Here is a 57,671-nt window from a genome sequence, read left to right on the forward strand (position 1 = left end):
TGGCCATGTTGGTGTGCGGGTGCCCCGCGCCCTTGTAGCCGCGGCCGAAGACACCCTCCATCGCGGAGACGTTCACGACGTAGGCGCGGTTCGCGGCGGCGGCCATCGCCGGGCGGAGCCGGCTGATGAGGATGAACGGCGCCGTGGAGTTGCAGAGCTGGACCTCGAGGAGCTCGATCGGCTCGACCTCGTCGACGGTCTGGATCCAGCTGTTGGTGTCGTGCAGGTCGGGGACGAGGCCGCCGGCGTCGATGGCCGTGCCCGCGGCGATACGGGCCGGCGAGGCGGACCCGGTCACCAGGGCGAGATCCGTGACGTCCTGGGCGCTCAGCCCCTCGCCCTCCCGGCGGGCGGCGGGCAGCGCCGCGACACGGTCGACGGTGCCACTGCCGAACGTGCCGATCACCTCGGCCGCGGGCAGTTCGCCCGAGGGCAGCGGGGCGGACTCGGCGGAGACCAGCTCGCTGTAGGCCTGCGGCGAGCGGCGGACGGTCTGCGCGGCGTTGTTGATCAGGATGTCCAGCGGGCCCTCGGCGGCGACCGAGTCGGCCAGGGCGACGACCTGGGCGGGGTCCCGCAGGTCGATGCCGACGATCTTCAGACGGTGGATCCACTCGTCGCTGTCCGGCATCGCCTTGAAGCGGCGGATCGCGTCGTTCGGGAACCGGGTGGTGATGGTGGTGTGGGCACCGTCGCGCAGCAGACGCAGCGCGATGTACATGCCGATCTTGGCGCGGCCCCCGGTGAGCAGGGCACGGCGTCCGGTGAGATCGGTGCGCGCGTCACGGCGGTCGCGGTTCTCCTTGGCGCACTGCTGGCAGAGCTGGTGGTAGAAGGCGTCCACCTCGACGTACCGGGTCTTGCAGATGTAGCAGGACCTGGGCCGCTGGAGTATGCCCGCGATCTCGGCGGTGGCCGACGAGGACGGCAGGACGCCCTGCGTCTCGTCGTCGATGCGCTCGGCGGAGCCTGTCGCGGTGGCTTCCGTGACGGCCTTGTCGTGCGCGGTCTTGGCGGCGCGGCGCTCCTGACGGCGGCGCTGCTTCACGGTGCGGTAGATCCCGGCGGTCGCCCGTCGCACGGCGACGGCGTCAGGGTGGTCGACCTCGATGGCGTTCAGCTCGTCGAGCACGCTCAGGCAGACGGCCAGCCGCTCCGGGTCGATCCCGGGACCGAACTCGTCGATACCGGGAGCGAACTCCGGGCTGTCCTCTGTCACCGTCATGGCCGTTCCTCTGTCACTCGTCACTCATGCCGTCAGCGGGCTTCGGTGGGGAGTGGTCCGGCCGGGGCCGGCGAGGGCAGGCGCGCACGGGCCGAATGCCCCGGTCAAGTCTGCCACGAGTCCGGCATTGCTCAGTTCGGCCCTGCGTTCTCCTTCTCCTGGGCGGAGAGCGGGGTCGCGATGTCCTCGAGGGACTGTCCCTCGGCCGCGACCGCGAAGAAGAAGGCGACCAGCCCGGCCGCCACCATCAGCGCGGCGCCGATGCAGAACGCCAGGGCGGTGTCCCCCGGGACACCGCTGGCGGTGAGGTCCGCGAAGACCAGCGGTCCCGTGATGCCGCCGGCCGCCGTGCCCACCGCGTAGAAGAAGGCGATGGCCATGGCCCGCGTCTCCATGGGGAAGATCTCGCTGACGGTCAGGTACGCGGAGCTCGCGCCCGCGGAGGCGAAGAAGAGGACGAGGCACCAGCACCCGGTCATGGTGGCGGCGGTCAGGGACCCGCTCTGGAAGAGCCACGCGGTCACGAAGAGCAGCACCCCGGAGGTGAGATAGGTGCCGGCGATCATCGGCCTGCGGCCGACGGTGTCGAAGAGCCTGCCGAGGAAGAGCGGGCCCAGGAAGTTGCAGAAGGCGATGACGGCGAAGTAGTAGCCGGTGGCGCCGCTGGAGACGTCGAAGAACTTCACCAGGATCGACCCGAACCCGAAGGTGACCGCGTTGTAGAGGAAGGCCTGCCCGATGAAGAGCGCCAGCCCGAGCACGGCCCGCTTGGGGTAGGAGCGGAAGACGGTGCGGGCGATCAGGCCGAAGCCGATGCTCTTCCGCTGCCGCACGGTGATCTCCTGCTCGGCGGGCGGGAGCGGGCGGCCGGTCTCCGCCTCCACCTCCTCCTCCACCCCGTCGACGAGTTTCTCCGCGGCGGCGTCCTGTCCGTGGATGAACATCCAGCGAGGGCTCTCCGGGACGTGGCGGCGCACCAGCAGGATGACGAACCCGAGGACGACGCCCAGCGCGAAGGTGAGTCGCCAGCCGATGTCCTTGGGGAAGATGTCGGTGTTCAGAGCGATGACGGAGAGCAGGGAGCCGGCCACGGCCCCCAGCCAGAAGCTGCCGTTGATGATGAGGTCGACGCGCCCCCGGTACTTGCTGGGGATCAGCTCGTCGATGGCCGAGTTGATCGCCGCGTACTCCCCGCCGATCCCGAAGCCGGTCAGGAAGCGGAAGAGGAAGAACCACCACGCCGAGAACGAGACCGCGGTGAGCGCCGTGGCCGCCAGATAGACGGCGAGAGTGATCATGAACAGCTTCTTGCGCCCGAAACGGTCGGTGAGCCACCCGAAGACCAGCGCACCGGAGCAGGCACCCGCCACGTACAGCGCCGCGGCGATACCGGTGACCTGGGCATCGGTGATGGCCAGCCCGCTGCCGTCCTCCGACAGCCTGCTGGCGATGTTGCCGACGACCGTGACCTCGAGCCCGTCGAGGATCCAGACGGTGCCGAGGCCGATCACGATCATCCAGTGCCACCGTGACCAGGGCAGCCGGTCCAGCCGTGCCGGGATCCTGGTCGTGACGGTCGGTCCGCCTGGTGCGCCGGCGTCGCTCATGGGCCGCTCCTCTGCTTCCGGAACACCACAGGTGCCCGGAACGAGGCGTGGTTCACACCTCAGCGGTGAAGAGTGACGGAAACCGCCCGAGCGACCACGGATCGTTACGCCGAACGGTGGCATTCGCCCCTGTCACGCCTCCGCTGAAAAAATTTCGGTTTCCGGTGGCATTACTTCCGGATACTGGGGCATGCGCCCGTCACTACAGCGGAGTGCCAGGGAGGGCGGAACCATGACGGCCATGTCAGTGCGAACCACCGAAGCGATCAGCGCGGCGGCGACGCGGTGCGGCGAGGCGGGCGCGGTTTCCGACGTGGCTCCCCTCCCGTGGATCGAGGACGCGGGCAAGGTCGCCCCGCAGGACGCCCGCGCCATGTCGAAGATCTTCTTCGACCGCCTGCAGGTCCTCGAGGAGGGCACGCACGACCACCAGTACGCCCGCAACACCCTGATCGAGATGAATCTCTCCCTGGTGCGCTTCGCGGCCTCGCGGTTCCGCAACCGGGGCGGTGACGACACCGAGGACATCATCCAGGTGGGCACGATCGGCCTGATCAAGGCGATCGACCGCTTCGACCTCTCGCGCGAGGTCGAGTTCGCGACGTTCGCAGTGCCGTACATCGTGGGTGAGATCAAGCGGTTCTTCCGTGACACGACCTGGTCCGTGCACGTGCCGCGACGGCTCCAGGAGCTGCGGGTCGAGCTGGCCAAGGCCAAGGAGACGCTCTCGGCGAAGCTCGACCGCGACCCGACGGTCGCGGAACTGGCCGCGCACCTCGACCTCCCTGAGGAGGAGATCATCGAGGGTCTCGTCGCCGCCAACGGCTACTCCGCCGGCTCGCTGGACACCCCCAACGCGGACAGCGAGTCGGGCAGCGACCAGCGCGCCTACGCCGACCTCCTCGGCGAGGACGACCCGGGCATGGAAAGCGTCGAGAACCTGCACACCCTGGCCCCGCTGCTGCGGCAGCTGGACGACCGGGAGCGGAAGATCGTCCGCATGCGGTTCGGTCAGGAGATGACGCAGGCGCAGATCGGCGCCGAGCTGGGCGTCTCCCAGATGCACGTGTCGCGTCTGCTGGCCAGGATCGTCCAGCGGCTGCGCGCGGGCATGAGCGTCGAGGCCTGACGTCCGCGTCCCGCACACTTGACCGAGGCCCGGCCTGACGCCGGGCCTCGGTCGCATATGCTTCCTGCCGAAACGGCCGTGAGTGTCCGTGCCGTCCGTAGGAAGGGGTGGAGTGTGGCCGAGTCGCTTTCGGGCACCTCTGTGCGCGTGCAGCATCCCGGTGGTATCCCGGAACAGCAGACCGCTCCGGCCGAGGCGGACCTCTCCGTCTGGGACGTCGACGCGGTCCTGCTCCTGGTGGAGGACGACGCCGGCGACGCGCTGCTGGTCGAGGAGATGCTGGCCGACAGCGAGCTGGACGCCCCGCTCACCTGGTGCAAGACGCTGGCCGAGGCGCAGCGGTTCCTCAAGGACTGCCGTTCCTCCGTCTGCGTCCTGCTCGACCTGCACCTACCCGACGTGAGCGGACTCGACTCCGTACGCCGTCTCGTCGCGTCCTCCTCCGATGCCGCCGTCATCGTGCTCACAGGACTGGCCGAGTCGCAGACCGGGCTGTCCGCGATGGCACACGGTGCGCAGGACTACCTCGTCAAGGGCCGGATCGACCCCGAGGTACTGGGCCGCGCGGTCCGCTACGCCCTCCAGCGCAAGCACGCCGAACGCGCGGCGGTGGCGATCCGCACCAGTCGGCTGATCGCCCAGGAGAACGCCCGCCTGGAGCGCGCGCTGCTGCCGATCCCCCTCATGCGCGGCGACAGTTTCCAGGTGGCCGCACGGTACGAGGCCGGTCGCGCCCACGGGCTGCTGAGCGGTGACTTCTACGACGTCGTGCAGACCCCCGACGGCGCGGTGCACGCGGTGATCGGCGATGTGTCCGGGCACGGCGCCGCGGAGGCCGCCCTGGGGGTCTGTCTGCGCGTCGCCTGGCGCACGGCCGTGCTGACCGGTGTCAGCCAGCTGGAGAAGATCGGTCTGCTGGAGGAGATACTCGTCGCCGAGCGCTCCGACCCGCACGTGTTCGCCACCGTGACCACGCTGGTCTTCCCCGCCAGCAGGGACAGGGTGCTCATCGCACGTGCCGGGCATCCCGGGCTGCTGTTGCGGCGCGGCTCGGACGTCGACTGGGTGGAGCCCGACGCGGGCATGGCCCTCGGGCTGCTTCCCGGCGCAGGCCGCTGGACGCTCACGGAGCTGGAGCTCCTGCCCGGCAGTGAGCTCGTCCTGTTCACCGACGGCCTCTTCGAGGGGCGTACGGGTCCCAGTTCCCGGCTGGGCGAGGAGGGCCTGCTCGCCATGGCCGGCAGGTACGGCACTCTCGAACCGCGCGCGTTCGTCGACGCGCTGGTCGCCGAGGCCACCGCGAGCGCCGCGCCCTACGGCGGGCTGGCCGACGACGTAGCCGTCCTGCATGTCGGCTGGAAGGCGCATTCATGAGCACGGAGAAGCCCGGGGCCGTCCTGCCCGGCCCCCTCTCCCGTCTGTCGGTGCAGAACTGGGTCCATCTGATCCTGGCCGGCTTCGTGCTGGTGGTCTGCGGGTGCCTCGTCGTGGGCGGGCTCGTCCTCTCCCGCATATCCGACCGCACCACGGACCTGGTGGACCGCATCCAGCCCGCCCGTTCCGCGTCGTTCCAGTTGCAGAACTCGCTCCTGGACCAGGAGACGGGCGTACGCGGTTACGCGCTCACCGGTGACACCTCGTTCCTCGAGCCGTACGAGGAGGGCACGCGGGCCGAGCGCGAGCGGCTGGCCAGGTTGCGCGCGCTGACCGGGGACGAGCAGCCGTACGCCAGGGACGTCGACCGGATCGAGCGGGCTGCCCAGCGGTGGCGGACCCAGCGGGCCGAGCCGTTGATCGCCGCCGTGCGGGCGAGCGGGCCCACCGGCGCCTCCTCCGCCCCGATCCTGCGGAGCAAGGGGGATTTCGACGCCCTGCGCACGCTGTACAGCGCCCAGCAGAGCCATCTGGACGACGCGCGCGACTCGGCGCGCGCCGAGCTGAACGACGCGCGTACCACCCGCGACTGGGTGCTCACCGCCTTGGTCGCGGGGTTCGTGCTGGCCGTTTTGTCGCTGAGCCTGTTGCTGCACCGCGTGGTGGGCCGGCCTCTCAACGCCCTGACCGCCGCCTCGGACCGGGTGAGGTCGGGCTCCTTCTCCGAGAAGATCGACGTCCCCGGTCCGTCGGACGTCAGGGCGGTGTCCGAGGCGGCCGAGGCGATGCGTCAACGCCTGGTCGCGGAGCTGGGTGAGTCCCAGGACCGGGAGAAGCTGCTGGCCGAGCAGACCTCGGAGCTGCGCCGCTCCAACTCCGAGCTGGAGCAGTTCGCCTACGTGGCCTCGCACGACCTCCAGGAGCCGTTGCGGAAGGTGGCCTCCTTCTGCCAGCTGCTGGAGAAGCGGTACGGCAAGGAGCTGGACGACCGCGGCCGGCAGTACATCGACTTCGCGGTCGACGGCGCCAAGCGGATGCAGGTCCTCATCAACGACCTGCTGACCTTCTCCCGGGTGGGCCGGGTGCAGCAGAGCTGGAAGCCGGTCGACCTGGGCAGCTCGCTGGACCGGGCCCTGTCCAACCTCACCCTGGCCGTCGACGAGTCGGGGGCCACCGTCGTCCGCGAGGACACGCTGCCCGAGCTCCTCGGCGACGGGACGTCACTGACCATGGTCTGGCAGAATCTCGTCGGCAACGCGATCAAGTTCCGCCGCACCGATGTGCCGTGCCGGATCACCGTGGGGTGTGTCCGGGAGGGTGAGGACTGGCACATCACGGTCGCCGACAACGGCATCGGGATCGCGCCGGAGTTCGCCGACAAGGTGTTCATCATCTTCCAGCGCCTGCACGCCCGCGACGAGTACGAGGGAACGGGGATCGGCCTCTCCCTCTGCCGCAAGATCATCGAGTTCCACGGTGGCCGGATCTGGCTGGACCCGGAGCCGGCCGAGGGCACACTGTTCCACTTCACCCTGCCCGTCCTGCCCGAGGCACCCATCCACACCACGGCGGAGCTGCTCGCCCCCGCCCCGCTGACCCCCCGGTCGGGAGACACCCCGTGAACGACGCCGTGAAGCCCATCGAGGTCCTGCTCGTCGAGGACGACCCCGGTGACGAACTGATGACCCGTGAGGCGTTCGAGGACAACAAGATCCGCAACACGCTCCACGTGGTGCGGGACGGTCAGGAGGCGCTCGACTTCCTCTACCGCCAGGGCGAGTACGCCGACGCTCCCCGCCCGGACCTGGTGCTCCTCGACCTGAACCTGCCGCGGTACGACGGCAGGCAGGTGCTCGAGCGGATCAAGACCGACCCGGAGCTGGCGCTGATCCCGGTGGTGGTCCTCACCACGTCCTCGGCCGAGGAGGACATCCTGCGCAGCTACAAACTCCACGCCAACGCCTATGTCACCAAGCCGGTCGACCTGGAGCAGTTCATCGGAGCGGTGCGCCAGATCGACGACTTCTTCGTGAGCGTGGTCCGGCTGCCCCCGCGTGCGTAAGATCTGGAGGGATCCCCCGGAGTGGGATCTCTCGACGCGGGTAGACGAACGGCGAGAAGAGATCCATGACCTCCCCTGCGGCGCCTTGGCTGGAGCACATGAACGAACAGGCCACCTCACGGCCGGACGACCCGTTCCAGGGGTCTCCGTCCACCGAGGTTCTGCTGGTCGCGGAGGTGTTCGACGGGGAGCCGGGATGCATCGCGCAGGCACGCGCGCTGGCCGACCGCTTCCTGGCCCGGCTCGTGGCGGAGTGGCTCGCGGTCCTCGGCGAGCACACCCGCAGTGACCTGATGCTGGCGGTCAGCGAGCTCGTCACCAACGCGGACCGCTACAGCCACGGCCCGTATCTGCTGGAGCTCGAGGGCGATGCCCGGCGCATCAGCGTGACGGTGTACGACAGCAGCACCGCCCTTCCGGTGCTCTACTCCCCCGACCCGGCCCGCCTCGGCGGTCACGGGATGGAGATCGTGGTCGCGCTCTGCGACCGCGTGACGGCCGAGCGGGTTCCCGTCGGCAAGCGCATCCGCGCCGAGTTCATGCTCAGCACCTGAGCCACCGCGCGGGACCTGCACTCGAACCCGGAGACCGCTCCGGTCCATTTTCGGGCACTTTGCGCATCCCCTCCGCGACGTGGCGTGACCTTCCCGGCGAACTTCTGAGCCCTCGGGCGCGGAGGACTACCGTCGAGAGGAGGACCCGACATTGATGGACGTACTACCGGAGCAGTACGCCGAATCGCCGCCTCAAGGACGACGACGTGGCGGCTCCGACGGGACATCGTGGTGTACATGAGCTCCCTCGCGCTTTCCGTGCTGCTGTCACTGGTCTCCGCCGTCGCCTACGCGGCCGGCGCGATCGTCCAGGAGCGCGTGGCCGCGACCGGCGACAGCCGCCCGTACGCACCGCTGCGCAACGGCGTCTGGTGGGTCGCCGTTGCGCTCAACGGCGTGGGAGCGGTGCTGCACGTGGTGGCCCTCGCGTACGGCCCTCTCAGCCTCGTCCAGCCGCTCGGAGCCCTGACGATCGTCTTCGCGCTGCCCATGGCGGCGCTCTTCGTCCACCGCAGGGCGGGACGGACGGCATGGCGAGGCGCCCTGATGGCCACGGTCGGCCTGGCGGGACTGCTCGCACTCACGGGGAGGGCGGGGTCCCACTCCCTCGCCGGGCCGGAGCAGTTGATGCTCGGCGTCGGGACGGCAGGCGTGGTGGTGGCGCTGCTGCTCCTCGCCAAGGGGCTGCACCGGCCGATGCTGCGCAGCGTGGTGCTCGCCACGGGGGCGGGGATCGCCTTCGGGATGGCGTCGGTGTTCACGAAGACCGTGGCGGTCGAATGGACCTCCGGGTCGGTGACGTCCGGGCTGCCGACCCTCCTGGTGATCGCCGCTCTCGCCGCCGCGGGTCTGCTGCTGTCCCAGGCCGCGTACCGGGGGGCCGGCCTGACCGCGCCGCTGGCGACGGTCACGGTGGTCAATCCGGTCGTCGCCGCGGCCGTGGGCATCACCATGTTCGGGGAGCAGTTCCGCTACGGGGTGACGGGCACCCTGCTCGCGGTCGGCTGCGGCGCACTGGCCGCGGCCGGGCTGGTGCTGCTGACCACCGAGCGGGTGGAGGCGGAGCGGCGTACCCGGGAGCGGGCGGAGACCGGGGAGCGGGAGGAGACCGGGGAGCGGGAGGAGACCGGGGAGCCGGCGCCTGCGGCGCGGGCGAAGGACTCCGGGCACCACGTGGCGCTGCCCGCGCCGGCGAAGCCCTCGCTTCCCCAGGGGGCGGCGGTGCTGCCCGACCCTTTTCCGGGGCCGACGGCGCTCTCGCTGCCGCTGACCCTGCCGCTGGACCACGGCGGCGGACGCGTGGAGTTCGACGGCGGCCGGGCCTCTGCGGGCCCGGCTCGCCGCGGTGACTTACAGCCCCTGGCGGGGCCGCCCGTTCAGATGCTGACGCCGCCGGCCCTGAGGTAGGCGAGCGGGTCGACGTCCGATCCGTAGCCGGGGCCGGTGCGGATCTCGAAGTGCAGGTGCGGGCCGGTGCTGTTGCCGGTCGATCCCGAGCGCGCGATCCGCTGGCCGCTGCCGACCTGCTGGCCCTCGCGCACGTGGAGCGACGAGAGGTGCGCGTACTGGCTGTACCTGCCGTCGGCGTGCCGGATGACGACCTCGTAGCCGTACGCTCCGGCCCACCCGGCCGACACGACCTTCCCGGAGGCCACGGCCTTCACCGAGGTTCCGGTGGGCACCGGGAAGTCCACGCCCGTGTGGTAGCCGCTGGACCAGGAACCCGCCTGGTGGTAGGGCGTCCCGGTGCGGGCCGACACCGGGGCGGTGAGGCCGGTACGGGGCTTGGCCGCCTTCTTCTCGGTCGGCTTCGACGCCCGCTCGGGCGCGGCTCTCTCCGTCGCCTTCGGGGTGGCGGCGGCCCTCGGCGCCGGCTTCTGCGTCGCCTTCGGGGCCGCCGCCTTCCGCTTCGGGGCCGCCGCCGGCTTCGGGTCCGCGAGGGGCGTCCCGGCCACGTCGAGGGTCAGCCGCTGCCCCGGGATGATGAGGTCGGGGTCGGATCCCACCACGACGCGGTTGGCCGCGTACAACTGCTGCCACCCGCCCCGGACCCGCTCGGCGGACGCGATGCCGGAGAGGGAGTCCCCGCGCGCGACGGTGTACGCCTCGCGCTTGCCGGGCACGGCGGTCGGCGACGCCTTCGCCGGTGCGGCCGTCGCCCTCGCCGGGCGGGACTCCGCCGTACCGGGCGCGGCCTTGGTGGCGGTCGCCGGACGCTTCGTCTGCGGGGCGGTGTCCGGCGCGTCACCCCCCTGCTTCAGGCCGGCCCGTACGGAACACGTCGGCCAGGCCCCCGGGCCCTGACCGTCGAGCACCTTCTCGGCGACGGCTATCTGCTGGTCCCTGGTCGCCAGGTCGGCCCGTGCCGCATAGGCCGTGCCGCCGTAGGCGGCCCAGGTCGACCGGGTGAACTGCAGGCCGCCGTAGTAGCCGTTACCCGTGTTGATGTGCCAGTTGCCGGTCGACTCGCACGCGGCGACCTTCTCCCACACATCGGTCGTGGCGGCCCCCGCCGAGGCAGCCGTGAGAAGCGGGAGCGCGATGCCCGCGCCGCCCGCCGTCACCGTGAGCGAGGCACGGTTGATCCGGCTGGGCTGATATCTGCGGTGCCGTCCGTTCGCGGCCATGATCAGGCTCCCCCACTGGCTGTAGGACACGTCGCAAGCGGCCAACGTATGGGCAGACAGCGGGTGATGACAAGTGAACAGTCGGCGACCACCGCGCCTGCGCACCGGCGCACCACCCCCGCCACCTGAGCTCGCACCGGCCGTCGGACCAGTCGCGTCGGCTCGGGAGAGCGCTCTATCCGAGTCCGTCGCTGATGCTATAAATGCCCTCATGACGGATGCTCTGCGGCCGACCGGTGCGACGCCCACCCTGGAGGACGTGGCGCGGGCGGCCGGTGTCTCACGTGCCACGGTCTCGCGGGTCGTCAACGGGGTGCGCAACGTGGACCCGTCGATCCAGGAGGCCGTGCGTCAGGCGATCTCGGTCACGGGCTACACGCCCAACCGGGCGGCCCGCTCCCTCGTCACGCGGCGCACGGACGCCATCGCCCTGGTGGTGTCGGGGGCCGGGGTCGAGCCCGACGGGGAGGGGCCCGCCGGGGAGGGGTCCTTCACCGCCCAGGTGTTCGCCGATCCGTTCTTCGGCCGGGTGGTGACCGGAGTCGTCAACTACCTGCGGCCGCGCGGCATGCACCCGGTGTTGATGTTCGCCGAGACCTCGAAGGCGCGGGACGAGGTCGTGGCCTATCTGCGCCAGGGCAGCGCGGACGGCGCGCTGATCGTGTCGACCCACGCCGAGGACCCGCTGCCGGGCATGGTCGTGGACGCCGGGCTGCCGGCCGTGCTCTACGCGCGCCCCGCCCGGCCCGTCCGGATCAGCTACGTCGATCTGGCCCATCGCGACGGCGCCCGGCTGGCCGCCGAGCATCTGCTGGCGCGGGGCTGTCGCCGGATCGTCAGCATCAGCGGGCCCCTGGACATACCGGCGGGGCGGGAGCGGCTCGCGGGCTTCCGGGACGTCATGGCGCGGGGCGGTCACAGCGATGTGCCGGTCGCCGAGGGGCAGTTCACCCAGGAGAGCGGCGAAGCGGCCATGGAGCGGCTGCTGGCCGAACACCCGGATCTGGACGGGGTGTTCGCCGGGAACGACCTGATGGCGACGGGCGCCTGCCATGTGCTGCGGGACCACGGGAGGCGGGTACCCGAGGACGTGGCCGTGATCGGCTTCGACGACAGCAGCGCCGCCTCCGCCTGCCGGCCGCCGCTGACGACGGTGCGGCAACCGGTGGAGGACATGGCCGCGGAGATGACGGGGCTGCTGCTGGACCGGCTGACCGCACCAGACCGGCCGGCGACATCCGTGATCTTCGAACCGGTGCTGGTCGTCAGGGACTCGGCCTAGTACGGCGACGGACCGTGCCTGGCAGGCGGGCGGTCGGGGATGGCCGGTGTTGTCCGTGACGTCCACCGGCTGCCGGGGCGGGCTCACATCAGGATGCGCTGCGCCCTGGCGTACTGGTGGATCAGTTCGCCACCGATCTCCGAGGCCAGCGCGGCGGTGATCCCTGACCGGTCCTGCGGCGGCGACACCCCCGTCACCTCGAAGCCGACCGGGCAGAGGTCCCCGACGCAACGGAGCAGCCCGAGCACCTCCCGCGAGGTGAGCCCGCCCGGCACGCGGATGCCCGTACCGGGAGCGAAGGCCGGGTCGGCGACGTCGACCGCCACCGAGACGTACACGGGACGGCGGCCGATCCGGTGGCGGACGAATCCGGCGGCACCCCGGACGCCCAGCCGGCCGAACCGGCCGACGTCGAGCATGACCCCGCCCGGGGCACGGCCTGATCCGCCGGCGCCGCGCAGGCCGATCCGGACCACCGCCGTCGGGTCGACGAGGTGTTCGTCGACCGCCTGGTGCAAGCAGTCGCCCTCGGAGGCCGGGCCCGCGGGATCCGCGGCCAGGCGGAGAAGGGCGACAGGACCGTGCACCTCGGCCACCGCGCGCAGCGCCGCCAGGGTCAGCTTCCGGCTGCCGCCGAGCAGCAGCACGGCGGCGTTTCCCGCGAGGAGGTGGGAGAGACGCTTGTACAGGACCTCGGGGACGGCACCGGAGATCCACGGTGTCAGATCGAAGTCCCCTCCGTCGACGCAGTCGACGAGGTCGAAGGTGCCCGGGCCGCGGTCCGCACCGGGAGCGGGCGCGAGGGCGGACGCGTCGCGGACGGCGCCCGGTCCCAGGCGGGTCCCGGGGCACCGGCCCGACTCGTCGTAGGGCACCCCGAGGACCACGAGGTCGCGGGCCGTCGGGTCGCGGTCGAGCGGCAGCCGCATGAAGGTGGGGGGCCGCACGCGCGAGCGCGCCGGCGGGTCGTTGCGGTCCACGGTCGGACGTTCCCTCCAGGCTCGGCGAGCTGTCGGCAGCGGGCGGACCGGCCGCCCGGGGACGGCCGGGCGGCCTCCGGCCACTGTGCCCTGGACGCCTCTCCCCGCTCTCCCCGCGTACCCGCATCGGGGCGGACGGCTGCACGCGGACCCGGAAGCCCCGTCCTTTCCGTACCCGTTCGTCGTGCGACACCGCCGGGCCCCCTCGCCGGCCGGGCGTCCGTCGAGGGCGGGCCGGCGAGCCCGCCCGGGGGTCGAGCGACGTCGCCGAGCAGGAGACCGCCGGGGCCGCTCGCCGCGTACGGAGGCCGCGGCTGCCGTTCCGCCCTGCGGGTGCGGACCGCGGTGGCACCGCCCGGCCGGCACACGGTCAGCCGGCCGCGCTCCCGGCCGTCCCCGCCGCCGTCCCCGGTGCGCGCGGCGTCCCCGGACCCGACCGCGGCCCGGTCACGGCCCGTCCGCCGACGCGTTGCCCGGTCGGGTACGCGGTACCGGTCCGGGCGTGCGCATCCCGCTCGTCCGCTGTCCTCGGCTCTCCAGGCCGCCTCGACGGCACCGGTGCGCACCGCCTGCCGTCCTCACCGCCTCCCGCACGCATGGCCTTTCGTGCGCACGGCCGTCCCTGCGGCCCGGACGGGACCACCGGTTCCCGCAGAACCTCCCCGGCCGGGCCCGGAGTTCCCTACGCTTGTCGTCCGTGGCTGACGACCGGAAGGACGCACCCGGCGACGACGTGCCGTACTGGCTGACCGACGTGGTCCGCAGGACGTACGGCGACCCTCCGCCGGAACTGGCGCGGTACGCGGGCCCGGTGCCCGCGGATGCGCGGGGCTCCGCCGTCCTGGTGCTCCTCGGCACCGGTCGCCGGGGCCCGGACGTGCTCTTCCTGCGGCGTTCCGGCGCCCTGCGGAACTACCCGGGCCAGGTCTGCTTCCCCGGTGGCTCCTCCGCTCCCGGTGACGGCGGTCCCGTGCGCACCGCGCTGCGCGAGACGTGCGAGGAGACGGGGCTGAACCCTTCGGAGGTCCGGATCGCGGGCGCGCTCGCCCCGCTGAACCTCGCCCACAGCGGCTTCTCGGTCGTTCCCGTGCTCGGCTGGTGGGGGGCGGGCGGCCGGATCGCCGGGGACGGCGAGGAGATCGTGTCCGTCCACCGGGTGCCCCTCACGGACCTCGCCGACCCGGCGGCGCGGCTGCTGGTCCGGCTCCCCGACGGCTTTCTCAGCCCAGGATTCCTGGCCCGGAACGTGTTCGTGTGGGGTTTCACCGCCGCCCTCACCGCCTGCCTGCTGCGGCTCGGCGGCTGGGAACTCCCCTGGGACACCGACCGGATCGAGGACCTGTCCGACGCCCGGCGCCGCTACGGAGACGGTTCGCCGCCCTGATCCGGACCCGCGGCGGCGACCGCCTCGACGGAGGCGGGGCCGGCCCGGCGGACTGCCCGGTCCCGCTGCCCCGCGCGGAAACCGTCGACCGGCCCCGAGGACGAGCGCAGCAGCGCCAGGTACGCGGACGTCTCCACCGCCACGGCCTCCTCGACGGTCCGGCCGAGGCCGCCCATCACGGCCGACTTCAGATGCCGGAGGCAGTCGCCCGGGACGTCGGCGAGCGTGCGGGCGAAGGACGCGGTCTCCTCGCGGAGCCGGTCCCCCGGGACCGCGCGCAGCGCGAGACCCTTGTCCACGGCCTCGGCTGCCGACAGCCAGCGGCCGGTCATCAGCAGCTCCATCGCGGGCTGCAGGCCCATCTTCCGGACGGTGCGGTGGGTGGCGCCGGCTCCCGGCATGTGACCGTACGGTGTATGCACGTCGCCGATCCGGGCCTCCTCGGCGATCAGTACGAAGTCGCAGGCCACCACCATCTCGAAGCCGCTGGCGCGGGCCTTGGCCTGCACCATGGCGATCGTCGGGACCGGCATGCGCTCCAGGGCGAAGACGACCTGGTTCAGCCGTTCCAGGTAGGCGGCGAACAGGTCGGCATCGGCCTCCTCGCCGTCCAGGACCTCGGTGAGGAAGCCGAGGTCGCTGCCGATGCAGAAGGCCCGGTCGCCGGCACCGGTGAGGACGAGCACCCGGGTGGAACCGTCCTCGGCGACGCGGGCGAAGGCGTCCAGCAGTTCGTGGTGCATCTGCTCGGTGGTGGCGTTGAGCCGGTCGGGGCGGTTGAGCGTGACCCAGGCGATCCCGTCGGCACGGTCCAGGAGAATCGTCCCGTACGCAGGGTCCTTCCCCTCCTCCGTCACCGGACGAGGTCAGCGGCGAGCGGGAACCCGGTCATCGCCTCACCGCGCGCCGAGACGTCCGCCCGGACGAAGACGAGGGCGTAGGCGCGGCGGGGGCCGTCGGTGAGGTTCGGCCCGGAGCCGTGCAGGGTGTTGGCGTGGTGGACCAGGGCGCTGCCCGCGGGTACCGGGTACGCCACGGGTTCCTGCTCGCTGCGTGCCTCGACCAGGACGGCTCCCTCCTCCGGCCGGGTGTGTTCCACCCTGCCCAACCGGTGGCTGCCGAGGACGTACTGGACGCAGCCGTTCTCCGGAGTGGCGTCGTCCAGCGCCATCCACACCGTGACCGCCTCGGGCGGGGTGAGGTGCCAGTAGCGGTTGTCCTGGTGCAGGACGAGACGGCTGCGTTCGCCCTTGCCGGCCGGCTTGTAGAAGGAGTGGTCGCGGAACAGGCGCACGGGGCCGCCGAGCAGTTCCTCCACCCGCCGGTACAGGTCGGGGCGGCGGACCTGGGCCTCGCAGGCCGGGTCGGTCTGCCACAGGTTCACCTTCTGCAGCAGCGCCAGCTCCAGCGGTCTGCCCCTGCGCTCCGAGAGGTCGCGTACCCCTTCGGCCGGGCGGCCGTCGTCGAAGAAGGCCCGCTCCACGCTCCCCCGGAGAGCGACGACCTGCTCGGGCGTCAGCACGTGGTCCCAGCGGACCACCCCGTCGCGCCGGAAGGTCTCGCGCTCGCCGGCTGCCGGATCCGTCGTGGTCGTCGGCTCCACCGCGCCGGAGGGCAAGTGGGAAGCAGTCATGACACTCCTCGGGCAGGGAGGGGCCGGACCGTCGCGGTGCGGCGGGTGGACCGGCCTGACCGGCCCGGGCCCTTCCGTCGGACACCGCACGATGCTGCCACAGGGCGGCGCCCCGTCCCATAGGCCGAGGCGCCATCGCGGTGATGCGCCCACGGCATGACTCCCGCGGGCCGGACCGACTCATGCCCCCGGCGGGTTCCGGTGACCCGCGATTGGCATTGGACGCCGCTCCGACGTGCGGTGTCCCCTGTACTGCGGCTTGCAGATCCCCAAGTGACCCCGTCCGTGCGAGCCGTACCGGAACCGCTCCCGCCTCCTCACAGGCGGCAGGCACGGCATCACCAGTTCGCCACCCACGGAGCCGGGTGCACAGGCTGTGCGGGCAGTCGGTCGGTGCCCCGGGACTGTCCACGCGCAGGAGGCCAGACACGCATGCAGGTTCTACTCGTGAACGCTCGCCGGTCGTCGTACTCCGGGGAGTCGATCTCCGCACCGCAACTGGGGCTGCTCTCCCTGGCCGCGACCCTCCGGGAGGGCACCTTCCACGACACCAAGGGCACCGACGTCCGGTTCATCGACGACCAGTTGTTCGTCCTGCAGAGGCCGTTGGCCACGCCCAACGAGTTCCTCCGCGGCCATCACCCGGACATCGTCGGCATCCAGGTCCTCACCTCCAGCCTGAAGAACGGCATCAAGCTCGGTGCCGAGACCCGTCGCCACCATCCGAACGCGCTCGTCGTCTACGGCGGTGTCGGCGCCACCCCGCTGGCCCGCAAGCTCGTCGAGGACGGCTCCGCGGACGTGGTGGTCAAGGGCGAGGGCGAGGTCACCTTCTCCCACCTGGTCCACGAGTACGGCAACAACGGCCGCAAGAACCTGCGCAAGGTCCGCGGCATCGTCTTCCGCGACGACGACGGCACCGTGGTCGAGACGCCGGCCGCGCCGCAGGTGATGCGTCTCGACAAGCTGCCCAAGCCCGCCCGGGACCTGGCGGACATGCAGCTGTACAACCAGATCTCCCGGGGCCGGTCCGGCAACCTCGTCACCAGCCGCGGCTGTTCGTACGCCTGCGCCTACTGCTACTCCAAGCACCAGTGGGGGGTCGGCCAGCGCCGGCACAGCGCGGAGCGGGTGATCGAGGAGATCCGCGACCTGGTCGAGGTCCACGGCTTCGACCGGATCCGCATCGAGGACGACGACTTCGTCGAGGACGTCCCGCGCATGCAGGAGCTGTGCCGGAGCATCGAGAAGTCGGGTCTGCAGGGCAAGTTCGAGTGGGAGGCCAAGGCCCGTCCGGACCTCATCGACGACGACATGGCGCGCATGCTGCGCGACTCGGGCTGCTTCCGGCTCCTGGTCGGTGTCGAGACCCTCGACTGGTCGCTGCTCAAGCGGCTCGGCCGTCCGGTCAAGGTCGACGTGACCGAGCGGGCGCTGAGCTCGCTGAGCAAGGCGGGGATCGGCGTGCAGGCCACCCTGATCCTCGGAATCCCGGGCGAGACGGACGAGGCGATGCGCTCGACCATCACCTGGCTGCAGGCGCGGCTCGGTGACAACCGGCACGACATCGTCTCGCCCTGCTTCTTCGTGCCCTTCCACCACGAGGTGGAGAAGGACATGGCCAAGCGGGTCGACTTCACCCTGGAGACCGACGACAGCGACTGCTTCACCGGCCACATCCCCGTGACCTCCAGCGAGGCCGCCTCCATCGACGAGCTGTGGAAGCTGTACGACGACATGACGCCGACGCGCCGCGACGGCAAGTACAAGCGCATCGCGTACCTGGCCGACCTGAGCACCGTCCAGACCCGCCTCGGTCTGCTCGACGGTGGCGCAGAGCCGACGAAGGAGCCGGCGGCGCTGGTGCCGGAGGTCCAGTGAGTGCGCCGACGGCCGCTCCGGGCACGGAGGTCCTGGACGTCCCGGCCTACGACGGCGCGCGGGCGGTCATGTCGCACCGCCCGGACGTCGTCCACGACGGTGAGGGCAGGCCGCTGGCCCGGGTCGGCTCCGCCGGACGTCTCACGCAGTTCCGGATGGCCGAGGAGGCGGGCCGCGCGGCCCGCCGTATGCGGTCCATCGACGACGCGGACTGGTTCGGGCTGCTGCGCCGCGCCGCCGGCCGTGTCACCGCCCGGCTGGACTCCGGGGAGCTCGACGTGTGGCTGCGCGCCCTGTCGGCGGTGAGCGGCCTCCCCCGCCGGCGTGCCGCCCGCGGGTTGCGCACGGCCGCCCAGGACCTCGCCCGTATGGAGGAGATCCTGGCGGCGCAGTCCCCCGACGGCACGGTGGCGGCCTACCGGACCGGCGGCAGCGGCCTGGGGTGGAGCTGGCGTCCTGCGGGCCGGTCGGTGCTGGTGCGTCAGCCGGGCAACTTCCCGACCATCAACATCGAGTGGCTCCAGGCCCTGGCCACGCGCCGTCCGGTGCTGCTGAGCACCGCGGCCGCCGACCCCTTCACACCGGTCCTGCTCACCGAGGAGCTGTACGCGGCCGGGCTGCCCGAGCACGGTGTGTCCGTGGTGCACGGGGACGCGCCCGCGCTGCGCCGGCTGGCCGACCAGGTGCTGTGGCCGGGCGAGGAGGTCCCTGCCGACCTGCCTCCCGGGAAGGTGAAGACGTACCACTTCGGCCGCAGTCGGGCGGTGATCGGTGACCGGCTGCCGGACGACGCCTGGCAGCGGCTGGCCCGGGAGGCGTTCGCGGGCTGCGGCAGGCTCTGCGTCAACATGAGCTCCCTCGTCGTGCTGGGCGATCCGAAGGCGGCGGCCGAGGCTTTGGCCCACGAGTTCGCGGCGCGCCCTGTGCTGCCGCTGGACGACCCGAGGGCGGCGGTGCCCGCGTTCCCGGACCGGGCGGCGCGGGACTCCCTCGCGCTGCGGATCGAGAGGGAGATCGCCGCCGGCGCGGTGGACGTGACCGCGTCCGCGACCGGTGTGCCGCTGCGGGTGGAGCTCGACGGTCAGGCGTTCCTGAGGCCCACGGTGCTGCTGGTGGATCCCGGGTCGCCGCTGTTCGGCACGGAACTTCCCTTTCCCTTCACGGCGGTGGCGCACGTGCCCCGGTCGAAGGCGGTGGCCGCGTGCGCAGGGTCCTTGATCGTGTCCGTGGTCGGCGAGGCCGACGGGCTGGTGCGGGCACTCGCCGAGGAACCGCATGTCGACAAGGTCTTCGCCGGCGACCTGTTCGACCGCGGCTACCACCCGTGCGACCCGCACGAAGGCCATCTCGCCGACTTCCTGTTCAAGAAGAAGGCCGTACTCCCGGGCGCCCTGGCGTGACCGGCCCGGACGGCAACGAAGGAGAGGGACCCGTCATGCGATGTCCGAGCGAGTCGAGGCTCCGTCCGATCACCGACGAGGACGTACGCCGCCTCGTCCGCCTGCACTTCGATCCGCAGCACGGCACGCCGTACTGGCTGGAGCGGGACAGGCGGCAGGGCACCGACGCGCTCGGGAAGGTGCAGGGACTCTCGGACGCCGTCGCCCTGATCGGACTGCGTGACGGGTCGGACCAGATGCACTTCGAGGAGGCCGCCCGCCGGACCCCGCTGGAGAACTTCGTGCCGCGCTCGGTGCTCGCCGAGGGCGGCCCGCTGTGGGCGGCGCAGACCGGCGGCACCACGGGACCGGCCAAGCACGGCACCTGGGGCAGCCGCTACTGGGACGACATCCTCGCCTTCTCGGACGAGTTCCTGGACCTGCACGGCGTCCCGCGCGGGAAGAACTGGCTGTTCGTCGGGCCGATGGGCCCGCACACGACCGGCCGGCTGGTGGTCGCCTTCGCGGAGCGCCGCGGCGGGATGTGCTTCTCCATCGACCTCGACCCGCGGATCGTGAAGATCTTCGGCGAGGAAGGCATGACCGCCGCCTACGACCGCTACGTCGACCACATCTGGGCCCAGATCGCGGAAGTCGCCCGGTCCCAGGACATCGGCGTCCTGTTCTGCACCTCCCGGCTGCTGGAGATGCTGCCGGAACGGCTCGGCACAGAGGCGCTGGCCGGGGTGGAGGCCATCGTGCACGCCGGGACCACCCTGGAGCCCGAGACGCACCGGCAGCTGCGGGATGACTTCTTCCCCGGCGTCCCGGTGGTCGGCATGTACGGCACGTCGACCACCGGCATCAGCTGGCAGAAGCCCTTCGAGGCGGAGGACGAGCACCGTGTGGTGTACGTGCCGTGCCAGCCGCACGTCGCCCTGGACGTCGTCGACGAGCAGGGGGACGACGTGCCCTTCGGGGAGGAGGGCCGGGTACGGGTCTGGCGGCTGACGGACGACGCCCTGCTCCCCGGCTTCTGGGAGCGGGACCGGGCCCGGAGGGTCCGCCCCTACGGAGTCGCGGCCGAGCGCTATCCGTGGCCGTGGGTGGGAGATCCGTACAGCCCCGAGTTCACCGAGGGACGCCGCGTCGAGGGGGTCTACTGACATGGCCGGATTCATACTGTCCAGCGGTCCGGACGGCGCCACCGAGGTCGCGCTCCTCGGCGAGGGCCGGGCCATGGACGTCCTGGTGCGGCGCGACGGCACGGACGTCCTCGTGGTGCAGGGCGACCGGCTGACCGGGGAGGACCCGCCTCAGCACGCGTCGCTCGCCGACCTGGCCGCCTGGACCGAGCGTGCGCACAGCCGCTACTGCGCCGTGCTGGTCCGCGAGGGCCGGGCGACCCTGTGGAGCGACGTCGGCGCGACCTGCCCGCTGCACTGGGCGCGGGACGGCAGGGCGCTCCTCGTCGGTACGTCGGCCGGTGCCCTGCTCCCGCGTCTGGGCCGCTCCGCGGTGCTGGGCGATGCCGGGAAGTCGCTGCTGCCCGGTGGCCGGTTCGCCGGGGTCACGCCGGTTCCCGCCAACAGCGCGGTGACCCTGGTGGTGGACGCGTACGGCGAGGACCCCGTGTCGGTGCACCGGCTCGCCCCTCTCCCGGACCGGCCCTCGGTGACGGACGCGGACCAGGCGGTGCGCACCGTACGGACGGTGCTCGGCGCGTCCGTCGCGCGGCTGGCCGCGGGCGCGGACGAGATCGCCGTCTCGCTCAGCGGTGGTGTGGACTCCTCCACGGTCGCGGCGCTTGCGGTGCTGGAGGCCGGCTCGTCGGGGGTGCGCACGTACACCGTGGGCACGCCGTTCGGCGACGAGTTCGCCCAGGCCGCCTGGCTGGCGGACCGGCTGGGCACCAAGCACGAGGAGGTGAACTTCGGTCCGGACCAGCTCGCCGGGATGCTGCCCGGCATGATCCGCGCGCTGGAGACCTGGGACCTGCTCACCCTGCAGATCGCCGCGCCCGCCTGCTTCCTCCAGGGCCACATCGCCACCGACCGCCGCCAGGTACTGCTGTCGGGATACGGCGCGGACCTGCTCTTCGCGGGGCTCGGCGGCACCGGAGGCGAGGACGCCGTCGAGGGCGCCGTCGTCGCACAGACCCGGGCGACCGGGCGGAGCAACGAGTTCCACCCCGCGTTCGCGGACGCACGCCACACCGCCGTGCGCCACCCGTACTGGTCGCGCGAGGTGATGGCTGCCGCCCTGGACATCCGCGGACGGCTCAAGGTCCGGGAAGGGGAGGCGAAGTGGGTGCTGCGCAGCGCCGCCGCCGACGTCCTGCCAGCCGAGGTGGCGTGGCGCCCCAAGCGCGGCATCCACGAGGGCACCGCGATGAGCCACATGTTCGCCGCCGCGCTGGGAACCGACGACCCCGCCGTCCAGACCGGGCGGCTGTACGAGATCGCCACCGAGGTCTTCGGGAGCGGCGGGCCCGGGACCGGGCCCGCCGTGGCGGACCAGGACCGACGTCTGGGAGGCATGACATGAGGGTTCTGCTGGTGTGGCCCCGCAACGAACGGGCCCTGCTCAGCGACCGGCTGAGCTGTTGTGAACCGCTGCCGCTCGAATACCTCGGCGGTGCGCTGCGCGGCCATCACGACGTGACGATCCACGACCTGCGGCTGGACGGGCCGCTGGCGGACTACGCGGCGGTGCACGAACCTCCGGACCTGGTGGGCGTGGCCATCCCCTACACCACCAGCGTCCGGGTGTCCCGCGAGGTCAGCCATGAGGTCCGCCGCCTGTGGCCCGACGTGCCGATCGTGCTCGGCGGACACCACCCGACGGTCTCGGCCGAGTGGCTCGACGGTTTCGCCGCCGACTGGGTGATCGCGGGCGAGGGCGGCGCGCCGCTGAACCGGCTGGCCGCCGACCTGGAGGCGGGGCGCACCCCGCAGACGGGGGTGGGACTCGCGCCGTACGACTCCCGCACGGGGCTGGAGCGGGACCGGCGGCCGCGTCCCGCGGCGCTCAACGACCTGCCGATGCCCGACCGTTCGCTGCTCTCGCACCACCGGCAGGACTACTTCCACTCGATCTACCGGCCGGTGTCCCTGATCCGGTTCACCGCGGGCTGTCCGTACACCTGCAAGTTCTGTTCGCTGTGGCGGATGACGGACCGGCGCTACCTGGTCAAGGACATCGACCGGGTCCTGGCCGAGATCGCCGACATCGAGGGCGACAACCTCTACGTCGTGGACGACGAGGCGTTCATCCAGCCCGCGCGCATGCTCGAGCTCGCCGACGCCATCGACAAGGCGGGCTTCCGCAAGCGGCTCCACATGTACGTCCGCACCGACACCGCGTTGCGCCGGCCCGACGTCATCGCCCGCTGGGCGGAGATCGGCCTGGACTCGGTGCTGGTCGGGGCCGAGTCGATGACCGACGACGAACTGTCCGGCTACCGCAAGGGCACCGACGCCGACCAGACCCGGCGGGCCCTCGACCTGTTCCACACCAACCAGGTGAAGGTACGGGCCAATTTCATCGTCCAGCCCAACTGGGTCGGCGAGGACTTCGCACGGCTGGGCAGGACCATCGAGGAGCTACAGGTGGACATGCCGAGCTTCTCCGTGCTGACGCCCCTGCCCGGGACGGACCTGTACGACGAGACCCGGGACCAGCACATCAGCGACGATCCCGAACTCTTCGACTGCTACCACTCGCTCTTCCCGACGAAGCTGCCGCTGGAGGACTTCTACCACCGGCTGGCCGACCTGCTGGCGGGAGCGAGCGCCCGCCCCGCCCCGGGCGTCGCCGCGGGACAGGACCCGTCCGTCTTCTACTACTCCGACGACAGCGCCTTCGACGAGATGCTCAACGGCATCCGCCTGGCCGCCGGACAGGGCCGGGCCCTGGAGCCGGAGCGTGTTCCCAGCACCGGATGACACCGCCCTCATCCCCCGCCCGACCCCCCGCACGCCGGTGCCGTACCGCAGCAGAGCAGACCCGACCACGAGGAGCCGTGACCCGAGCATGTCCGCCGAATCCTCCCGCCGCCGCAAGGTGTACTTCATCGGCCTCAACGCGGTGCCCTTCCTCCCTCTGGTCGCCGGCCTGCTGCGCACGTACGCGGAACAGGACGAACGCATCGCCGCGTCCTACGACTTCCAGGAGCCGCTGTTCCTCGTCGCCCCCGTCCAGGAGATGGCGGACGGCATCACCGAACCGGACGTCCTCGCCCTGTCCTGCTACGTGTGGAACTTCCGCCGGCAGATGAAGGTGGCGAAGATCCTCAAGGAGCGCTACCCGGACATGCTCGTCGTGGCCGGCGGGCCGCACGTCCCCGACCGGGTGGGCGACTTCTTCACCCGGCACCCCTACGTCGACGTCCTGGCCCACGGTGAAGGGGAGGTGGCCTTCCGGGAGCTGCTGTCCGCACGGCTCCGGGACCGCCCCGACTACACCGGCGTGCCCGGCGTGACGGTGAACCGGACCGGCACCCCGGTCGCGGGCCCGACCGCCAAGCGGCTCCCCCGGCGGATCGAGACCCCGAGTCCCTACCTGAACGGGGTGATGGACGGGGCCGTGCAGACCTGCCGGGAACGCGGGCTGCGCTTCTACGCGTTGTGGGAGACCAACCGCGGCTGCCCGTACTCCTGCGCCTTCTGCGACTGGGGATCGGCGACGATGAGCGCCCTGCGCATGTTCGAGGAGGACCGCCTCCAGCACGAGATCGAGTGGTTCGCGCGCAACGACGTGGAGGACCTGTTCATCTGCGACGCCAACTTCGGCATCATGCCGCGCGACCTGGAGATCGCGCACGCGCTGGCGGAGGCCCGTACGGAGGCCGGGTCGCCGAAGCAGATCCGGGTCAACTTCGCCAAGAACTCCAACGACCGGGTCTTCGACATCAGCAAGGCCTGGCACGACGCGGACCTGCTGATGGGCACCACCCTGTCCATGCAGAGCACCGACATGGACGTCCTGGAGGCGATCGACCGCAAGAACATCGGCCTCGACAACTACCGCAAGCTGCAGCAGCGGTACGCCGTCGAGAACATCCACACCTACACCGAGCTGATCCTGGGACTGCCGCTGGAGACCGCGCGCACCTTCCGCGAGGGAATCGGCTCGCTGCTGGAGGCCGGCAACCACGAGGACCTCCGGGTCTACGAATTCGGCATCCTGCCCAATGCGCCGATCAACACCCCGGAGAAGATCTCCGGTTACGGTCTGCGCACGGTCCCCAAACGCCTCTACGTCGAGAAGCCGGGCACACCCGACGACGAGGCCGAGACCATGGACATGGTCATGGAGACCAGCGCCATGCCCCGCGACGAATGGGTCGAGTCCTTCGCCTTCGTGCAGGCGGTGCAGTTCCTGCACAACGGCTGCTACACCCGCTACCTGTCGGTCTACCTCCGCCAGGAGCACGGGATCGGCTACACCGCCTTCTACGAAGGGCTGCAGAACCACTTCACCGGGGAGCCCGACAGCTTCATCGGCTCCCTCTACCTGCGGATGCGCAGCCTGTACCAGGACTACATCGACATCCCGACGCTGCCGTTGGCCAACCTGGTCGCCAGCCAGCCCGACCTGGCCACCCATCTCGCCCCGTACGGCAGGCGGCGGGGCTGGACGATCGACAACTGGGGCTGGCTGCGGGTGGCCACGGAGTTCGAGCGTTTCCACGCCGAACTCGGTGACTACCTCCGCACCCTGGGGCTCGACCCCGACCAGGACGCCCGGCTGCGCGACGTACTGCGCTTCCAGCGTGACGTCATGCTGCGCCCGGACTACGACCCGCAGCACGGCAAGACCGCCGAGTACGAGCACGACTGGCCCGGCTACTTCGGCGGGGACCCGCTGCGCCCGCAGCGGGTGCGGGTGGACTACACCGATCAGCGGTTCGGCGCGAACGGCCGCTTCAGCCCGGCACCGGGCGACCTGAAGGCGTTCGCCCTCGCGGCGATCGGCCCGAGTTACCCGGTCTCCCGGATCGGCCACTACCGGCACCGTGTCGAGTCCGCCGAGGTGACGCCCCTGGCGGAACCCGCGTTCAGCGAGCAGCTGTGACCGTGCGCCCCGAGGCTCCGGCAGCACCGCCCCACCGTGCGGCGCTGGCCGTGCTCGCGGGGGCCTGCGGCCTGTTCGCCCTGCTCCAGCTGGGTGTGGCGACCTTGCTGCCGCAGATCCAGGAAGGGTTCGCTGTGTCGGGCTCGCAGGCCGCGTGGGTGGTCTCCGGGCACCTGCTCGTCGGCTGTGTCGCCACCCCGGTCGTGAGTCGTCTGGGCGACCTGTACGGCAGGCGCGCGGTGATGCTCTGCGTCCTGGCCGTGGTCGCGGTGGCATCCGTGGCGTCCGCGCTCACCGGCTCGTTCACGGTGCTGCTCGTCGCGCGCCTGGTGCAGGGGGTGGCCGGCGGCCTCTTCCCGCTGTGCGTGGGCCTGCTGCGGGAAGGGTTCCCCCAGAGGTCTCTGTCCGGCCCTTCCGGACTGCTCTCCGCCTCGTTCGGAACCGGCGGCGGGGTCGGCATCGTGCTGGCGGGCCTGTTCGGCGGCGGCCTGCCGGCGGTGCGCTGGCTGTTCGCGGCGGCCGCGCTGCTCGCCGTGGTGCTGCTGGTGGCGGGCGCCTCGGTGCTGCCCGAGACGCCGCGCCGGCCCGCCACCCGCATCGACGTCCCCGGGCTGCTGCTCCTCGGTGCCGTCAGCACCTGCCTGTTGCTGGCACTGACGCGGTACGGCCAGGAGGGCCTCGGCTCGGTCGCCGGCGCGGTGCTGCTGGTGGCCGCGGGGGCGGGCTGCGCCCTCCTCCTCCGGGTGGAGCGCAGGTCTCCGGCGCCGGTGCTGGACATGCGCCTCATGTCCCGCCGGCCTCTTGTCTGCCTGAACCTGGTCAGTCTGCTGACCGGACTGGTGATGTTCCAGATCGGCGTGCTCGCCCCCGCCCTGGTGGCCGCTCCCCGCGACACGGGGTACGGCCTGGGCGCAGGCGGTGCCGTCCTGACCCTGGTCATGCTGCCCATGCAGGTGGGGGCCCTGTCCGGTGGGCTGCTGTCCGGCTGGCTGCGGGAGTCGGGGAGGCTGACCGCTCGCGCGGTGATGGGTGCGAGCACGGCCCTCTTCGCCGCCGGTGCCGTGGTGTTCGCCGTACTGCCCTCCGGTGCCGGGGGCCTGGCTCTCGGCACGGCCCTCAACGGCCTGGCGACCGGCCTGCTGGGCGGGGCCATGGCGGAACTGCTGGTACAGGCGTCTCCGAGCGGCGCGACGGCGGTGACCGTCGGCGTGAACGGCGTGCTGCGCAACCTCGGTGGAGCGTTCGGGGTGCAGGTCAGCTCGATGGTGCTGGCGGTCGCGGGCGGTGCCTCCTCCCGCCCTCCGGCCGCCGCGTACCACGCGCTGTTCGCCGGTTCGGCGGTCCTGGCCCTCGTCGCGGTGGGTGCGGCCGTTCTCTTCCCCCGTGGGCCGGCGCCCCGGCAGGATGTTCAGGTGCTGCCGGGCCACACCGCAGGCACGATTCGGCCAACCACCTGAAGGCCGGGTTCCGCGGGGTGCCGGCGATCTACCGTGGGCAGGTTCCCCGTGGAATCGATGGGCATGCCCCCGTCACGGCGCGCGGGCCCCGGCGGTGGCAGTGAGGAGAGCCGGATGTTCGACCTTCGCCGTTCGGACGTGGTGCTGCTGCAGGCAGTGGCGGACCACGGCAGCCTGCACGCGGTCGAGCGGGACGGCTGGATGACCCAGTCCTCCGCCAGCCGCCGCCTCGTCAAACTCGAACGCCGGCTGCGCACCCCGCTGGTGAGCCGGGGTGCCACCGGTACCGAGCCCACCGAGGCCGGGCACGCCCTCCTGCACGTCGGCCGGCGGCTGCTGGCCTCGATCGACTTCGCGATAGCCACCACCCACCACGGTGCCGACGCGGCGAGCCGGCTGCCCGTGGTGGAGTTCGCCGTGGGGACGGAGTGGGCGTACGGCCTGGACGAACATCTGGCAGGGCGGTTCCCCGACGTGGTGTTCGACATCGTGCCGGACGACAGTCACCGGATCTGGCAGCGATTCGAACGGTATGCCGCCGACGCGGCGCTCGGCTGGGAGACGGCGCGCAGGCCGATGGCGCGGCGGGGCGGCGTCCTGATCCGGACCGTCGTGGAGGAGCCCCAGCAGATCGCCCTGCCGTCCGGGCATCCCCTCGCCGAACGGGGGATCCTTGACCTGCGCGACCTCACCCGTACGGACTGGGTGGCCGTGGTCGGCGGTGACTCCGGTGACGACCAGGGGTGGGCCCTCTCCCGGCTCACGCCTGTCCCGTCGGTCAGCTTCACCGTGCGCTCCCAAGGAGCGGCCCTCGACCTGGTGCGCCGGGGGTACGGCATCGCGCTGGTGTCCCCCTCCTCGCTCGGCGGGAGCACCGGGCCGGGCGTGGTGCTGCGCCCGCTGCGGCAGAAGCTCGTCAGAAGGCTGCGGCTCGCCGTCGATCCGCTGGCGATCCCGGAACCGCTCGCCGGGGACCTGTGCGCCTCGCTGCGCCGGCGGTACATGCTGCGGACCACGCCGCCGGACGCCGTCCCGGCGGGCATCCCCCGGGACCGGGATCAGGACCCTGGGAACCGTGCCGCTCCGGCCACCGGCGGATGCGTGGTACCCCCTCCGGTCCTGCTGTCCGAGTTGCACTGGTCCGCGCAGGACCGCTGCGGCGGCTTCGAGCCCGAGCACCTGCACCTGCTCCGGGTGATAGGCCGGACGGGCAGTCTCAACCGGGCGGCCTCGGCCCTGCTGGTCACCCAGCCCGCGCTGACCCGGCGTATCCACCGGCTCGAAGCGAGCTGCGGCCTGCCGCTGGTGCACAGCACGGCCCGCGGCACCTCGCTGTCGGCCACCGCGCACCGGCTGCTGGCGTGCACGGGCCCGGCCGAGCACCGGCTCGACACCCTGGTGAACCACCTGCGCGAAAGCGGTCCCGCCGCCGGCCGGCGCGCCGCGGAGGCCGGCACAGGAGCGGCTCCTGCTCCGGTCAGTGCCCGGACGTCGCCGCGCTGAGATGCTCCAGGACGGCACGGCGGCCGGCCGGGGGCAGCAGGGGCGTCAGGGCGAGGGCCGTCTCCCGTGCCGTGCGGTGGTGCACACCGGCCAATCCGCATGCCCGGGCGGCACGGACGTTGCTTCCGAGGTCGTCCACCAAGACGCACTCCTCGGGCCGGAGGTCCAGCAGCCGGGCGGTGTGCCGGAAGATCTCCGGTTCCGGCTTGCGCAGACCCACCTCGCACGAGATCACCACGGTGTCGAAGAGGCCGTCCCAGCCCCGCCGGTCGTAGGTGTGTCCCCAGGAGTTGGACAGCAGGGCGGTCTTCAGGCCGGCGTCGCGCAGGACGCGCAGCAGCCCGACCATGGCCGGATCGTCGGCGAACGGTGCGAACATCCGTTCCACCAGGCCCTCCGTGACGGGGTGCGAGCCATCGGACCGGCGGACCAGCGCGGCGAGCGTCTTCTCGAACTCGGCCACCGGCAGCTCGCCCCGCTCCACCAGGTGGAACTGCCGCGCCGCGGGGCCGGGTTCCGCCGACGGCCCGAGCAGCCGGCCCAGGGCGGCGCGGAACTCCCCGGCGTCCACCCCTTCCTGGGCCGCCCACAGGGCGATGCCCTCCGCGAAGGGCCGGGTGATGACACCGCCCCAGTCGACGACGATGCCCGACACCTGCGACACGGTCTCCCCCTCGCCTGCGAACGACGGGCCGGCGGCCCCCTGCTGGTACCGCAACAAGGGTGCCCGCCCCGCCCGGCGGACGCAGCCCGCTCGGCACCATCCGTCCTATGCCTTTTGAGGCGTGCGTCGATCCGTCTCCACGGATGCGTTGCCGCCGTCCTGGTGAGCGGCACATAGTCGGGGCAGCAGGCTTACGCGTACCGGAGGGTGACACGGATGCAGCTCGGTCGGCCGGTGGAGGAAATCGTCCGCGAACTCGACGAGCGTGGGTTCGCCCCACTCGACGATCTCGTCCCTGAAGCGGTGCTGGAGGTCATGCGCCGCGGCTGTGACGACCTGATCGGGCGGACCCGTCAGATGCGTCACAGCAGTCACGGATGGCAGTTGGAGGCCGAGGGCGAGGGCGGCGGCTGGGCGGCCCGCGCCACGGGCCGGGAAGGGATCCCCGGGAAGGTGCGCGTGGTGGGTTACGCCCACGAGCACTCCCCCGAGCTCGCCAAGGTCCCCGAGCTGCTCGGTCTCAACGAGAACCTGGTGGAGCCGCTGCACGGTCTGCCAGGCGACTTCTACAACACCTATCTGTGGGCCAAGCCCTCGGAGGTCGGTTCGGAGAAGCCCTGGCACCAGGACGCCCTCTTCCTCAAGGAGGAGTTCTACGAGAGCTACGAGGACGTCTTCACCATCTGGATCGCCGTGGACGACGCGCGCGAGGACAACGGGTGTCTCCGCTTCCTGCCGGGCTCGCACCGGGGCAACATCCTCCAGGAGCCGAGCGGCATCGACCGCGAGGACCTGTTCGCCTCACCACGCGAACCCTCGCTGGACATCGAACGGCTGTGGCCTGACCTGACGCCGGTCACTCTTCCCAGGCGCCCCGGTTCGGCTGTCATCTTCAGGGCTTTCACCGCGCACACCTCCTCCGCCAACACCTCCGACGACGAGCGCCGCGCCGTCAGCTTCGTCTACTCGCTGCCGCGCCGCCCCGGCCCCGCGGGAGGACGGCGGTGACGGCTGCGGCCCCGGGGGAGTCCCTCGGTACGGCCCCCGGGGACGGCCGGACGCCCGGTCTGCGTCTGCTCGACCCCGCGGTCCACACGGACACCGTCTGGGAACTCGCCCGCGCCCGGGACCTGGCGGCCCTGGGGCGGGAGGAGACCACCCGCGGGTGGATCGCGGGACGGCTCACGGCCCCCGGTGCGGACCCCGCGCGTGACGCCCGGCTGTGCCTGGGGCACGGCGGTGGCGTGGTAGGTGCCGCGTGGGTGAGCCGCACCTCGGGTGTGGCCGGCTGGGTCGTCGAACTGGTGCTGGGACCGCGGGCCACCGGGGCGGACGGGAGAGAGCTGCTCGACTTCGCCGTCACCCGCTGCCTCGAAGGGCTCGGCGGGCCGGACGGTGCGGAGCCGGCGACGCTGTCCTGTTTCACCTCGGAGGGCGAACACTCCACCCGTGCGGCGCTGCGGGACCACGGCTTCGGTTCGCCCCGGGGCTACGACCGGATGTCGGTCGCACTGGACGGCATCCTCACGCCCGTGCCGGCCGTTCCCGGTGCGGTGGTGCGCCCGCTGCGCGAGGAGGCGGACCTGCGTGACTTCCACCGTGCGAAGAACCAGGCGTACGCAGCCGAGGAGGCCGGCAAGGAGGAGGACTCGTACGAGGCGTGGTCCCAGTGGTACAGGTCCGACCCGGGAGTCGACCCCGAACAGTGCGCACTGCTCGAACTCGACGGCCGTGTCGTGGGGTTCGTGAACATCACCGACCGGATGCTGGACAGCCGCGGCGTGGCCTACGTGCGGCAGCTCGGCATCGACCCGTCGGTGCGCGGCAGAGGGCTGGGCGCGGTGCTGCTGGGATGGGCGCTGGGCGAGGCGCGGCGCCGGGGCAGGACCGGCATGGTCCTCACCGTGGACCAGGAGAACACCCGGGCACGTGCCCTGTACCGGCGGCTCGGCTGGCGGGTGGAGTCCCGCTGGGACGACGTCCGGCGCACCGTCGCCCCGCCACGCGGCGGCCATGGCTGAGGAGGCCGCCCGCCGGGTCCCGCCCCGTTCACTCCTTCCCGATGATGCGCCGCATACGTGCCTGGGCCTCGCCCGCGCCGAACGCCCGGCGGTGGGACTCCTTGGCCTCGGTCCGTACGCGTTCCAGTCCCTCCACGAAGGGCGCGTTCACCCGCGGCCTCGTCCCCTGCACGGCGGCCGGGGTGTAGCCGGCGATGGTGCGGGCCAGTTCCACGGCACGGTCAAGGACGTCCTCGGAGGGGCGCACCTCGTGGAGCAGGCCGTCCTGGAGCGCCCGGTCGGCCGGCCACTCCTCGCAGGTGAAGAGCATCCGCTGCATGACAGCGGTGCCGACGGTGTACCGCAGCATGAATCCGCCGAAGTTGCAGGCGATGCCGACCCTGAGCTCCGGCATCACCAGACGGGCGGTGTCCGTGGCCACGCGGTAGTCGCAGCAGAGGGCGATCTGCAGACCGATTCCGATGGCGTAGCCGTCGATGGCGGCCACCACCGGCTTGGAGATGCCCGCGATCGCCGTGTAGAGGTCGGTGATGTCGTCGATCCAGTGGTTCACCTCGTCCCCGCCGGTGAACGCGGAGACCTCGTTGAAGTCGCCGCCCACGCCGAAGGAACGGCCGGGACCGCCGTACAGCACGACGGAGCGGACGGATGCGTCCTCGTCGAGGTCGTGCATCAGCGCGGTCAGTTCCTGCATCCGGGCACGGCTGAACGGATTCTGCTCGTGCGCCCCGGAAAACTCCACGAGAACGACACCGTCTCCGACGTGCGAGCATCCGACGGATTTGTGATTCTTTTGAGTGGGCTGGAGCGGAACCGACATCGGCGACCTCTTTCTCGCTCTTTCGGATTATCTTAGGAACCCGATCGCCGATGCACACTAGGCGCGTCGCGCGGGCCGGGTCAATGGCTGTTCCAACCAACGGTCACAGCACTCGGACATTCCCGACGGAAACGCCTTGCGGGCCCCTCGCCAGGGAATCGCGAGAGCCGGTGGAGAGAAACGGGAGAGGATTCTGAGGAATGGTCGAAAACGATCGACAGGTGCCGCTGACCATGGTGCTGGGAACGGGACGCTGCGGGTCGACCATGCTGTCCGACCTGGTCAACGAGCACCCCGGAGTGCTCAGCCTCAGCGAGTTCTTCGCCTGCCTCGACCCGGGCGCATTCCCCGACGGCGCACTGGACGGGCCCGCCTTCTGGAAACTCCTCGGCACTCCGCGCCTCAAGCCCAATGTACTCATGACGCGTGGGGTCACGGTGCCGGAATACCGATATCCGATCGGCTCGGGCCGTTATGCGGCCGGAGAGGTTCCCGCGATCAGCCTGATGACCCTTCCGCCACTCACGGTGGACCCTGACGGACTGTACGACCGCATACGGGCCGAAGTGGTCGGCTGGCCCCCGGCTCCCGTCTCCCGTCACTATGCGCGACTCTTCTCCTGGTGGGCGGAGACGTCCGGCCGGAATGTCGTCGTCGAGCGTTCCGGGGCGTCACTGCGATTCCTTCCGGAGTTGCTCACGCATTTCCCGGAGGCACGGTTCGTCCACATGTACAGGGACGGTCCGGACGCGGCGTTGTCGATGAGCCGCCATCCGTTGTTCCGTCTGGGGGTGCTGATCGGGGACATGCGCGCGGAACTGGGGGTGGACCCGTACAGGAGCCCGGACCCCCGGCACACGGAACTGCTCCCGGAGCGGCTGCGCCCGTTCGCCCCCGGCAGCCTGGACGCCGCGGCGCTCGCCGGCACCGACATCCCGCTCGTCCGGTTCGGTGACATGTGGTCGCGGGCCACGGGAGCGCTCCGTCATCTCGCCGGGCTGCCGGCGGAGCGGTTGCTGCATCTCTCCTACGACGACGTGATGAACGATCCGGAGCCTCAACTGGCCGCGTTCGGGCGCTTCGCAGGACTCGCGGAGCCGGAGGAGTGGGCGGCGCGGGTCGCGGGGAAGGTCGACGGCAAGCGGGCGGGAGCCGCGGCCCGGCTCTCCGCCCGGCAGGCGGAGGAACTCCGTCTGGCCTGCGCCCCCGGCACCCGTCGTCTCACCGAACTCGTCGGCGGGACGACGGGATCCGCTCCCTGACGGCCTCCCTCACCCCCGCGACCGGCGTGGGGCGCTCGCTCCGGCGGACCGCCGCGGTCAGCCGGAGCTGAGGCGCTCGTCGTCGCCCAGCTGCCCGAGGGCCAGCACGGCGGCGTACTGATCCGGGTCGAGCCCCTGGCAGTGGCCCAGCGCGTGCTCGATGTCCCGTCGGCTGAGCCGGCGCTGCGCGTCCGCCCACGTGTGCAACGCGCTCCGGGCGGCACCGGAGGTGACGCCGAGCGCGGTGGCCACCTCGTTCCAGGTGGCGCCCAGTTCGATCGCCTCGCGTATCCGGCCGCCACGCTCCCTCTCGACGTGCCGGCGGACGGACTCCCGGAGCGCGATGGCCGCGAGGGCGTCGCCGCGGCCTGCTTCGTACGGTGAGCCGACGGGCTGCTCGGCGTACGTCAGACGGTGGTCGTGTTCGTCGAGCTTCTCGATGTGCCAGGCGAGCGGAGTGGTCACGGGGACATCGTCGGGGCGTCGGACCGCCAGGGACTTCCACCGCTCGTACAAGGATGTGCTCATGGTTCCCCTCGTATCGGCCGGGCCTGTCAGGGCGCCGGCGGTCACGTAGTGGAGCAGGGCGGGTCGGACCACGGCCCGGACATGCGCGGCCGTCCTGCCGGGCTTCGTTCCGGGCGCGCGACACGGATAGTCCCCCACCCGCATTATCTTCGGATCACCGTGGCCGGACAATGCCACTCGGGCCGACGGGCACGCCCTTGCCCGGGCTGTACGGACCCGCCCGGCCTGGGGGCGCGTCGCGCGTCCGCCCGGCCGGCGCCGGCGGCCGGGCACGGGCGCGTCCGTACAGCCCGGGCACGGCCCGACCCCGGCCAGCCGCACGGCCGCCGGGGCCAGGCGACCGCCCCGGGGCACGGCACCGCTCTCAGCCCGCCAGGGTGCGGCCCCGGCCCCCCGCTGTGCGGTCCGGGGCCGGGACGCTGCCGACGTGCGGGCCGGGAGCGGGCCGGGTGCCTCCGCGTGCCAGGAAGTCGGACAGCGGCAGGGTGGCGGCGCCCACCGTGACCGCGTCCGGCCCCAGGTGGCCCAGGTCGATCGTGGTGCGGGCGACCGCGTGCTCCAGGGCGTACTCCCTGGCGTAGCGGCGGATCTCGGGGAGGAGATGGGGGCCGATGAGCAGGCCCGCCCAGCCGCCGAGCAGGATGCGTTCGGGAAGGAAGAGGTTGACGAGGTCGGCGAGGGCGGCGCCCAGGCACTCGGCCGTCTCGTCCAGGATCGAGACCGCCACCGGGTCGGGGGCGGCGCCACCGGGCCCCGGGTAGGCGGCCGCCAGCAGCGCGGCGAGAGCGGTCTCGTCGTCGGCGTCCTCGGGCAGCGGGCCGCCCGCCTCCTGCCAGCGCTCCCGCATGGCCTCGGCACCGGCGTACGCCTCCAGGCACCCGATCGAGCCGCAACGGCACCGGCGGCCCCGGAGATGCACCGTGGTGTGGCCCCATTCGAGCGCCGCGTTCGAGAGGTCCTCGTCGAGGATGTCCCCCCGGTTGACGCTGGCGCCCACCCCCGAGCCGATCAGGGCGACCGCCGCGGCGGCGGCGCCCCGGCCGCCGCCGAACCACATCTCGGCCTGGCCCAGCGTCTTGGCGCCGTTGTCGATGAAGAACGGCACCTCGGGAGGCACGTCGACGACCTCGCGGAGCAGCCGTTCGAAGGGGACGGCGCTCCAGCCGATGGTCTGGCCGTGGACGACCGCACCCGGGCCTCCCGAGCTCTGCGGGGCGTCACGTTCGATGATGCCGGGCACGCCGATGCCGATGCCGAGCAGCATGCCGGGATCGGCGCCCGCGTCGCGCAGGACGTCGGCCACTCCCGTACGCACATGGCTCACGATGCGCTCGACGTCGTAGCCGTGCTGGGCCAGCAGACGGTCGGTGCGGGCCAGCTCCGCCAGCGAGAGGTCGAACAGCTCGACGCGGACCCTGGTCTCACCGATGTCGATGCCCACGAACAGCCCCCCACCCGGGGCGATCCGGAGCAGGGTACGGGGACGGCCGCCGTCGGAGTCGACGATGCCCGCCTCCTCCAGGAGACCTTCCGAGACGAGCTCCGCGACCACGTTGCTGATCGACCCCGAGCTCAGGCCGGTCGCTGGCCCCAGCTCCTGACGGCTCAGCGGGCCGTCGAAATACAACCGTTGCAATACCCGCGCCCGGTTGCCCCGTCGCAGGTCACGCACGGTCCGTCTGCTGCGCTCAGCCATGTTGCTCCCTTCGTCCCGGCAACATACCCCGGCCGCGGCACTTGACGCGCACTTTCTTCACCTCTTAAATCACATCTTAAATTAAGAGCGGGAGGGACGTTCGGATCCCGAACGCCGCCCTCCCCGGAAAGGGGCCACCTTTCATGCGTCACCTCAGAGCCGCAGCAGCGATCACCCTCGCCATATCCGTCGCCGCCGGAGTCACCGGCTGCGGAGGCGGGACCTCGTCGGAGGGCGGGAACAACGAGGCGCCGAAGACCCTCACGTACTGGGCGTCCAACCAGGGCCCGAGCATCGAGGCCGACAAGAAGATCCTGACCCCCGAGCTGAAGAAGTTCGAGAAGGAGACCGGGATCAAGGTGAAGCTGGAGGTCGTCCCCTGGGCCGACCTGCTGAACCGGATCCTCGCCGCCACCACGTCGGGTCAGGGCCCGGACGTGCTGAACATCGGCAACACCTGGTCGGCCTCGCTCCAGGCCACCGGCGCGCTGCTCCCCTGGGACGACAAGAACTTCGAGGCGATCGGCGGCCGGGACCGCTTCATCGACTCGGCGGTCGCGTCGGCGGGCAAGGAGGGCGAGCCGCCGGCCGCTGTGCCGCTCTACTCGCTGTCGTACGCCCTCTACTACAACAAGAAGATGTTCGCCGACGCGGGCATCACCACCCCGCCGGCCACCTGGGACCAGCTCGTCAAGGACGGCAAGAAGCTGTCCAAGGACGGCAAGTGGGCCCTCGGTGCGGAGGGGTCCAACCTCTCCAACAACATCCACCAGACCTTCGTCCTGGGCCAGCAGCACAGCGCGGACTTCTTCGACGAGCAGGGCAAGGCGGACTTCACCTCCGACGGCGCCGTCGCCGCCGTGAAGCAGTACATCGACTTCATGGCCAAGGACAAGATCATCGCTCCCGGCAACGCGGAGTACGCGCAGAACCAGTCGCTGACGGACTTCGCCAAGGGCCGGACGGCCATGGTGCTGTGGCAGGCAGCCGCCACCACCTTCGCCGCCCAGGGCATGAAGCCGGAGGACTGGGGCGTGGCCCCCGTCCCCGTCCCGTCGGGCGCGCCGGGCGCGGGCAAGCAGACCAACTCCATGGTGGCCGGCATCAACATGGCGGTCTTCAAGAACACCAAGAACATCGACGGCGCCAAGAAGTTCGTGAAGTTCATGACGAGCGACGCCGAACAGAAGATCCTCTGCAAGACCTACGGCTCCATCCCGCCGGTCAAGGCCGCCCAGTCGGACCCCGCCTTCGCCGCCCCCGAACTGAAGGTCCTGCGCGACACCCTCGCCACCAGCGCGGCCCCGCTCCCCCAGGTGCCGAACGAGTCGCAGTTCGAGACGGCCGTGGGCACCGCGGTCAAGGAGCTGTTCGCGGACGCCGCGGCCGGCAAGCCCGTGACCACCGAATCAGTCAAGGCGCGCCTCGACAAGGCCCAGCAGACGATGCAGCAGTGAGGCTCTCTTCATGACCGCCACCGTGACCACGGACCCCGGAGTCGACAAGTCGACCAGGGGTGCGAGCCGGGGCAGCGGGGATGCGCGGCGGAGACTGCCGCGCATCCCCGACCGGATCCGCCGCGGCGGACTGCCCTATCTCCTGCTCCTCCCCGCCGTCCTGCTCGAACTCCTCATCCATCTGATCCCGATGATCGTCGGCATCGTGATGAGCTTCCGCCAGCTCACCCAGTTCTTCATCAACAACTGGGGAGCGGCGCCCTGGACCGGGCTCGACAACTACTCGATCGCCGTCGACTTCGACGCGCCGATCGGCGAGGCCCTGCTCCGTTCCTTCTTCGTCACCTGCGTCTTCACGTTCTTCGCCGTCGGCCTGGCCTGGCTGCTCGGTGTCGCCGCGGCGGTCCTGCTCCAGGAGAACTTCCGGGGCCGGGGCTTCCTGCGGGCCGTCTTCCTCGTCCCGTACGCCCTGCCGGTCTACGCGGCGGTCATCACCTGGGCGTTCATGTTCCAGCGGGACAACGGGCTGGTCAACCACGTCCTGCACGACCAGCTGGGCCTGACCGACCAGCCGTCCTTCTGGCTGATCGGCGACAACAGCATCTACGCGCTGATCATCGTCTCGGTCTGGAAGGGCTGGCCGTTCGCCTTCCTCATGCTGATGGCCGCCCTGCAGAACATCCCGCGCGAGCTGTACGAGGCCGCGTCGATCGACGGCGCGGGCATCTGGCAGCAGATCCGCAAGATCACGCTGCCCTCGCTGCGGCCCGTCAACCAGGTACTGGTGCTCGTCCTGTTCCTGTGGACGTTCAACGACTTCAACACGCCGTACGTGCTGTTCGGGAAGGCGGCTCCGGAGAACGCGGACCTCATCTCGATCCACATCTACCAGTCGTCGTTCGTCACCTGGAACTTCGGCACCGGCTCGGCGATGTCCGTGCTGCTGCTGCTCTTCCTCCTGGTCGTGACGGCCGTCTACCTGTTCCTCACCTCACGCGGAAGGAAGGGTTCCCGTGCCTAGCCGCGCCGGCTCGCGTACCGCCCGGTCCCCCATGGCCGCGCCGCAGTCCTTCCTCTGGACCCGCCGCATCGTCCTGACCCTGCTCGCCGGCTTCGTCCTGCTGCCGGTCTACGTCATGGTCAGCAGCTCACTGAAGCCGCTCCAGGACGTGTCGGGGAAGTTCCAGTGGATCCCTCACGGACTCACCGTCCAGCCGTACTTCGACATCTGGGAGACCGTCCCGCTCGCCCGGTACTTCGTCAACTCGCTGATCGTGGCGGGTGCCGCGACGGTCTGCTCGGTGGTCATCGCGGTGTTCGCGGCGTATGCCGTGAGCCGCTACAGCTTCCGGGGCAAGCGCGTCTTCACCGTCACGGTGCTCTCCACCCAGATGTTCCCGGGGATCCTCTTCCTGCTCCCGCTGTTCCTCATCTTCGTCAACATCGGCAACAGCACCGGACTGGCCCTCTACGGGTCGCGGGGCGGCCTGATCCTCACGTATCTGACGTTCTCGCTGCCCTTCTCCATCTGGATGCTCATCGGCTACTTCGACTCCATCCCGAGGGACCTCGACGAGGCCGCCATGGTGGACGGGTGCGGTCCGATCCGCGCGCTGTTCCGCGTGGTCGTGCCCGCCGCGGTGCCGGGAATCGTCGCCGTGTCGGTCTACGCGTTCATGACGGCCTGGGGCGAGGTGCTGTTCGCCTCCGTGATGACCAACGACGTCACCCGCACCCTCGCGGTGGGCCTCCAGGGCTACGCCACACAGAACGACGTGTACTGGAACCAGGTCATGGCCGCCTCGCTCGTCGTCAGTGTGCCCGTCGTCGCCGGGTTCCTGCTCCTGCAGCGCTACCTCGTCGCGGGGCTCACCGCGGGAGCCGTCAAGTGACCGACAAGGAAAGGCAGTCAGTGAACGACCTCACCGGCCTCCCGGCCGACTTCACCTGGGGCGTCGCCACGGCCGCGTACCAGATCGAGGGCGCGGTGGCCGAGGACGGCCGCGCCCCCTCGATCTGGGACACCTTCTCCCACACCCCGGGCGCCGTCGCCAACGGCGACACCGGCGACGTGGCCTGCGACCACTACCACCGGGTCCCCGAGGACATCGGCCTGATGAAGCAGGTCGGCGCGGGCGCCTACCGCTTCTCGGTGGCCTGGCCGCGCGTGGTGCCCGGCGGCGACGGGCCGGTCAACAAGGCCGGTCTCGACTTCTACGACCGGCTGGTCGACGGTCTCCTGGAGGCCGGCATCACGCCGTTCGCCACGCTGTACCACTGGGACCTGCCCCAGGCGCTCCAGGACCGCGGCGGGTGGACCGTCCGGGAGACGGCCGAGCACTTCGCGGCGTACGCCTCCGTCGTCGTCGAGCGTCTCGGCGACCGGGTGAAGGACTGGGCGACGCTCAACGAGCCGCTCTGCTCCGCCTGGATCGGCCACCTCGAGGGGAAGATGGCGCCGGGTCTGACCGACCTGACGGCCGCCGTGCACGCCTCGTACCACCTGCACCTCGGCCACGGCCTCGCCGTCCGGGCGATCCGGGCACAGTCCCCGGACGCCCGTGTGGGCATCGTCAACAACCTCAGCCCGATCGAGCCGGCGAGCGCGGGCGAGGCCGATCTGGCCGCCGCCGTACGCGCCGACGGCCACATCAACCGCTGGTGGCTGGACCCCGTCCACGGCCGCGGCTATCCGCAGGACATGCTCGACCTGTACGGCGTCGAGCTGCCCGAGCGCCCGGGCGACCTGGAGACCATCGCGGCACCACTGGACTGGCTCGGGCTGAACTACTACTTCCGCCAGGTCGTCACCGCGGACCCCCGGGGGCCGGTCCCCCACGCCCGGCAGATCCACCTGCCCGGCGCCCGGCACACCCACATGGACTGGGAGGTCCACTCCGAGGGCCTGGAGCAGCTGCTGATGCGGCTCACCGAGGAGTACGGCGCCCAGCGGATCTACGTCACCGAGAACGGCTCGGCCTACCAGGACGTCGTCGGCGAGGACGGCTCCGTGCACGACCCGGAGCGCACCCGGTACCTGGAGGAGCACCTGGCCGCCTGCGCCCGTGCCGTGCGGAGGGGCGCGCCGCTGGCCGGCTACTTCGCCTGGTCGCTCCTGGACAACTTCGAGTGGGCGTACGGCTACGACAAGCGCTTCGGACTGGTCCACGTCGACTACGCGACCCAGCGCCGGACCGTGAAGAGCAGCGGGCGGCGCTACGCGGAGCTGATCCGTGCACTCTCGTCCGGCAGGCCGCTCGAGACGGCCTGAGCCCCTCCCCGGGTGACGGCCCCGGCCCCCGGTCACCGGCAGCCCGCCTGCCGGTGACCGGGGGCTGTGCCGTTCGGCACACCGCCGGAGGGCGATCAAGGGCGGGAGGCCCGGCGCTTATGCTCGCCGTATGGAGCAGAGTGAAGTCCTCAAGCGAGTGATCGGCATCCTCACGGAGGCGGGCGAGATGCAGCGCCACGCCGAGGAGGACAACGGTGATGGCGACCTGGACGCGGGCGGCAACATGGTGACGACACTGCTCAACGAGACGATGCCGCACATCGCCATCCCCTCAGACGCCACCGTCGAGGAGATGGCCGCCCTCGTGGGGCGCGAGGTCGGTGGCGCCGTCGAGCAGCTGGTCGGCGCGTTCACCCTGGCCTTCATCGCCCTCGCGCAGATCCACGACTCCGGGCAGGAGGACGTGACCTCGGCCGATGTGCTCCAGGATCTGGCACTGCGGGCCGAGGAGTTGAGCTCGGGCGACGAGGGCCCGGAGAGTCCGCTCTAGCCCGGCGGAGGGCTCGGGCCGGGGGCCCGCGCGCCCGGCCGCACGGGCCGTGACCGTACGGGGATCCGCGGACGGTGCGCGTCGCCGGCGGGGCCGATGTGACCGTCACACGATTGGCTCGTTTGCCGGAGTGACGGTTCTCTGCCCACGGCTCGGAAGGCACCACCCCCATGCCGCTCCATCCCCCGCCGCTTCGCATCCTCGGTCACGGCGCACGCCCTGGCGTGAAGGAGGCCGAGGCAGCCCTCGTCGAGCACTACCCGCGCCTGGTCCGCCTGGCCTATCTGACGCTGCCGCCGTCCCTCGGGCGGCACCGCAGGGTGCTCGCCGCCCACGCAGCGGTGCAACGGGCCCTGCACGGTGACGCCGGCGCCCTCTCCGAAGCGGGCGCGGAAGGCGTTCCCGCTCCCCGGTCCGGCGACGCACCGGCGGAGAGCCCGCACACGCCCGCGTACGCCGGAGTGCGCCTGCGGGTCGTGCGTACGTCGCTGGCGTACGAGCGGAAGCCCCGGTGGTGGCCGGGGCGGGCGCCCTCACCGGCGGCGCTCCGCCCGTCCGTTCCGGTGGTACGCGGTCTCCGGCTCTTCCCCCGCGCGGGCGGCATGGACGAATTCGCCCTGGACCGGGCCTTGGCGGACGTCGCGGCACCCGTCCGTGCCGCCCTGGGCCTGCTCCTGCTGGAGTCGCTCACCGAGGACGCCACCCGGACCCTGCTGGCCGAGGCGGGTGACGCCGACGCTTCCGCCTCCGTGGGCGCCGCCGCGCACGTCGCGGGCAGCGACCACGACCGGGTCCGGCGCATGCTGCGGTCGGAGGAGTTCGATCCCTGCACCGTGCAGACCCGTCCCAGCGATCTGCTGCGGCGACGGCACCGGGTACGGGCGGGCGCGGCGGCCCTGGTCCTGCTGGTGCTCGCGGGCGGTGGACTCGCCCTCACGGCCGACGCCGGGACCGGCACCTCCCACAGCCCTTCCCCGGCGCCGCTCGGGGCGGTCCCGGGAGGCGCGCTCGACCCGGCGGCCCTGCTGCGTACGGCACCGGGGGTGTGGGCGGACACCTCGCGCGTGGACTTCAGCGCCTGGCCGCCGCGGGGCGGCCGCACCGAGGACCGTGAGCTGCTGGGGCGGGCCCTCGCGAGCTGGGCCGCTCCCCCGGTGGACGCCACCGTCACGACTGCCCCCGGGACCGCCGCCGTGCCCCCGGCCCAGCCTCCGCGCCTGCTCTTCGCGGGGGAGCTGGGCGGCGAGGCCGTGGTGCTGTTCCACGACGGAGGGGTACGCGTCGTGCGGTACGCGGAGCCGCTCGGCGAAGAGCGCTCCCCCACCCTGGACTTCGCCCGGGTCGACGACGCGGACGTCACCACGGCAGCGGCGCTCGCCGTCGGCCGCACCACCACGTCGGCGCGGTATCTGCTCGCGCCCTGGGTGGCGGAGTCGACGACGCGCGACCTGCTCGCGCCCGACACGCCGGCCCGCGCGCTGGACGTCGACGGCGACGGGATCACGGCCGCGGTGCCCCGCCCCGCGGCGGCCGGTGACTGCCTGTCCTGGCCGGTGATGCAGCTGCGGTCGTCCGGGAGGATCGTGGAGAAGCACGCCTTCCTCGTCACGGACCTGGGCGACATCACCCCGGTGCACCTCACGCACACGCCCAGGCCCGGATCCGGTGCCCCGGCCAGGCAGCCGCGTGAGGCGACGGGCCCCGAGGCCCTGACCGGCTGGGCACGCACCGCGTGTTCCCTGCGGGATCTGCGTCACTCCGGGGTGCGGGCGGTGAACAACTGGCATTTCGCGGAGCAGCCGCTGCCCGGTACCCGTTCCCGTGCGGACTGGGTCTGCACCAGGGCGGACACCTGGAGCGGACCCGGCCGGATCCTGGTGCAGTTCGCCGCGCCGGCCGTCTCCCCCACCGCACCGGCCGAGGTCGTGTCCGACCGCCGGAACACGGCGCTGTGCAGCCGCTTCGGCCAGCACGTGGTCTCCGGCGTCCACTGGAGGTCACCGGCCGGCGCCTGGTACGTGCTCGCGGCCGGCAGCCGCGCCGTGGAGCGGATCGAGGTGGCGGGCTCCGTGCACGGAGGGTCGGACGGCCCGACGCTGGCGGTCCGGGCACCGCGGGAGACGTCCTTCCGGGTGAACGCGCGCCTGCGCGGCGGCGGGACGATGTCCTCGGCCGGATGACACGGCCTCGCCCGCAGGACGCCCGGCCCGGTCTCTTCGGGGAACCGGTCCGCGGCGGGCCACGGGCATCCGTGGCCCGCCGCGGACTCTCCTGCCGCACCGACAGCGGGGATGGGACGGTGCGGCGGGCTCAGCGGACGGTCAGCTCCGGTAGACGCCGAACCCGTGCAGCGAGTAGCCCCGGGGGGTGCCGCGTTCGGAGCCGCTCACCCGTACGTAGCGTGCCTCGCCCCTGACGTCGATGTCGTCGATACCGCCGTTGCCCGCCGTGACGGTGTGGACGGCGGTCCACTCCTGGCCGTCGTCCGAGGTCTGCACCGTGCAGCCCTTGGCGCACGGGGCCTCCCAGGCGAGCTGCACATGGTCGAACGCGGTCCGCGCGCCGAGGTCCACCTGGATCCCCTGCCGGTCGGTGGTGGGGAGTTCCTCGTGAGGGAGGGATGGGACAACGATGCGGGGGGAGCGCCGGAAGAAGTGGGAGAGCGCTCTCCCTCATGGGTGTGATACGCCCATGAGGGAGAGACGGGGAGGATCAGGGCAGTTCGTAGTTCTCGTTCAGGGCCGCACCCCTGCCGGGGTTGTTCTGGTCGTAGCCCCGGGCGTCGCACTGGAGACCGCCCACGATGCAGTGGCCGACCATGGCGTCGAGCGTGGGCTTGTCCCACGCGTTGAAGAAGTCGTAGTGGAAGGAGTGGCCGGTGCCGCTGGACAGCCTCACCTGCGACATGTTCCCGTTGACCGGCCACGCCATCTTGAACTCGATCATCGGCAGCGCGACGGGATGACTGGTCGGGCAGACGTCCTGGTTGGCACCCATCACGATGGGATAGGCCATGTGGGCCTTGTGGTCCGGGGTGTCGAGATTCTTCCCGTCCCAGCAACTGGGCGCCTGCATGCGCAGGTTGAGCTGGGTGTCCTGACTGGTCGGGCAGCTCGCCGGGAACTCGAAGTTGTGGTAGCTCTCACCGCACTCGTAGCCCTCGACCGTGCCCGGGTGGTTGCGGAACTCGTCGGCCGTCTGGGTCGGGCTGCCGACGACGAAGCGCAGCCCCTTGGGGAACGGCCGTACCGTGCGGTAGTCGGTGACACCTGCCTTGTAGTAGATGGTCTGCGGACCGATCGGGCGGATCTCCTGGTTCCCCTTGTAGAGGGTCGGCATCCAGTACGCGGACAGGTCACCGGGCGCCTTGCAAGCGGTGTCGCCCGCGCCGAGCGAGGCGGTGGTGCTGTTCTCGTCCGTGGTGTCGTTGCCCATGAAGGTGTGGTTGTGGGACTTGCCGGTCTGCCCGGGGTACACGATCGGGTCGACCGAGCCGGTGTGGTTCACCGAGCAGTTCGCCTGGAACTCGTGGAAGTACCGGTGGGGCGGGATCTCCGTCGACGGCACCACACCGGTGACCGGCGGGTTCGCCGGGATGTAGCCGTCACCGTCGGGGTCGTCACCCGAAGGGACGGGGTTGGCCGCCGCCATGGCGTGGCCCTGCATCTGCTGCGTCCCCTGCATGACGTGTGCGGCCACGACCGGCTCACCGGCGGCCGCCGGGCCGGCCCCTGCCGTCGGGGCACCGGCGCGGGTGATCGCGGTGAACCCCATGACGACCAGGGCGAGTGCGGTGGCGACGGCGAACGCGGACACCAGGAACGTTCTGCTGAATCTTTCGGCCATGCGGACCTCCATGCCGCTCTGCGCCGCGCACATCGGGTGCGCGGTGGGGGGAGAGTGGAGTTGGACGGTGCGTCGTCCGGAACTCTGGGAGAGCGCTCTCCCAAGCGCTGCCAGTGTTACGCCGCTGCTGAGAACATGTCAAGAGTTGATGAACGATGGCCGATGCAGGGGAAGTTGGGCATCGCCTTTACGGAAGCAGGGCCGGCACCTCGACCAGGCGGTGTTCGTCGATCCTTCGCATGAACTCCCTGTCCGGTAAGCCCCTGCCGAGCGGGCGAAGGAGCCCCGCAGCCAGGGAGAGGTGCGTCGCCAGGAAGTGGAGAGCGAGGTGGCCGGGGGCGGAACCGGGTCGCGAGAGCGCCTCTCCGTGCCAGCCGAAGAGGAGGCGCAGGCGGAGGCGCAGGAAGACATGCTCCCACTCGGCGAGGTGCATCAGACCCTCGATGCCGCGGAGGACGGCACGCCCCGCAGCGCTGACCAGGGCATGGCCGGGGCCGAGCGCTCCGTGATCAGTCCGGACGCGGCGCGCGGCGCGCGGCATCGCCGGCTCCCGAAGCTCCCGAAGCTCCCGAAGCTCCCGAAGCTCCCGAAGCTCCCGAAGCTCCCGACGACGGTCGACGAGCCCGCCGCACCACCGCGACCCTGCTGTCGCTCCCCGCGACCCAGCTGTCGTTCGCCGCGATCTTGCCGAGATCCCGCAGGCGCGGTCGAGAAACAGCTGTTCGCAGGAGGTTCCGGGCGACGCCACCCTGCTCCAGCAGGCCGCCCTGCCGTGGCGCAGGTCATGGTGAGGGGCCATCAGTTCACGGGGCCACGTCACACCGTGCAGGACCGTGCGACCGGGCTCGGGTTCCAGGAGACCTCCGGCGTGCCACCCGCGATGTCCGCCGTGTAGCCCCGCTCGCTGTCATCCGCCTGCACCGGACGCGTCACACACGCCGTCCCGGCTGTGCCCCGCGGCCATGAACGGCACCGGCCCGGAAGCGGGCGTGAACGGTTCGTCGTATCGCCACCGGCAGCGCCGGCCCGGAACGTCCCCTCGTCCGCCCGACTGCCCGACTGCCCGACTGCCCGACTGCCCACGACCATGCTCGTGGGCTCGCTCCCGGAGAGCCGGACCCGGCACACACCCTTCTCGCTCCCCCGCATAAGCGGTCGACCGGGACGTTCCGGCACCCCGTCCCAACCCCTCGCACACCGGCACGGCAGGCCACGCCTCCGCGAACACACGCCTCCCCGGAACCTGACGGGTACCGCGGCCCCTCATCGGGCACATGGCACCGCGGCCGCGCGAACGGCCGCCAGCCCCCGGCGACGAGACAGGCATACCGGGGGCACCCGAGGCCGGCACGACCGGCCAGGACGGCACCCGGCTGTCCCGCCCGCAGGGACGGAGGCCGCGGCGGCCGAGGTCTGCCGCGGCAGGGGGCCACCCTGCTGCCGCGGCAGACCGGTCGCTCACCCGCCGGGCCACCAGGACCCGGCGGGGACCCGTACGTCGCGTCAGGCCGTGTGGAGCGTCAGCCCGTAGCGGTTGAGGATCTCGTTGATGGGCTGGTGCCAGGTCTCACCGCCGCTGCTGCAGTTGCCCCAGCCGCCGGAGGTGACTCCCTGCGCCTGGTCCCCGCTGATGAACGAGCCGCCGGAGTCGCCCGGTTCGGCGCACACGCTGGTCTTGGTCATCTGGCGGACGGCGCCCTGGCTGTAGTTCACGGTCTCGTTCTTGGCGAGCACGTTGCCGCAGTGCCAGTGGGTGGTGGAGCCGGAGCGGCAGATCGAGGCGCCGATCGGGGCCTCGTTGGAGCCGCGGACCAGCTGGTCGGAGACGGTGCCCCAGCCCAGGACCACCGGGACGGTCCACCAACCGCTGCCGACGCTCACCCAGGCGTAGTCGTTGTCCGGGAAGGACGAGCCCTGGAAGGATCCGATGGCCGAGCCGTCCCAGCCCCGGACCGCTCCGCCGGCCTGGCCGCAGTGGCCGGCCGTGACGAAGCCGCCGTGCACCGAGAAGCCTATGGAACAGCGGACGTTGCCGGTGTAGTACGGGTCTCCGCCGACCGTCCCCGCGGCGAAGGTCTGCGGGGCCTCCGCCGTCTGCTTCACCGTCACGGGGCCCGTCTTGCGCGCCTTCGCGACGAAGGCACGGACATCGTTGTCACCCTGCTCGGAGGCGACGACGTTCACGACGACGCTGTTCGCCCGGGGGTCGACGTGCCAGCTGCTGACGCCGCTCGGCGCGGAGAGTGCGTCCAGTCGCTTCTTCGTGGCGTCGAGTTCCCGTGCGGTGTGGTCCACCACCTGGACCCGGGCGCCGGTCGCCCGGACGTCACCGGCCTTGGCGGCGTCCGTGACGGCGACCGTGAGCCGGCCGCTCTGCGCGTCGAACCAGGAGCCGCCGTATGCGGCTCCGGCCGCCCCGCTCGCCTTCCCCTCCAGGGAGGTCGCCGCCTTCTCGGCGGCGAGACGCGTCGTCGCCTGACTCTTCGTCAGTCCGAGGTCACGCTGCATGGCGGTGATGATCCCGGCGGAGGCCTGGGGCTCGGCGGAGGAGGGGGAGTCCGCCGCGGAGGCCTGGATCGGGCCGACGGCCGCCCAGGTACCCATCATGAGCAGTGCGGAGAGACCCGTCCGCACCATCGTCGTGTGTCTCAAGGGAGTGCCCCTTCTGTTGTTCCAGCATCGTGGGGGTGGAACAGGAAGCATCCGAGAGCCGTCTGAGAGCGCTCTCAGAAGTGCCGCTCCGGACTGTAGTCCAGTTCGACAGGCAGGTCCATGCCAACGACACCTCAGGGCTGGTTCACGCCGTCCCCCGGGTGATCAGGGCGCGAGCAGCGGGAGTCCGGCGTCCCGCCAGGGCGACCGGAAGGCGTCCCATCGTCCGTGCGTCCCCTCGGGACACGTGTCCCAGATACGTACGGCGTCGCCGGCCGCGGGCCGGGGCGGCGCGCCCGGATCACCGGACGCGAGCCGGGGCCAGCCCGGGTCGCCGGTGGCGGCGAAGTCCGCCCAGGCCTGCGTCATCCGCCCCGCGAGAGCGCGGTCCGCGGCGCCCGGAGGGCCTCCCATGAGGAAGTGCACGCTCTCCTCGTCCACGTTGCCGAAGGCGAACGGGATGTCCGCGCAGTGCCAGGCCCTGACCTGCTCCCCCCGGCCGTCGCGCTGCCGGACGAAGCGGGAGAGGTGGGCCCTGCCCCCTGCCCGCGCGTGGTACTCCGCGAGCCTGCTGCTGTACTCGCCGAACAGCATGTCCCCGTACACGGCCAGGTAGAGCTCGTTCACGGAGGCCTCCGGCATCAGCGCCCGGTAGGCGTGCAGCAGGGATTCCGGGAGCCGGTGGTCGGAGGCGAAGGCGGCGATCCGCTCTTCGGTGGTGACCTTCGCGCAGCTGCCCACGGCATCGAGGAGCCAGTACTCCTCGCTGGTGTGGCAGACCAGCAGGTCCACCGCGCGTCCGGCCCCCGCGGCGAGGGCCGTGAGGGGGTCGAGGGGAAGCCCGGCCACGCCCGCAACAGGTCCGTAGATGGCCGGATCGTAGTGGCGCGGCCCCGATCCGGGGTCGCTCCGGTAGCGCTCGGCCACCTGGTCCGAGGCGTCGACGAGCATCTTCGGGGAGGCCGAGACCAGTCCGTCGTACGTGGCGGGAACACCGGCCGCCACGGCCACCTCCGCCGTGGTGCGGGCCGCGGACTCCGGAGTGGCGCAGGCGTTCACCGCGCTGTGCACGACGGCACGCCGGAACAGGCCACGCGCACCCTCCATCGCCATCAGGCAGGCGACGGAGGTCGCTCCGGAGGACTGTCCGGCCACCGTGACCCGGCCCGGGTCGCCTCCGAAGGCGGCGATGTCCTCCCGCACCCATCGAAGGGCTGCGATCTGGTCGAGCAGACCTCGGTTGTCGGGGCAGGGTTCCCCGTCGGCGCCGGGCGGCACGTGTCCGAACCCCTCGAATCCCAGCCGGTAGTTGAGCGTGACGACCACGAGGCCGAGACGGGCCAGCGCCGTGCCGTCGAAGTCCGGCTGGGCGGAGGAGCCGAAGAGGTAGGCGCCCCCGTGGATCCAGACCAGGACGGGGAGGGCGTCCCCGTGCCCGCCCGGGGTCCAGATGTTCAGGCTGAGGATGTCCTCGTCCCCCGGGGACCAGACCGGCGATCCGGGCAGCTCGGCCGACTGCGGTGCGACGGGGCCGTGGACGGCACAGTCCCGGACTCCGTCCCAGGGCGCGGCAGGCCGGGGGCTCCGGAAGCGGTTCGCTCCGAACGGCGGTGCGGCGTACGGGATTCCGCGGAGCACGGTCACTGCCGGATCCCGCGGGACCGGTCGCCCCGTGACCGCTCCGGCCCGCGTCGTGAACACGCTCATTCCCACTCCCCCGGATCCGCCCCCTGCCGGGGCCCTGTGGTCAGCCTCGCACCGGTGGGGAGGCCGGGGCCAACACCTGAACGGCGCCGATCCACGCGTCCGCGATGTGAATCAGTCGGGCGGTCCACGGCCTGTCGGCCCGGGCCTCCGCCCCGGAGCGCCGATGCTGGAGGTGCCCGTCCCGACCGATCGCAACAGGAAGCCCGGTGACACGATGACAACCGGCCCGTCCCAGGCAGCCGGCGTACAGGTGCCGGACACGAGGCTCGCGGAGGAGGCGACCGAACTCGTCCGCGACACCACCTCCGACCTCGTCTACCACCATTCCCGCCGGGTCCACCTCTTCGGTGCGCTCCAGGGCCGCCGGCGTGATCTGTCCTTCGATCCGGAACTTCTGTACATCGGTGCCATGTTCCACGACCTGGGGCTCGGCGAGCGGTTCCACGCGAGCGGCCGCCGCTTCGAGGTGGACAGCGCTGACGAGGCCCGCCGCTTCCTGCAGGCCCGCGGCGTGCCCGAGGACAGCGTGCGGCGGGTGTGGACGGCCATCGCCCTGCACACCACGCCGGGCATCCCCGCCTTCATGGAACCCGAGGTGGCGCTGGTGACCGCGGGGGTGGAGTACGACGTCCTCGGTATCGGCTACGACGACGTCTCGGACGCCGACCGGGCCGAGATCGTCGCGCTGCATCCGCGGCCGGACTTCAAGCGGCGGATCCTCGCGGCCTTCACCGAAGGCGTCCGCCCGAAGCCGGGGACGACCTTCGGCAACGTCAAGGCGGACGTGCTCCAGCACTACGTGCCCGGGTTCGAGCGCGGGGACTTCGTGCGGACCGTTCTCGATTCGCCGTGGCCGGAGTGACCACCGCCCCGGCGGGCGGGGCACGGGTCGTGTGCGTACGGGTGACCGGGGGGACCGGCGTCGGAGTGCGGAGGAGTGGTCGTCATGGCCGTTGACAGGCAGGCCCTGCTGGCACGCCTTGAGGTCTTCGTCGGTGAGTGGTCGCTCGAACCTCGATTCCCCGGGAAACAGCATGCCGGTGTACCGGGGGACGTACCGGCGGCGCGCACCTGGTTCACATGGGCCCTGGACGGCCAGTTCCTGCTGCAGCGCTCGGAGATCCCGGTCCCCGAGGCGCCGGACGGCCTGATGGTCATTCGGGCGGACCCCGCCACCGGTGCGTACACACAGCACTACTTCGACTCACGCGGCGTGGCCCGCCTGTACGCGATGGACTTCGAGGGCGGGGTGTGGACGCTCACCCGGGAGTCGCCCGACTTCACACCCCTGGACTTCCGCCAGCGTTTCACCGGCACGTTCAGCGAGGACGGGAACACGATCACGGGTGCCTGGAAGACCGGGTCCGACGGCGGCGGATGGGAGCACGACTTCGACCTGACCTACCGCAGGGTGGCCTGACTCCGAGCCGCCGGGACCTCGCTCAGTTCCCGGACGGTGTCCATGTCGCTGAAGGGAAGCAGCGTGTCACCGACGATCTGATGGGGTTCGCTCCCCTTGCCCGCGATCAGGACGATGTCCTCCGGGCCGGCCGCCGCCAGGGCGAACGCGATGGCCGTCCGGCGGTCGGCGCAGCGTTCGTAGGGTGTGCCCGTCGCCTCGATGCCCGGGGCGATCTGGTCCAGGATCGCCTCGGGGTCCTCGTGGCGCGGGTTGTCCGAGGTGAGGACGCACAGATCGGAGTGCGTCCCGGCGATGGTCCCCATCTCGGCGCGCTTCGTCGTGTCCCGGTCCCCGCCGCAGCCGAAGACGGTGACGACCCGGGCGCGTGCGAAGCCGCGAAGGGTGGTCAGCACCTTGTCCAGCGAGTCCGGGGAGTGCGCGTAGTCCACGATCACCGAGGTGCCCCCGGGCGTCGTCACACGTTCGAAGCGACCCGGGATCTGCGGCATCCGTTCGAGTGCGGAGACCAGGCCGGCCAGGTCGTGCCCCAGAGTGTGACAGGCCGCCACCGCGGCCAGCGCGTTCAGAACCGAGAAGGCGCCGGGCGACGGCACCGCGGCCGGATACTTGTGGCCGCCGTGGTGCAGCGTGAAGCGCGTCCCCGAGGCGTCCACGGTGAGATCGGTGGCCCGGTAGTCGGCCTCGGCATCGAGGGCGTACGTGGTCACCTCGCCCGGCATCATCGTCCGGATACGCGCCCCCACCGGATCGTCGGCGTTGACGACGGCGTGCCGGCACAGCCCTTGGAAGAGGCGGAGCTTGGCGTCCCGGTAGTTCTCCATCGTGCCGTGGTCGTCCAGGTGGTCCTGGCTGAGGTTGGTGAAGACCCCCACGTCGACGAAGGTGCGGTCGACGCGGTGGGTGAGCAACCCCATCGACGTGGCCTCCAGCACCACCGTCCCCACCTCCCGGTCACGCATGTGCCCCAGCAGGTACTGGAGGTCGGGCGACTCGGGGGTGGACAGCACCGACCTCGGCATCGGAATCGGTGTGCCGCCGATGCGGCTCCCGGCCGTGCCGATGACCCCGGCACGCGCGCCTTCCGAGATCCTCAGTACCGACTCCACCATGCAGGAGACGGAGGTCTTCCCGTTGGTGCCGGTGACCGCCACCACGTCCATCGCCCGCCCCGGTTCGCCGAACCAGCGGGAGGCGAGGACGGCGGCCGCGGAACGGGCGTCCGCCACCCGGACGACGCAGGCGTCCCCCGTCGCAGGGGGCAGCTCACATCCGTCCTCGACGACGACCGCCGCCGCGCCCCTGGCGAGTGCGGGGGCGACCGCGCCGGGGCCTCCCTCGGCGTGGCCCGGAGCCGCGACGAACAGCGATCCCGGCGCCACCCGGTCCGTGTCGAGGACCGCTCCGGCGGTGATGCGGGTCTTCTCGGGGTCGCCCCGGAGGATGTGGTGGTTCTGTCCGGCCAGCAGCTCGCTCAGCTTCAAGGTGGTCCCTTCGAGGGTGGCTCGGGCCGTGGTGCGGCCGTCGCCGGAACGCCGCGACGGCGGTACGCCGAAGCAGCGGTGGTGAAGTGGAGCGCGTGCGTCGTACGGGGCGGAAAGCGGGGCGACCGTGCCCCGGTGGGGAAGCGGGACGAGATGCCGGCCAGGGAAGCGGCGGTCGCCGGCCAGGCCCGTACAGGGGGTGAGGCAGCTAGCCGTGGCCGTGCAGGGCGGTGCGGCAGCTCGCGGACACACCAGGGGCGGCCTGGTGCAGGCAGTTCCCCATGACATCGATGCGGCCCATGCGGCGAGTGTACGGCCGGACGGACGGTGCGGATTCCGCTTCACGGGCGTACCGCCGCTCCCCACCTGCCCGCCGCTTCGAGCAGTGCCCGTGTGAACGGGTGCCGGGGAGCGGTCAGGATCTGTTCCACGGGACCCTCCTCGACCACCTCTCCGCCGTCCAGCACGGCCACACGGGTGGCCGGCGCCGCGGTGTCCAGGTCGTGCGTGATCAGCACGACGGCCGGACCGTCCTCGCTGCGTACGAGTGCGGCGAGCAGGTCCAGCAGCGAGCGGCGGGTCACGGGGTCCAGCCCCGAGGTGATCTCGTCGCAGACCAGCACCCGGGGCCGCGCGAGGAGCGCTCTCGCGAGGGCCGCGCGCTGGAGTTCGCCGCCGGACAGCCGGCCGGGGAGCCTGCGGACGAGGCCGGCGTCGAGTCCGAGGTCCGTCAGCACCCGCCGGGCCTCCGCCGTCGCCTCCCTATGCGGGGTGCCGTGGAGGCGTACCGCTGTGCGGGCCACCTGGTCGAGGACCGGACGGTGTTCGTCGAAGGCGGCCCGCGCGTCCTGGAAGACGTACTGTACGGCGGCGAGTTGCTCCCGGCTCCGGTCCCGCAGGCTGCGCGGGAGGGCGGTGCCGTCGAGGAGGACCTGGCCCGTGTGATCGCGGTGGAGGCCGGCGAGACAGCGCCCGAGCGTGGTCTTGCCGCTGCCCGAGCGTCCGACGACGGCGAGACATTCGCCGCGGCGGAGCGCGAGGCTCGTGACGTCCAGCACCGGGATGCGGGTGCCTCCCGTACGGTGCCGGGCGGTGAGTGCGTGCACCGTCAGCACCTCCGTGCCGACGCGTCCGGGGTCCGCGTACGGCAGGGTCCGCGGTCCGGCGAGGAGTTCTCTGGTCCATGGGTGCACGGGGGTGCCCAGGACCTGGTGGGACGGTCCTTGTTCCACCACCCGGCCGGCACGGAGCACCAGGACCTCGTCCGCCAGTTCGCGTACGACGTCGAGGTCGTGGCTGAGCAGCAGCACGGCGATGCCCCGCCCCGCCAGGTCCTTGAGCCGACCGGTGACACGGCGCTTGGTCAGGGCGTCCTGCCCGGTGGTGGGCTCGTCGGCGACGACCACGCGGGCGCCGAGGAGGAGCGCCTGCGCCAGCACGACGCGCTGCTGCTGACCGCCGGACAGCTGGTGCGGGTAGCGGCGCAGCACCTGGTCGGCGGAGTCGAGCCCGGCGTCGGCGAGGGCGCGGGCGACACGCTCGCGTACGGCTGCCGCGCGCCGCGAGCGGGGCAGGTCCCGCACCTGCCCGCGGGCGATGTCGCGCAGGAGGGCCCCCGCCCGGCGTGCCGGGTTGAGGACGGCGGCGGGGTGCTGGGGGATGTAGCCGATCCGGGTTCCGTGCACAGCCACTTCGCCCGTCACCCGTGCGCCCGGGGGGAATTCGCCGAGCAGGGCGAGGCCGGTCGTGGTCTTCCCGCTGCCGGACGGTCCGACGAGGGCGGTGACGGTGCCGGCCCGGATCCGCAGCCGGACCCGGTCGACGAGCGTCCGTCCGTCGACCTCGACGGTCAGCGCCGTGAGGGAGGCGATCACGGGGTTCTCCTTCATGGGCGGCGGCCTCTCCGGGGCGGGGTGCGGCTGTCCGTCGCGGCGTCGACGAGCAGGTTGCCGCCCGTGGTGAGGGCGACGACGAGGAGGGCGGGCACGACGACCGCCCAGGGCTGGATGAGCAGTCCGCTGCGGTTGCGGTCCACCATCACGGCCCAGTCGGAGGCGTCCGGGGCGACCCCGATGCCGAGGAAGGCGGCGGTGGCGACCAGGTAGACCGCCCCGGTCAGCCGGGTCCCCGCGTCGGCGGCCAGGGTGCGCAGGATGGACCTGCCGACGTATCCGACGGCGAGGCGCCACCAGCTCTCGCCCTGCATGCGCAGCGCCTCCACGGCGGGGCGGGATGCCGCTTCGGCCGCTGCCGCGCGGACGATCCGGGCGGCGTCCGGGACGGAGACGAGGGCCACCAGGAGTGCGAGGCCGGCCGCCCCGGGCGGGACCGCGGCGGCGACCAGAAGGATCATGAGCAGCGAGGGCACGGCCAGCAGCACGTCCGGAGGGCGCATGAGGACCTCCTCCAGCCACCTCCGGTGGGTGAGCGCGCTGATCAGTCCGAGCGGCAGGGCCACGAGGTACGCGAGTGCCGTGGCCGCCAGCGCGACGAGTACCACGGGCCGTCCGCCGAGCAGCACCTGCCGTACGACGTCCCGGCCCACGAAGTCGGTGCCGAGCAGATGCCCGCCGCCGAGGGTGAAGGACGCGGCGCGGGCGGAGGGCTCCCCCGCGAGGAGCGGTCCGGCGAGGGCCAGACCGAGCGGAAGCGCGACGAGGACCGCTCCCGGGACGTACCGGCGGAGCCGCTTCACGCCGCCACCGCCGAGCGCGGTGCGAGCCGGTGGGTCACGAGGTCGGCGCAGAGGTTGACCATGACGGTGGCGAGTCCGAAGACGACCGCGAGCCCCTGCACGACGGGGATGTCCCGGTCGGCCACCGCGTTCATGAGGACGGTGCCGAGTCCGGGGATCACGTAGAGGGCCTCCACGACGATGACGCCGCACAGCAGCCAGTCGACGGTGCGGGCGAGCTGCTGGGTGGCTGGTGCGAGGGCGTTGGGCAGGGCGTGCCCGTAGCGGATGCGGGCGCCCGGGATCCCGTATCGCCCGGCATGCACGGTGCAGGGCGCGGCGAGGGCCTCGATCATGCCGGCCCTGACCAGCCGGGCCAGTGAACAGACGGGCCGGGCGAGCAGGACAAGGACGGGCAGGACGAGCACGGCGGGACGGGCGAGCAGACCGGTGCCGTGGCCGACTGCGGTCGGCGGGAGCCAGCCCAGCCGGAGGGCGAAGACGCTCACCAGCAGGACACCGAGGGCGAATTCGGGTACGGCGTAGACACCGAGGGTCGCCGAGCTGATCAGCCGGTCGGTGAACCGCCCCTCGTGGCGGGCGGCGAGGACGCCCAGCCCCACTCCCGCGGGGACGAGGAGCAGTACGGTGAGCCCGGCGAGGAGCAGGGTGGGGCCGAAGCCGTCGGCCAGGTAGCCGGCCACGGGCCGGCCCGAGGTGAGCGAGGTGCCGAGGTCACCGTGGAGCAGTCCCCCGGCCCACTCGGCCAGCCGCTCGTGGGCGGGTCTGTCGAGGCCCATCGCCTCACGGACGGCCGCGACACGCTGCGGGTCGGGCTGGTCACCGGCGAAGGCGACGGCCGCGTCGCCGGGCAGCGCCTCGGTGAGCGCGAAGACCAGCAGCACGACGGCCGCGGTCTGCACGGCACCGAGAAGCAGCCGCCGGGCGAACCAGGAACGCAGTCCTTTCACGCCAGCCAGACCTTGTCGAAGCGCGCCCAGTCCAGGGTGTTGGCGGGGGCCTCGCGGGCCACACCCCGCACGGCGCGTGCGGTGCCGAGGATCCAGTCGCCGAAACCCCAGACGAGGAAGCCGCCCTCGGCGTGCAACTGCCGCTGCATCCGCCCGTAGAGAGCGGCCCGCGCCGTCCGGTCCTCGGTGGACTGGGCCTGGTGGTACAGCGCGTCGAAGGCCTTGTCCCGCCAACGGGTGGCGTTGGTGGTGGAGTCGGTGAGCAGGCGCTGGGAGATGTGGGACTCGATGGGCATGGCGCCGGACCGGTAGCAGCACAGTGTGCCGGAGTCGAGGACGTCCTTCCAGTAGGAGTCCTTGCTGCCCATCCGTACGTCGACGGTGACTCCGGCGCGTGCTGCCTGGTCGCGGAAGATCCCGGCCGCCTCGGTGAAGCCCGCGGCGACGGACGAGGTGTCGAGGGTGACCTTCAGGTCGTCCGCGCCTGCCTTCCGGAGGAGGTGCCGGGCACGGCCGAGGTCCTGTGCGCGCTGCGGGAGTTCGTCCGCGTAGTACTCGTACCCCTTCCCGAAGAGGTCGTTGCCCGTCTCACCCGCACCGGACAGGGCACCGTCCACCAGTTCCTGGCGGTCGGCGACGAGGAAGAACGCCTCACGGACCCGGGGGTCGTCGAAGGGCGGGCGGTCGGTCTTCATGGCGAAGGCCTGCATGGCGCTGTTGCGCAGCCGGACGATGTCGACGGCTCCTCCCTTCTCATGGGCGCGTCCGGTGGCGGGAGTGAGCTCGTGGGCGTACTCGATCTGGCCGCCGAGGAGGGCGTTGACACGGGCGGACTCCTCGTTGGCTACGACGAATTCGAGCTCGTCCAGGTGGGGGGCGCCGTCCCAGTGGGTGTCGTTGCGCCGGAGCACGGTGGAGCGCCCGGGTGTGAAGGAGACGAGGCGGAAGGGGCCGGAGCCGACGGGCGCGTGGTCGAAGCGGGTGGTGCCGTCCTGGACGATGGAGGTGCCGAAGGCGGCCATCACGTTGGGGAATTCGGCCGTCGGCCGCTCGAGCACGAACTCGATGCTCCGCCGGCCCGTGGCACGGCTCGCCTTCAGGTCGATGGGTTCCAGGGACGCCCGCGCGCGGTAGGCCTTGCCGGGGTCGGCGATGCGGCGGTAGCTGTACAGGACGTCGTCGGCGGTCACGGGCTTCCCGTCGTGGAACTCCGCCTGCCTCAGGGTAACCTTCCAGCGGTCGAGGCGGGCGTTCGGCTCCCACGCCTCGGCGAGGCGTGGCACCGCTGCCAGGTCGGCGCCGTAGTCGGCGAGCTTGTCGAAGAGCGCCTTGCTCCGGGCGGCGTCCACGAAGAGGTTTCCCAGGTGCGGGTCGAGGGTCTCGCTCGCGCCGCCTCCGGCGAAGGCGGCGCGCAGCCGTCCACCGCGCCGGGGGGTGCCGTCCCCCTTGGCCGTGGCGGTGCCGGTGGAGGAGGGCCCTGAGCATCCGGCGAGAGCGAGGGCGCCGAGGCCGGCCGCTCCCCCGGCCGCGGCGAGGAAGCCGCGCCTGCGCAGGCCGGGGAAGCGTTCTTCCCTGCCGGGCGATACCGATGCGCGTGCCGGTATCGGTGTCGACAGTGAGGCCGATGAGGTCATGGGTGGTCTCCTGTTTGCCATGGGTGCTGAACGGCCGGCGAGTGGTCCCGGCCGGCTTCCTGACGCTCTCTCCGGCGGAGCCGGGCGACTGTGCCTCCGGCGGACCTCAGGCCCACTCCCCGAGGGGCGTTCCGGCGGACGTCTTGGGGGAACTCCGGGCGACCAGGTGCAGCCGGTCGCCGTCCGCGGCGTGACGCCCCGGCTCGTCGCCCGGCCGCCAGGCGGGTTCGGTACGTGGCCCGGGGCCGTCGTACAGGGCGAGGACGTCGAAGCCGTGGACGGTGAGGAAGTGGCGCAGTTCCTGGGGCAGGAGCAGTCGCCACGCCGACTGCTCCTCGACGGGAGCGCTGCCGTCGTCGGCCGTCCAGACGCGGGTGCGCCGCAGGAGCTGCGCGGCACGGTCGACGCGCAGGACGGTGGCCGAGCGGTACGTGGTGCCGTGCCAGGTGAAGCGGGAGTGGGAGGGGGCGGCGGGTGGCTCGTCCCGGCCGAGGAAGTACGCGCCGTTGCGCATCTCCGCGACCAGCAGGCCGCCGGGTACGAGGGTGCGGCTGACGGAACTCAGGAATCCGTCGAGCTGCTCGTTCGTGTGGCAGTACAGCAGCGAGCTGTCCAGGCACACCACCGCGTCGAAGGCGTCCCGGCCGAGATCGAACCGGCTGAGATCGGCCTGTACGTACGCCGGTCCCGGGTGGTGCGCCCGGGCGTGGGCGAGCATGGTGCCGGACAGGTCGGCGGCCGTGACGCGCCGTCCGGCGGCCTGGAGCCGGGCGGCGTCGCGCCCCGTACCGCAGCCGAGGTCCAGGACCTGCGGTCCGGCGCCGTACCGTCGCAGGAGGTGTTCCGCCCAGCGCCCGGCAAGGCGCAGGGGGTCGGGGAACCTGGCCTCGTAGAGCTC

47 protein-coding genes and 1 pseudogene (2 of these 48 cut by a window edge) are annotated in these 57,671 nt (G+C 72.0%); 27 read left to right on the plus strand and 21 right to left on the minus strand.

The annotated features are described in order from the left end of the window. On the minus strand, positions 1-1,225 hold the 5' portion of the coding sequence (locus tag ACFC51_RS27255) for an SDR family NAD(P)-dependent oxidoreductase (RefSeq protein ID WP_376371058.1). It extends 263 nt beyond the left edge of the window; the window shows 1,225 of its 1,488 coding nt (coding positions 1-1,225); it begins with the start codon at positions 1,223-1,225; the stop codon falls past the left edge of the window. A gap of 131 nt (positions 1,226-1,356) precedes the next feature. Further along, the gene (locus tag ACFC51_RS27260; RefSeq protein ID WP_376531336.1) at positions 1,357-2,832 is read right to left on the minus strand and encodes an MFS transporter; all 1,476 of its coding nucleotides are present in this window, start codon (positions 2,830-2,832) and stop codon (positions 1,357-1,359) included. A 232-nt stretch (positions 2,833-3,064) separates the two neighbouring features. Here ACFC51_RS27260 and ACFC51_RS27265 point away from each other — a divergent pair, with 232 nt between their 5' ends. From ACFC51_RS27265 to ACFC51_RS27290, 6 genes are all read left to right on the plus strand, one after another. Continuing rightward, positions 3,065-3,961: an RNA polymerase sigma factor SigF gene (locus ACFC51_RS27265; protein ID WP_376371062.1), complete on the plus strand. Its 897-nt coding sequence runs from the start codon at positions 3,065-3,067 to the stop codon at positions 3,959-3,961. 114 nt (positions 3,962-4,075) lie between these two features. Next, positions 4,076-5,335, plus strand: a complete 1,260-nt coding sequence (locus ACFC51_RS27270) for a PP2C family protein-serine/threonine phosphatase (protein ID WP_376371063.1) — start codon at positions 4,076-4,078, stop codon at positions 5,333-5,335. After that, the gene (locus ACFC51_RS27275) at positions 5,332-6,957 is read left to right on the plus strand and encodes a CHASE3 domain-containing protein (RefSeq protein WP_376371065.1); all 1,626 of its coding nucleotides are present in this window, start codon (positions 5,332-5,334) and stop codon (positions 6,955-6,957) included. Before ACFC51_RS27270 ends, ACFC51_RS27275 begins: the two co-directional genes overlap by 4 nt. Beyond that, positions 6,954-7,397, plus strand: coding sequence for a response regulator (locus ACFC51_RS27280; RefSeq protein ID WP_327112058.1), 444 nt, complete (start codon positions 6,954-6,956; stop codon positions 7,395-7,397). Before ACFC51_RS27275 ends, ACFC51_RS27280 begins: the two co-directional genes overlap by 4 nt. Positions 7,398-7,495: 98 nt before the next feature. Further along, on the plus strand, positions 7,496-7,951 hold the full coding sequence (locus ACFC51_RS27285) for an ATP-binding protein (RefSeq protein WP_376371109.1): 456 nt from the start codon (positions 7,496-7,498) through the stop codon (positions 7,949-7,951). Between the two features lie 237 nt (positions 7,952-8,188). Beyond that, on the plus strand, positions 8,189-9,358 hold the full coding sequence (locus tag ACFC51_RS27290; RefSeq protein WP_376531339.1) for a DMT family transporter: 1,170 nt from the start codon (positions 8,189-8,191) through the stop codon (positions 9,356-9,358). Here the strand turns inward: ACFC51_RS27290 and ACFC51_RS27295 are convergent. Then, a complete protein-coding gene (locus tag ACFC51_RS27295; protein WP_376371068.1) occupies positions 9,328-10,578 on the minus strand; it encodes a transglycosylase family protein in 1,251 nt (416 codons plus the stop codon). The two genes, ACFC51_RS27290 and ACFC51_RS27295, sit on opposite strands and share 31 nt — an antisense overlap. 211 nt (positions 10,579-10,789) lie before the next feature. Here ACFC51_RS27295 and ACFC51_RS27300 point away from each other — a divergent pair, with 211 nt between their 5' ends. Beyond that, a complete protein-coding gene (locus ACFC51_RS27300) occupies positions 10,790-11,860 on the plus strand; it encodes a LacI family DNA-binding transcriptional regulator (protein WP_376371070.1) in 1,071 nt (356 codons plus the stop codon). Positions 11,861-11,943: 83 nt separating this feature from the next. On the opposite strand, the gene ACFC51_RS27305 is transcribed toward ACFC51_RS27300, so the two are convergent. Continuing rightward, positions 11,944-12,789, minus strand: coding sequence for an arginase family protein (locus ACFC51_RS27305; RefSeq protein ID WP_376371111.1), 846 nt, complete (start codon positions 12,787-12,789; stop codon positions 11,944-11,946). A 748-nt stretch (positions 12,790-13,537) separates the two neighbouring features. Between ACFC51_RS27305 and ACFC51_RS27310 the strand changes: the two genes are divergently transcribed. Continuing rightward, positions 13,538-14,224, plus strand: a complete 687-nt coding sequence (locus ACFC51_RS27310) for an NUDIX hydrolase (protein WP_376371072.1) — start codon at positions 13,538-13,540, stop codon at positions 14,222-14,224. Here the strand turns inward: ACFC51_RS27310 and ACFC51_RS27315 are convergent. Both ACFC51_RS27315 and ACFC51_RS27320 read right to left on the minus strand, forming a co-directional pair. Further along, positions 14,200-15,081, minus strand: a complete 882-nt coding sequence (locus ACFC51_RS27315) for an enoyl-CoA hydratase/isomerase family protein (RefSeq protein WP_376371074.1) — start codon at positions 15,079-15,081, stop codon at positions 14,200-14,202. The genes ACFC51_RS27310 and ACFC51_RS27315 overlap by 25 nt on opposite strands. Further along, positions 15,078-15,857, minus strand: coding sequence for a phytanoyl-CoA dioxygenase family protein (locus ACFC51_RS27320; RefSeq protein WP_376371076.1), 780 nt, complete (start codon positions 15,855-15,857; stop codon positions 15,078-15,080). Before ACFC51_RS27320 ends, ACFC51_RS27315 begins: the two co-directional genes overlap by 4 nt. A gap of 432 nt (positions 15,858-16,289) precedes the next feature. On the opposite strand from ACFC51_RS27320, the gene ACFC51_RS27325 reads away from it, so the two are divergent. The 8 genes from ACFC51_RS27325 to ACFC51_RS27360 all read left to right on the plus strand — a co-directional run bounded on the left by ACFC51_RS27325 (position 16,290) and on the right by ACFC51_RS27360 (position 28,155). Next, positions 16,290-17,738, plus strand: a complete 1,449-nt coding sequence (locus ACFC51_RS27325; protein WP_376371078.1) for a B12-binding domain-containing radical SAM protein — start codon at positions 16,290-16,292, stop codon at positions 17,736-17,738. Beyond that, positions 17,735-19,138: an oxidoreductase gene (locus ACFC51_RS27330; protein WP_376371080.1), complete on the plus strand. Its 1,404-nt coding sequence runs from the start codon at positions 17,735-17,737 to the stop codon at positions 19,136-19,138. Before ACFC51_RS27325 ends, ACFC51_RS27330 begins: the two co-directional genes overlap by 4 nt. Positions 19,139-19,173: 35 nt before the next feature. Further along, positions 19,174-20,283: an AMP-binding protein gene (locus tag ACFC51_RS27335; RefSeq protein ID WP_376371081.1), complete on the plus strand. Its 1,110-nt coding sequence runs from the start codon at positions 19,174-19,176 to the stop codon at positions 20,281-20,283. A gap of 1 nt (position 20,284) precedes the next feature. Then, complete coding sequence (locus ACFC51_RS27340) at positions 20,285-21,664, plus strand: asparagine synthase C-terminal domain-containing protein (protein WP_376371082.1); 1,380 nt, start codon at positions 20,285-20,287, stop codon at positions 21,662-21,664. Then, positions 21,661-23,064 (plus strand): B12-binding domain-containing radical SAM protein, encoded by a 1,404-nt coding sequence (locus ACFC51_RS27345; RefSeq protein WP_376531342.1) that lies wholly within the window; start codon positions 21,661-21,663, stop codon positions 23,062-23,064. Before ACFC51_RS27340 ends, ACFC51_RS27345 begins: the two co-directional genes overlap by 4 nt. An 88-nt stretch (positions 23,065-23,152) precedes the next feature. After that, complete coding sequence (locus tag ACFC51_RS27350; RefSeq protein WP_376371085.1) at positions 23,153-25,195, plus strand: B12-binding domain-containing radical SAM protein; 2,043 nt, start codon at positions 23,153-23,155, stop codon at positions 25,193-25,195. Then, positions 25,192-26,652: an MFS transporter gene (locus tag ACFC51_RS27355; RefSeq protein ID WP_376531344.1), complete on the plus strand. Its 1,461-nt coding sequence runs from the start codon at positions 25,192-25,194 to the stop codon at positions 26,650-26,652. Before ACFC51_RS27350 ends, ACFC51_RS27355 begins: the two co-directional genes overlap by 4 nt. A 114-nt stretch (positions 26,653-26,766) precedes the next feature. Then, positions 26,767-28,155 (plus strand): LysR family transcriptional regulator, encoded by a 1,389-nt coding sequence (locus ACFC51_RS27360; protein ID WP_376531347.1) that lies wholly within the window; start codon positions 26,767-26,769, stop codon positions 28,153-28,155. Here ACFC51_RS27360 and ACFC51_RS27365 read toward each other — a convergent pair. Beyond that, positions 28,130-28,819, minus strand: a complete 690-nt coding sequence (locus ACFC51_RS27365; protein ID WP_376531350.1) for an HAD family hydrolase — start codon at positions 28,817-28,819, stop codon at positions 28,130-28,132. The two genes, ACFC51_RS27360 and ACFC51_RS27365, sit on opposite strands and share 26 nt — an antisense overlap. Positions 28,820-29,035: 216 nt before the next feature. Here ACFC51_RS27365 and ACFC51_RS27370 point away from each other — a divergent pair, with 216 nt between their 5' ends. Then, positions 29,036-29,827 carry a phytanoyl-CoA dioxygenase family protein gene (locus tag ACFC51_RS27370; protein WP_376531352.1) on the plus strand — a complete coding sequence of 264 codons (792 nt, stop codon included), beginning with the start codon at positions 29,036-29,038 and terminating at the stop codon, positions 29,825-29,827. Beyond that, positions 29,824-30,840 (plus strand): GNAT family N-acetyltransferase, encoded by a 1,017-nt coding sequence (locus ACFC51_RS27375; RefSeq protein ID WP_376531355.1) that lies wholly within the window; start codon positions 29,824-29,826, stop codon positions 30,838-30,840. Before ACFC51_RS27370 ends, ACFC51_RS27375 begins: the two co-directional genes overlap by 4 nt. A 28-nt stretch (positions 30,841-30,868) precedes the next feature. Here ACFC51_RS27375 and ACFC51_RS27380 read toward each other — a convergent pair whose 3' ends face one another. After that, positions 30,869-31,660 (minus strand): enoyl-CoA hydratase/isomerase family protein, encoded by a 792-nt coding sequence (locus ACFC51_RS27380; RefSeq protein WP_376371095.1) that lies wholly within the window; start codon positions 31,658-31,660, stop codon positions 30,869-30,871. 200 nt (positions 31,661-31,860) lie between these two features. Between ACFC51_RS27380 and ACFC51_RS27385 the strand changes: the two genes are divergently transcribed. Beyond that, entirely contained in the window at positions 31,861-32,922 is a 1,062-nt protein-coding gene (locus ACFC51_RS27385; RefSeq protein WP_376531358.1) for a hypothetical protein, read from the plus strand. 57 nt (positions 32,923-32,979) lie between these two features. On the opposite strand, the gene ACFC51_RS27390 is transcribed toward ACFC51_RS27385, so the two are convergent. Both ACFC51_RS27390 and ACFC51_RS27395 read right to left on the minus strand, forming a co-directional pair. Next, positions 32,980-33,450, minus strand: coding sequence for a hypothetical protein (locus ACFC51_RS27390; protein ID WP_376371099.1), 471 nt, complete (start codon positions 33,448-33,450; stop codon positions 32,980-32,982). Between the two features lie 364 nt (positions 33,451-33,814). Beyond that, a complete protein-coding gene (locus tag ACFC51_RS27395; protein WP_376371101.1) occupies positions 33,815-35,146 on the minus strand; it encodes an ROK family protein in 1,332 nt (443 codons plus the stop codon). Positions 35,147-35,289: 143 nt separating this feature from the next. Here ACFC51_RS27395 and ACFC51_RS27400 point away from each other — a divergent pair, with 143 nt between their 5' ends. The 6 genes from ACFC51_RS27400 (at position 35,290) to ACFC51_RS27425 (ending at position 42,565) form a co-directional block, all read left to right on the plus strand. Then, positions 35,290-36,603, plus strand: a complete 1,314-nt coding sequence (locus tag ACFC51_RS27400; protein ID WP_376371102.1) for an extracellular solute-binding protein — start codon at positions 35,290-35,292, stop codon at positions 36,601-36,603. A 10-nt stretch (positions 36,604-36,613) separates the two neighbouring features. Further along, positions 36,614-37,624: a carbohydrate ABC transporter permease gene (locus tag ACFC51_RS27405; RefSeq protein WP_376371104.1), complete on the plus strand. Its 1,011-nt coding sequence runs from the start codon at positions 36,614-36,616 to the stop codon at positions 37,622-37,624. 31 nt (positions 37,625-37,655) lie between these two features. Further along, positions 37,656-38,495 (plus strand): carbohydrate ABC transporter permease, encoded by an 840-nt coding sequence (locus ACFC51_RS27410; protein WP_376371112.1) that lies wholly within the window; start codon positions 37,656-37,658, stop codon positions 38,493-38,495. Positions 38,496-38,515: 20 nt separating this feature from the next. After that, on the plus strand, positions 38,516-39,874 hold the full coding sequence (locus ACFC51_RS27415) for a GH1 family beta-glucosidase (RefSeq protein WP_376531360.1): 1,359 nt from the start codon (positions 38,516-38,518) through the stop codon (positions 39,872-39,874). Positions 39,875-40,004: 130 nt separating this feature from the next. After that, positions 40,005-40,385, plus strand: coding sequence for a hypothetical protein (locus ACFC51_RS27420; protein WP_376371105.1), 381 nt, complete (start codon positions 40,005-40,007; stop codon positions 40,383-40,385). Positions 40,386-40,555: 170 nt separating this feature from the next. Beyond that, complete coding sequence (locus ACFC51_RS27425; RefSeq protein ID WP_376531362.1) at positions 40,556-42,565, plus strand: hypothetical protein; 2,010 nt, start codon at positions 40,556-40,558, stop codon at positions 42,563-42,565. Positions 42,566-42,706: 141 nt separating this feature from the next. Here the strand turns inward: ACFC51_RS27425 and ACFC51_RS27430 are convergent. The 5 genes and pseudogenes from ACFC51_RS27430 to ACFC51_RS27450 form a co-directional block, all read right to left on the minus strand. Beyond that, positions 42,707-42,976: pseudogene (locus tag ACFC51_RS27430) on the minus strand (discoidin domain-containing protein); the annotation flags it as partial. Between the two features lie 121 nt (positions 42,977-43,097). Next, positions 43,098-44,231, minus strand: coding sequence for a DUF1996 domain-containing protein (locus ACFC51_RS27435; RefSeq protein WP_376369909.1), 1,134 nt, complete (start codon positions 44,229-44,231; stop codon positions 43,098-43,100). Between the two features lie 187 nt (positions 44,232-44,418). Next, on the minus strand, positions 44,419-44,772 hold the full coding sequence (locus tag ACFC51_RS27440) for a hypothetical protein (protein WP_376531365.1): 354 nt from the start codon (positions 44,770-44,772) through the stop codon (positions 44,419-44,421). A gap of 962 nt (positions 44,773-45,734) precedes the next feature. Next, complete coding sequence (locus ACFC51_RS27445; RefSeq protein WP_376370035.1) at positions 45,735-46,868, minus strand: S1 family peptidase; 1,134 nt, start codon at positions 46,866-46,868, stop codon at positions 45,735-45,737. Between the two features lie 180 nt (positions 46,869-47,048). Beyond that, the gene (locus ACFC51_RS27450) at positions 47,049-48,590 is read right to left on the minus strand and encodes a carboxylesterase/lipase family protein (protein WP_376531368.1); all 1,542 of its coding nucleotides are present in this window, start codon (positions 48,588-48,590) and stop codon (positions 47,049-47,051) included. A gap of 214 nt (positions 48,591-48,804) precedes the next feature. Here ACFC51_RS27450 and ACFC51_RS27455 point away from each other — a divergent pair, with 214 nt between their 5' ends. Both ACFC51_RS27455 and ACFC51_RS27460 read left to right on the plus strand, forming a co-directional pair. Then, complete coding sequence (locus tag ACFC51_RS27455; protein ID WP_376369914.1) at positions 48,805-49,452, plus strand: HD domain-containing protein; 648 nt, start codon at positions 48,805-48,807, stop codon at positions 49,450-49,452. Between the two features lie 84 nt (positions 49,453-49,536). Then, on the plus strand, positions 49,537-50,010 hold the full coding sequence (locus tag ACFC51_RS27460; protein ID WP_376531371.1) for a hypothetical protein: 474 nt from the start codon (positions 49,537-49,539) through the stop codon (positions 50,008-50,010). On the opposite strand, the gene ACFC51_RS27465 is transcribed toward ACFC51_RS27460, so the two are convergent. From ACFC51_RS27465 to ACFC51_RS27490, 6 genes are all read right to left on the minus strand, one after another. Continuing rightward, on the minus strand, positions 49,992-51,494 hold the full coding sequence (locus tag ACFC51_RS27465; RefSeq protein WP_376369917.1) for a UDP-N-acetylmuramoyl-L-alanyl-D-glutamate--2,6-diaminopimelate ligase: 1,503 nt from the start codon (positions 51,492-51,494) through the stop codon (positions 49,992-49,994). The genes ACFC51_RS27460 and ACFC51_RS27465 overlap by 19 nt on opposite strands. A gap of 341 nt (positions 51,495-51,835) precedes the next feature. Continuing rightward, complete coding sequence (locus tag ACFC51_RS27470; protein ID WP_376531374.1) at positions 51,836-53,383, minus strand: ABC transporter ATP-binding protein; 1,548 nt, start codon at positions 53,381-53,383, stop codon at positions 51,836-51,838. Then, positions 53,380-54,189: an ABC transporter permease subunit gene (locus tag ACFC51_RS27475; protein ID WP_376531377.1), complete on the minus strand. Its 810-nt coding sequence runs from the start codon at positions 54,187-54,189 to the stop codon at positions 53,380-53,382. The genes ACFC51_RS27470 and ACFC51_RS27475 overlap by 4 nt, the downstream gene beginning before the upstream one ends. Then, the gene (locus ACFC51_RS27480) at positions 54,186-55,139 is read right to left on the minus strand and encodes an ABC transporter permease (protein WP_376531380.1); all 954 of its coding nucleotides are present in this window, start codon (positions 55,137-55,139) and stop codon (positions 54,186-54,188) included. Before ACFC51_RS27480 ends, ACFC51_RS27475 begins: the two co-directional genes overlap by 4 nt. Next, complete coding sequence (locus tag ACFC51_RS27485; RefSeq protein WP_376531382.1) at positions 55,136-56,773, minus strand: ABC transporter substrate-binding protein; 1,638 nt, start codon at positions 56,771-56,773, stop codon at positions 55,136-55,138. The genes ACFC51_RS27480 and ACFC51_RS27485 overlap by 4 nt, the downstream gene beginning before the upstream one ends. 106 nt (positions 56,774-56,879) lie before the next feature. Beyond that, positions 56,880-57,671: the 3' portion of a class I SAM-dependent DNA methyltransferase gene (locus ACFC51_RS27490; RefSeq protein WP_376369925.1), read on the minus strand. Its footprint extends 39 nt past the window's final position; the window shows 792 of its 831 coding nt (coding positions 40-831); its start codon lies beyond the right edge, outside the window; the stop codon is at positions 56,880-56,882.

Source organism: Streptomyces sp. NPDC055962 (assembly GCF_042270185.1).
GTDB lineage: Bacteria > Actinomycetota > Actinomycetes > Streptomycetales > Streptomycetaceae > Streptomyces.

Coding starts and splice junctions, on each gene's coding strand:
- ACFC51_RS27260 (WP_376531336.1), bottom strand. CDS start 2,832: ATGAGCGACGCCGGCGCACCAGGCGGACCGACCGTCACGACCAGGATC.
- ACFC51_RS27265 (WP_376371062.1), top strand. CDS start 3,065: ATGACGGCCATGTCAGTGCGAACCACCGAAGCGATCAGCGCGGCGGCG.
- ACFC51_RS27275 (WP_376371065.1), top strand. CDS start 5,332: ATGAGCACGGAGAAGCCCGGGGCCGTCCTGCCCGGCCCCCTCTCCCGT.
- ACFC51_RS27285 (WP_376371109.1), top strand. CDS start 7,496: ATGAACGAACAGGCCACCTCACGGCCGGACGACCCGTTCCAGGGGTCT.
- ACFC51_RS27290 (WP_376531339.1), top strand. CDS start 8,189: ATGAGCTCCCTCGCGCTTTCCGTGCTGCTGTCACTGGTCTCCGCCGTC.
- ACFC51_RS27295 (WP_376371068.1), bottom strand. CDS start 10,578: ATGGCCGCGAACGGACGGCACCGCAGATATCAGCCCAGCCGGATCAAC.
- ACFC51_RS27300 (WP_376371070.1), top strand. CDS start 10,790: ATGACGGATGCTCTGCGGCCGACCGGTGCGACGCCCACCCTGGAGGAC.
- ACFC51_RS27305 (WP_376371111.1), bottom strand. CDS start 12,789: ATGCGGCTGCCGCTCGACCGCGACCCGACGGCCCGCGACCTCGTGGTC.
- ACFC51_RS27320 (WP_376371076.1), bottom strand. CDS start 15,857: ATGACTGCTTCCCACTTGCCCTCCGGCGCGGTGGAGCCGACGACCACG.
- ACFC51_RS27325 (WP_376371078.1), top strand. CDS start 16,290: ATGCAGGTTCTACTCGTGAACGCTCGCCGGTCGTCGTACTCCGGGGAG.
- ACFC51_RS27335 (WP_376371081.1), top strand. CDS start 19,174: ATGCGATGTCCGAGCGAGTCGAGGCTCCGTCCGATCACCGACGAGGAC.
- ACFC51_RS27340 (WP_376371082.1), top strand. CDS start 20,285: ATGGCCGGATTCATACTGTCCAGCGGTCCGGACGGCGCCACCGAGGTC.
- ACFC51_RS27345 (WP_376531342.1), top strand. CDS start 21,661: ATGAGGGTTCTGCTGGTGTGGCCCCGCAACGAACGGGCCCTGCTCAGC.
- ACFC51_RS27350 (WP_376371085.1), top strand. CDS start 23,153: ATGTCCGCCGAATCCTCCCGCCGCCGCAAGGTGTACTTCATCGGCCTC.
- ACFC51_RS27360 (WP_376531347.1), top strand. CDS start 26,767: ATGTTCGACCTTCGCCGTTCGGACGTGGTGCTGCTGCAGGCAGTGGCG.
- ACFC51_RS27370 (WP_376531352.1), top strand. CDS start 29,036: ATGCAGCTCGGTCGGCCGGTGGAGGAAATCGTCCGCGAACTCGACGAG.
- ACFC51_RS27380 (WP_376371095.1), bottom strand. CDS start 31,660: ATGTCGGTTCCGCTCCAGCCCACTCAAAAGAATCACAAATCCGTCGGA.
- ACFC51_RS27385 (WP_376531358.1), top strand. CDS start 31,861: ATGGTCGAAAACGATCGACAGGTGCCGCTGACCATGGTGCTGGGAACG.
- ACFC51_RS27390 (WP_376371099.1), bottom strand. CDS start 33,450: ATGAGCACATCCTTGTACGAGCGGTGGAAGTCCCTGGCGGTCCGACGC.
- ACFC51_RS27395 (WP_376371101.1), bottom strand. CDS start 35,146: ATGGCTGAGCGCAGCAGACGGACCGTGCGTGACCTGCGACGGGGCAAC.
- ACFC51_RS27400 (WP_376371102.1), top strand. CDS start 35,290: ATGCGTCACCTCAGAGCCGCAGCAGCGATCACCCTCGCCATATCCGTC.
- ACFC51_RS27405 (WP_376371104.1), top strand. CDS start 36,614: ATGACCGCCACCGTGACCACGGACCCCGGAGTCGACAAGTCGACCAGG.
- ACFC51_RS27410 (WP_376371112.1), top strand. CDS start 37,656: ATGGCCGCGCCGCAGTCCTTCCTCTGGACCCGCCGCATCGTCCTGACC.
- ACFC51_RS27420 (WP_376371105.1), top strand. CDS start 40,005: ATGGAGCAGAGTGAAGTCCTCAAGCGAGTGATCGGCATCCTCACGGAG.
- ACFC51_RS27425 (WP_376531362.1), top strand. CDS start 40,556: ATGCCGCTCCATCCCCCGCCGCTTCGCATCCTCGGTCACGGCGCACGC.
- ACFC51_RS27435 (WP_376369909.1), bottom strand. CDS start 44,231: ATGGCCGAAAGATTCAGCAGAACGTTCCTGGTGTCCGCGTTCGCCGTC.
- ACFC51_RS27440 (WP_376531365.1), bottom strand. CDS start 44,772: ATGCCGCGCGCCGCGCGCCGCGTCCGGACTGATCACGGAGCGCTCGGC.
- ACFC51_RS27445 (WP_376370035.1), bottom strand. CDS start 46,868: ATGGTGCGGACGGGTCTCTCCGCACTGCTCATGATGGGTACCTGGGCG.
- ACFC51_RS27450 (WP_376531368.1), bottom strand. CDS start 48,590: ATGAGCGTGTTCACGACGCGGGCCGGAGCGGTCACGGGGCGACCGGTC.
- ACFC51_RS27455 (WP_376369914.1), top strand. CDS start 48,805: ATGACAACCGGCCCGTCCCAGGCAGCCGGCGTACAGGTGCCGGACACG.
- ACFC51_RS27460 (WP_376531371.1), top strand. CDS start 49,537: ATGGCCGTTGACAGGCAGGCCCTGCTGGCACGCCTTGAGGTCTTCGTC.
- ACFC51_RS27470 (WP_376531374.1), bottom strand. CDS start 53,383: ATGAAGGAGAACCCCGTGATCGCCTCCCTCACGGCGCTGACCGTCGAG.
- ACFC51_RS27485 (WP_376531382.1), bottom strand. CDS start 56,773: ATGACCTCATCGGCCTCACTGTCGACACCGATACCGGCACGCGCATCG.